The sequence below is a fragment of the Thauera sp. SWB20 genome, from assembly GCF_000831325.1.
GTDB lineage: Bacteria > Pseudomonadota > Gammaproteobacteria > Burkholderiales > Rhodocyclaceae > Thauera > Thauera aminoaromatica.
The window spans coordinates 221,644-278,558 of the sequence record NZ_JTDM01000021.1 but is presented as its reverse complement, the minus strand read 5'-3'; the positions used below and the strand labels follow the sequence as shown (position 1 = coordinate 278,558).

General features: G+C 63.6%; 51 protein-coding genes and 2 pseudogenes (2 of these 53 only partly in view). 14 read left to right on the top strand and 39 right to left on the bottom strand.

Going from position 1 to position 56,915, the window contains the following annotated elements; genetic code table 11:
* The 16 genes from PO78_RS18685 to PO78_RS18610 form a co-directional block, all read right to left on the bottom strand.
* Window positions 1–507, bottom strand: the 5' portion of a protein-coding gene (locus PO78_RS18685; RefSeq protein ID WP_043745970.1) for a DsbC family protein. Its footprint begins 297 nt before the window's first position; the window shows 507 of its 804 coding nt (coding positions 1–507); it begins with the start codon at window positions 505–507; its stop codon lies off the left edge, out of view.
* Window positions 494–1,855, bottom strand: coding sequence for a TrbI/VirB10 family protein (locus tag PO78_RS18680; RefSeq protein ID WP_043745966.1), 1,362 nt, complete (start codon window positions 1,853–1,855; stop codon window positions 494–496). The genes PO78_RS18685 and PO78_RS18680 overlap by 14 nt, the downstream gene beginning before the upstream one ends.
* Window positions 1,852–2,676, bottom strand: a complete 825-nt coding sequence (locus tag PO78_RS18675; RefSeq protein ID WP_231570762.1) for a type-F conjugative transfer system secretin TraK — start codon at window positions 2,674–2,676, stop codon at window positions 1,852–1,854. The genes PO78_RS18680 and PO78_RS18675 overlap by 4 nt, the downstream gene beginning before the upstream one ends.
* Window positions 2,677–2,710: 34 nt before the next feature.
* Window positions 2,711–3,277, bottom strand: a complete 567-nt coding sequence (traE, locus tag PO78_RS18670; protein WP_043745960.1) for a type IV conjugative transfer system protein TraE — start codon at window positions 3,275–3,277, stop codon at window positions 2,711–2,713.
* Between the two features lie 15 nt (window positions 3,278–3,292).
* Window positions 3,293–3,592 carry a type IV conjugative transfer system protein TraL gene (gene traL / locus PO78_RS18665; RefSeq protein WP_041646594.1) on the bottom strand — a complete coding sequence of 100 codons (300 nt, stop codon included), beginning with the start codon at window positions 3,590–3,592 and terminating at the stop codon, window positions 3,293–3,295.
* Window positions 3,593–3,620: 28 nt separating this feature from the next.
* Entirely contained in the window at window positions 3,621–3,971 is a 351-nt protein-coding gene (locus tag PO78_RS18660) for a hypothetical protein (protein WP_043745943.1), read from the bottom strand.
* Between the two features lie 133 nt (window positions 3,972–4,104).
* Window positions 4,105–4,785, bottom strand: a complete 681-nt coding sequence (locus PO78_RS18655) for an OmpA family protein (protein ID WP_043745940.1) — start codon at window positions 4,783–4,785, stop codon at window positions 4,105–4,107.
* A complete protein-coding gene (locus tag PO78_RS18650) occupies window positions 4,782–5,318 on the bottom strand; it encodes a lytic transglycosylase domain-containing protein (RefSeq protein WP_043745938.1) in 537 nt (178 codons plus the stop codon). The genes PO78_RS18655 and PO78_RS18650 overlap by 4 nt, the downstream gene beginning before the upstream one ends.
* Window positions 5,319–5,507: 189 nt before the next feature.
* Window positions 5,508–6,173, bottom strand: a complete 666-nt coding sequence (locus PO78_RS18645) for a hypothetical protein (RefSeq protein WP_231570761.1) — start codon at window positions 6,171–6,173, stop codon at window positions 5,508–5,510.
* 451 nt (window positions 6,174–6,624) lie between these two features.
* A complete protein-coding gene (locus PO78_RS18640; RefSeq protein ID WP_043745932.1) occupies window positions 6,625–9,807 on the bottom strand; it encodes an SNF2-related protein in 3,183 nt (1,060 codons plus the stop codon).
* A 79-nt stretch (window positions 9,808–9,886) separates the two neighbouring features.
* Complete coding sequence (locus PO78_RS18635; RefSeq protein WP_082047906.1) at window positions 9,887–13,366, bottom strand: DUF1156 domain-containing protein; 3,480 nt, start codon at window positions 13,364–13,366, stop codon at window positions 9,887–9,889.
* A 12-nt stretch (window positions 13,367–13,378) separates the two neighbouring features.
* The gene (locus PO78_RS23000) at window positions 13,379–13,951 is read right to left on the bottom strand and encodes a DUF7680 family protein (RefSeq protein ID WP_156147852.1); all 573 of its coding nucleotides are present in this window, start codon (window positions 13,949–13,951) and stop codon (window positions 13,379–13,381) included.
* Window positions 13,951–17,730: a DUF499 domain-containing protein gene (locus tag PO78_RS18625; protein WP_043745923.1), complete on the bottom strand. Its 3,780-nt coding sequence runs from the start codon at window positions 17,728–17,730 to the stop codon at window positions 13,951–13,953. Before PO78_RS18625 ends, PO78_RS23000 begins: the two co-directional genes overlap by 1 nt.
* 8 nt (window positions 17,731–17,738) lie before the next feature.
* Entirely contained in the window at window positions 17,739–17,918 is a 180-nt protein-coding gene (locus PO78_RS18620) for a DUF6079 family protein (RefSeq protein ID WP_043745920.1), read from the bottom strand.
* Window positions 17,919–17,936: 18 nt separating this feature from the next.
* Entirely contained in the window at window positions 17,937–18,395 is a 459-nt protein-coding gene (gene brxF / locus PO78_RS18615; protein WP_043745917.1) for a BREX-3 system P-loop-containing protein BrxF, read from the bottom strand.
* A 9-nt stretch (window positions 18,396–18,404) separates the two neighbouring features.
* Entirely contained in the window at window positions 18,405–19,319 is a 915-nt protein-coding gene (locus PO78_RS18610) for a WYL domain-containing protein (RefSeq protein ID WP_043745914.1), read from the bottom strand.
* 145 nt (window positions 19,320–19,464) lie between these two features.
* On the opposite strand from PO78_RS18610, the gene PO78_RS18605 reads away from it, so the two are divergent.
* Together PO78_RS18605 and PO78_RS18600 are read left to right on the top strand one after the other, a co-directional pair.
* Window positions 19,465–22,290, top strand: coding sequence for a dynamin family protein (locus PO78_RS18605; RefSeq protein WP_043745911.1), 2,826 nt, complete (start codon window positions 19,465–19,467; stop codon window positions 22,288–22,290).
* A gap of 1 nt (window position 22,291) precedes the next feature.
* On the top strand, window positions 22,292–24,277 hold the full coding sequence (locus PO78_RS18600) for an ATP-binding protein (RefSeq protein ID WP_052484460.1): 1,986 nt from the start codon (window positions 22,292–22,294) through the stop codon (window positions 24,275–24,277).
* 48 nt (window positions 24,278–24,325) lie between these two features.
* Here PO78_RS18600 and PO78_RS18595 read toward each other — a convergent pair whose 3' ends face one another.
* The 11 genes from PO78_RS18595 to PO78_RS18545 form a co-directional block, all read right to left on the bottom strand.
* Window positions 24,326–24,949: a DUF4400 domain-containing protein gene (locus PO78_RS18595; RefSeq protein ID WP_043745908.1), complete on the bottom strand. Its 624-nt coding sequence runs from the start codon at window positions 24,947–24,949 to the stop codon at window positions 24,326–24,328.
* Window positions 24,946–26,850: a conjugative transfer system coupling protein TraD gene (gene traD / locus PO78_RS18590; protein ID WP_043745905.1), complete on the bottom strand. Its 1,905-nt coding sequence runs from the start codon at window positions 26,848–26,850 to the stop codon at window positions 24,946–24,948. Before traD ends, PO78_RS18595 begins: the two co-directional genes overlap by 4 nt.
* A gap of 1 nt (window position 26,851) precedes the next feature.
* Window positions 26,852–28,528 (bottom strand): MobH family relaxase, encoded by a 1,677-nt coding sequence (gene mobH / locus PO78_RS18585; RefSeq protein WP_043745902.1) that lies wholly within the window; start codon window positions 28,526–28,528, stop codon window positions 26,852–26,854.
* Between the two features lie 78 nt (window positions 28,529–28,606).
* The gene (locus PO78_RS18580) at window positions 28,607–29,236 is read right to left on the bottom strand and encodes a FlhC family transcriptional regulator (protein ID WP_052484459.1); all 630 of its coding nucleotides are present in this window, start codon (window positions 29,234–29,236) and stop codon (window positions 28,607–28,609) included.
* 12 nt (window positions 29,237–29,248) lie between these two features.
* Window positions 29,249–29,548, bottom strand: a complete 300-nt coding sequence (locus PO78_RS18575) for a hypothetical protein (RefSeq protein WP_043745899.1) — start codon at window positions 29,546–29,548, stop codon at window positions 29,249–29,251.
* Between the two features lie 347 nt (window positions 29,549–29,895).
* Window positions 29,896–30,960 carry a DUF932 domain-containing protein gene (locus PO78_RS18570; protein WP_043745896.1) on the bottom strand — a complete coding sequence of 355 codons (1,065 nt, stop codon included), beginning with the start codon at window positions 30,958–30,960 and terminating at the stop codon, window positions 29,896–29,898.
* A 282-nt stretch (window positions 30,961–31,242) separates the two neighbouring features.
* Window positions 31,243–32,253: a DUF7146 domain-containing protein gene (locus PO78_RS18565; protein ID WP_043745893.1), complete on the bottom strand. Its 1,011-nt coding sequence runs from the start codon at window positions 32,251–32,253 to the stop codon at window positions 31,243–31,245.
* Window positions 32,240–33,862, bottom strand: a complete 1,623-nt coding sequence (locus PO78_RS18560) for an ATP-binding protein (protein WP_043745891.1) — start codon at window positions 33,860–33,862, stop codon at window positions 32,240–32,242. The genes PO78_RS18565 and PO78_RS18560 overlap by 14 nt, the downstream gene beginning before the upstream one ends.
* A 71-nt stretch (window positions 33,863–33,933) precedes the next feature.
* Window positions 33,934–34,251 carry a hypothetical protein gene (locus PO78_RS18555; RefSeq protein ID WP_052484458.1) on the bottom strand — a complete coding sequence of 106 codons (318 nt, stop codon included), beginning with the start codon at window positions 34,249–34,251 and terminating at the stop codon, window positions 33,934–33,936.
* Between the two features lie 10 nt (window positions 34,252–34,261).
* Complete coding sequence (locus PO78_RS18550; RefSeq protein WP_043745888.1) at window positions 34,262–34,516, bottom strand: hypothetical protein; 255 nt, start codon at window positions 34,514–34,516, stop codon at window positions 34,262–34,264.
* Between the two features lie 64 nt (window positions 34,517–34,580).
* A complete protein-coding gene (locus PO78_RS18545; RefSeq protein ID WP_043745885.1) occupies window positions 34,581–35,156 on the bottom strand; it encodes a hypothetical protein in 576 nt (191 codons plus the stop codon).
* 549 nt (window positions 35,157–35,705) lie between these two features.
* Between PO78_RS18545 and PO78_RS18540 the strand changes: the two genes are divergently transcribed.
* The 7 genes from PO78_RS18540 (at window position 35,706) to PO78_RS18510 (ending at window position 41,307) form a co-directional block, all read left to right on the top strand.
* Window positions 35,706–36,473, top strand: coding sequence for an AcaB family transcriptional regulator (locus PO78_RS18540; RefSeq protein ID WP_043745882.1), 768 nt, complete (start codon window positions 35,706–35,708; stop codon window positions 36,471–36,473).
* 142 nt (window positions 36,474–36,615) lie between these two features.
* Window positions 36,616–36,978 carry a helix-turn-helix domain-containing protein gene (locus PO78_RS21990; RefSeq protein WP_052484457.1) on the top strand — a complete coding sequence of 121 codons (363 nt, stop codon included), beginning with the start codon at window positions 36,616–36,618 and terminating at the stop codon, window positions 36,976–36,978.
* A 664-nt stretch (window positions 36,979–37,642) separates the two neighbouring features.
* On the top strand, window positions 37,643–37,918 hold the full coding sequence (locus PO78_RS18530; protein ID WP_197068809.1) for a helix-turn-helix transcriptional regulator: 276 nt from the start codon (window positions 37,643–37,645) through the stop codon (window positions 37,916–37,918).
* 248 nt (window positions 37,919–38,166) lie between these two features.
* On the top strand, window positions 38,167–39,111 hold the full coding sequence (locus PO78_RS18525) for a site-specific integrase (protein WP_043745879.1): 945 nt from the start codon (window positions 38,167–38,169) through the stop codon (window positions 39,109–39,111).
* A 7-nt stretch (window positions 39,112–39,118) separates the two neighbouring features.
* Window positions 39,119–40,327 carry a DUF1173 domain-containing protein gene (locus tag PO78_RS18520; RefSeq protein WP_043745876.1) on the top strand — a complete coding sequence of 403 codons (1,209 nt, stop codon included), beginning with the start codon at window positions 39,119–39,121 and terminating at the stop codon, window positions 40,325–40,327.
* A gap of 83 nt (window positions 40,328–40,410) precedes the next feature.
* Window positions 40,411–40,692 (top strand): plasmid pRiA4b ORF-3 family protein, encoded by a 282-nt coding sequence (locus PO78_RS18515; protein ID WP_082047898.1) that lies wholly within the window; start codon window positions 40,411–40,413, stop codon window positions 40,690–40,692.
* 57 nt (window positions 40,693–40,749) lie between these two features.
* Complete coding sequence (locus PO78_RS18510; RefSeq protein WP_043745874.1) at window positions 40,750–41,307, top strand: GNAT family N-acetyltransferase; 558 nt, start codon at window positions 40,750–40,752, stop codon at window positions 41,305–41,307.
* Window positions 41,308–41,333: 26 nt separating this feature from the next.
* Here PO78_RS18510 and PO78_RS23480 read toward each other — a convergent pair whose 3' ends face one another.
* The 9 genes and pseudogenes from PO78_RS23480 to PO78_RS18490 form a co-directional block, all read right to left on the bottom strand.
* Window positions 41,334–41,924, bottom strand: coding sequence for a hypothetical protein (locus PO78_RS23480; RefSeq protein ID WP_231570760.1), 591 nt, complete (start codon window positions 41,922–41,924; stop codon window positions 41,334–41,336).
* Between the two features lie 183 nt (window positions 41,925–42,107).
* Window positions 42,108–42,539, bottom strand: a pseudogene (locus PO78_RS23655) (alginate O-acetyltransferase AlgX-related protein); the annotation flags it as partial.
* On the bottom strand, window positions 42,523–43,140 hold the full coding sequence (locus PO78_RS22550) for a TfuA-like protein (RefSeq protein ID WP_082047894.1): 618 nt from the start codon (window positions 43,138–43,140) through the stop codon (window positions 42,523–42,525). The gene PO78_RS22550 and the pseudogene PO78_RS23655, both read right to left, overlap by 17 nt.
* 49 nt (window positions 43,141–43,189) lie before the next feature.
* Window positions 43,190–44,416, bottom strand: coding sequence for a YcaO-like family protein (locus PO78_RS22545; RefSeq protein ID WP_082047892.1), 1,227 nt, complete (start codon window positions 44,414–44,416; stop codon window positions 43,190–43,192).
* Window positions 44,406–44,615: a hypothetical protein gene (locus PO78_RS22995; RefSeq protein WP_043745871.1), complete on the bottom strand. Its 210-nt coding sequence runs from the start codon at window positions 44,613–44,615 to the stop codon at window positions 44,406–44,408. The genes PO78_RS22545 and PO78_RS22995 overlap by 11 nt, the downstream gene beginning before the upstream one ends.
* Before the next feature lie 59 nt (window positions 44,616–44,674).
* Complete coding sequence (locus PO78_RS18500) at window positions 44,675–44,887, bottom strand: hypothetical protein (protein ID WP_043745869.1); 213 nt, start codon at window positions 44,885–44,887, stop codon at window positions 44,675–44,677.
* 324 nt (window positions 44,888–45,211) lie between these two features.
* Window positions 45,212–46,573: an IS1380 family transposase gene (locus PO78_RS18495; protein ID WP_004357889.1), complete on the bottom strand. Its 1,362-nt coding sequence runs from the start codon at window positions 46,571–46,573 to the stop codon at window positions 45,212–45,214.
* A 290-nt stretch (window positions 46,574–46,863) separates the two neighbouring features.
* Window positions 46,864–47,034, bottom strand: a pseudogene (locus PO78_RS22540) (transposase); the annotation flags it as partial.
* A gap of 520 nt (window positions 47,035–47,554) precedes the next feature.
* Window positions 47,555–48,661 carry a hypothetical protein gene (locus PO78_RS18490; protein ID WP_043745866.1) on the bottom strand — a complete coding sequence of 369 codons (1,107 nt, stop codon included), beginning with the start codon at window positions 48,659–48,661 and terminating at the stop codon, window positions 47,555–47,557.
* 268 nt (window positions 48,662–48,929) lie between these two features.
* On the opposite strand from PO78_RS18490, the gene PO78_RS18485 reads away from it, so the two are divergent.
* From PO78_RS18485 to PO78_RS18470, 4 genes are all read left to right on the top strand, one after another.
* Complete coding sequence (locus PO78_RS18485) at window positions 48,930–50,258, top strand: recombination directionality factor (RefSeq protein WP_043745863.1); 1,329 nt, start codon at window positions 48,930–48,932, stop codon at window positions 50,256–50,258.
* Window positions 50,255–51,565: a metallophosphoesterase family protein gene (locus PO78_RS18480; protein WP_043745860.1), complete on the top strand. Its 1,311-nt coding sequence runs from the start codon at window positions 50,255–50,257 to the stop codon at window positions 51,563–51,565. Before PO78_RS18485 ends, PO78_RS18480 begins: the two co-directional genes overlap by 4 nt.
* An 89-nt stretch (window positions 51,566–51,654) precedes the next feature.
* On the top strand, window positions 51,655–54,135 hold the full coding sequence (locus PO78_RS18475; RefSeq protein ID WP_043745857.1) for an AAA family ATPase: 2,481 nt from the start codon (window positions 51,655–51,657) through the stop codon (window positions 54,133–54,135).
* Window positions 54,136–54,236: 101 nt separating this feature from the next.
* Window positions 54,237–54,473 carry a hypothetical protein gene (locus PO78_RS18470; RefSeq protein ID WP_135148217.1) on the top strand — a complete coding sequence of 79 codons (237 nt, stop codon included), beginning with the start codon at window positions 54,237–54,239 and terminating at the stop codon, window positions 54,471–54,473.
* Between the two features lie 67 nt (window positions 54,474–54,540).
* Here PO78_RS18470 and PO78_RS18465 read toward each other — a convergent pair whose 3' ends face one another.
* Both PO78_RS18465 and radC read right to left on the bottom strand, forming a co-directional pair.
* On the bottom strand, window positions 54,541–54,849 hold the full coding sequence (locus PO78_RS18465) for a DUF5983 family protein (RefSeq protein WP_043745852.1): 309 nt from the start codon (window positions 54,847–54,849) through the stop codon (window positions 54,541–54,543).
* A 277-nt stretch (window positions 54,850–55,126) separates the two neighbouring features.
* Window positions 55,127–55,708: a RadC family protein gene (gene radC / locus PO78_RS18460; RefSeq protein ID WP_043745849.1), complete on the bottom strand. Its 582-nt coding sequence runs from the start codon at window positions 55,706–55,708 to the stop codon at window positions 55,127–55,129.
* A gap of 458 nt (window positions 55,709–56,166) precedes the next feature.
* Between radC and PO78_RS18455 the strand changes: the two genes are divergently transcribed.
* The gene (locus PO78_RS18455; RefSeq protein WP_043745847.1) at window positions 56,167–56,382 is read left to right on the top strand and encodes a hypothetical protein; all 216 of its coding nucleotides are present in this window, start codon (window positions 56,167–56,169) and stop codon (window positions 56,380–56,382) included.
* An 81-nt stretch (window positions 56,383–56,463) separates the two neighbouring features.
* Here PO78_RS18455 and PO78_RS18450 read toward each other — a convergent pair whose 3' ends face one another.
* On the bottom strand, window positions 56,464–56,915 hold the 3' portion of the coding sequence (locus PO78_RS18450; protein ID WP_043745844.1) for a hypothetical protein. The gene runs 220 nt beyond the window's last position; the window shows 452 of its 672 coding nt (coding positions 221–672); the start codon falls outside the window, past its right edge — the gene reads right to left on this strand; the stop codon is at window positions 56,464–56,466.

Genomic DNA, 56,915 nt, shown 5'->3' with positions numbered 1-56,915 from the left:
GGTGACGTTGTCGAGGCTCGCCAACTCCGGCTCCAACTGCTGGCAGTAGGGGCAGTTGGGATCGCTGAAGACGGCAAGTCGGCGCTCACCCTTGCCGCGCACCGTCTTGATCGCATCGGCCAGCGGCAACTGGTCGAAGGCAATCGGCGGGATTGGCGTTTGCACGTCGGCAGAGTCTGCCGGGCTGCCGGTGCGCGCGGCCTGCGCCAGCTTCGGGCCGGTGAGGTCCCGCAGGGTCTCGGTGTCGAACAGCCGGCCGAACAGGAAATAGCGCGGGGCGCTCGCCGGGACGTAGGCGACGTTGCCGTCCATCCAGACCTCAAAAAGGCCGGCTACCGGGGAGCGCGTGACCTCGGTGAAGCGCGTGCCGGGATGGGCCTTCTGCAAGGCGGCCAGGAGGCGGGATTCGTCGGACGTCGCGGCGTGCGCCGGCGGGAATGCGCCCGCGAACGCCGTGACCAGCGCGATCGCCGCGAGGCGGCCGCGCACGGCTTCAGTAGTTGCCATCGTCGGAGGTCTCCAGGTAGCGGGTTTCGGGAGAGGCTGGGAAGCGCGATGCCGGGGCGGCATTCGCGGCCATCGGCACGTCGATGCGCACGCCCTTGGTGATCACCACGTCGATCTCGCGGCCGGCATCGACCTCGATGACCGGGAAGGTGTTCTCGGCGAGCTTGATGTAGTACTGAGCCAGGCGGTCCAGCGCCTTGCCGACCCCGGTGCCGAGGCCGGCACGGTAGGCTTCGGCACCGGTGGCGCTGGCGACAGTGCCCAGCGCCGAGGTGCTGTATTCAGTCGATGAGGTGGCCAAGCCCTGGCCGATCCCGCTCACCACGCCGGCCAGCAGCGCATTGGCAAGCATCTGCCCCTGCTTGGTGACCAGGCGCCCGCGCATGCCGACCTTGCCGTCCTCGCCATAGACGCTGCCCTGGATCTTCACTTCCAGCGTGGCGCCGTCGGCCCGCACGCAGGACAGGCTCTCGGTGCGCAGATAGGCGCGCTCGGAGCTGATGTCGCCGTAGCCGGCCGCGATCACGAAGCACTCGCGGTATTCGCCGCGGAAGCGATTCGGTAGCACGCTGTTGTCCGAGAGGCGGATCAGCACCGGGTGGGGGTTGGCCTGGGACTGGCCGCCGGTGGGCGCATCGAGCCCGCCCAACAAGGTGCCGCGCGTGAAACTCACCGGCAGGAAGGTGGAGAGGGTAGGTGGCGTCCGCGCCCCGGCGCCCGACGCCAGGGCCGTTTCAGTGTTCGATGTCCCTCTAGAACCAGTGTTGGTCCGGGATCGATCGCCCAGGGAGATGCGGGTGATCGTGGGTATGGCTGGCGCGATCACGGGTGGGGGCAGGTTCCCCGGGACGCCGGGAGGCATCGCGCCCGCCGATACTGCCTTGGGCGGTGGTGGCGCCGGCGGCATGGAGGTCGGCGGATCTGCCGGCTTCGGAGGAGCCGGTGTGGCGGCGGCCTGTTGGGCCGAGGTGAGCCGTTGTTCCAACTGCGCGAACCGCTGCAGGGTCTTCGCCTCGAAGGCCTGGCGGTCCTTGTTGAGCCGTGCCTGCTCTTCGCGTTCGGCTTCGTACTGGGCGAGCTTGCGTCCTGCCGTGCCGACCCATTGGTCCACCGGATTGACCTGGCCGCCGGGCGGCATCACGCCGAGGTTGGTGACGGTGGCGGGTTGCCCGGCGGCGGTGCGGGCCTCGCCGTTCCTGGCGCTGGAGCCGGTGACGGCGAAGATCAGCCAGAGGACCCCGACGCCGCCGGCGACGATGGCCCCCAGCATCGCGTACTGGCGCCGCTTGGGCGACAGGCGTTCCAACAGGGCGCGCAGGGCGTGGGCGGGTTGGCGCGGCGCGTTCATCGCCCACCCCCGCGCCGGATCACGTAAACGCTGGTGCTTTCGCCGGGGCGCAGGTTGTGGTGCTCGATGGCGATTCCGGCGACCTCGCCGCCGTCGCGATCAAACTCCTGCTCAGCCACCACCATGGGTTCGGTGCCGACGTTCTGCAGCAGGAACTTCTCGCCGATGAGACCGCGCCCCTCGTACTGGCGTACCAAGGAGAAGCGCACTTCCGTCCAAAGCAGGATCGTGCGGAGGGCTTCCTCCACCTGGATGTCTGGCGGCACGCGATCCGAGGCCATCGCCACCAGCAGGGCCTTCATCGCCCGGATGGGATTCGGCGACGGCCCGGCCGCTGCTTGATTCGCCCCCGTCGCCCTGAACGCCTTGGGCGTCTTGTCGCGAATGACGATGGTGTCGGCCGGCGTGTCGGCGCGGCGCAGCAGCAGCGTGTAGGTGGCGCCGGCCGACGAGACGAACAGGTTGATCGGCTTGGCCGAGTCACCCACCGGGCGGATATAGACCTCGCCCTTGTCGTGGTCGCACTCCAGCACGATCTCGCCGCCCGGATTCACCGTCGGCAGGCCGGCCCCAGGCGCTGTGGCGCCGGGATTCGTGGGCAGCGCAGGAGACGGGCCGCAGTTGTTCGACAGAATGTTGCCGAACACGTCGGTGATCGGTGCGTTCTCGATGCGGATGCGCGTCGGCTCCTTGATCGAGAGGATGGCTTCGACCGAAACGCCGTCGCTGGCCTCGACGAGCTGCAGGGCATGGGCGGGCGCTGCCAGGATCACCGCGGCGACCGTAGCAATCGCCGACAATGCCTGTTCGATGCGCTGCACTGGTAGCGGTGTCGTGGCTGGATTACTTGCTGAACTATTTGCTCGCATAGGGCACCTCCTTGAAGGCCTTCAGGTGCATGCGCGCGCCGGCATAGCTGAACTCGATGAGGTAGGCCTTGAGCTCGTTGGCCGTCTCGAAGCCGTTGACCAGGGTGCGCAGGCGCCCGCGGATGACGACGCTTTGCGCCGCTTCGCTGGGGACGAGTTGCTGGGGCGCGAATACGGTGGCGGCGTTGATGCGCTTCAGGCGCTCGGCTTCCACTTCCTGCCGAGTCTTGAGCGGGCCGTACTGCTCGGGCTCGACGTAGCCCAACAGGACGTCCTTCTTCCAGTCGATCGACGCCGGCGTTACGTCGAGGATCAGCCAGGCGATGAAGCTGCCCATCTGCTCGAGATATTCGTGGCTGGCCTGGTCGCGGGTGACCCAGAAGGTCTGGTTGAGGGCGGGCGGCACGACGACCGTGCGCACCGTTCCCAACAGATTGAGGATGACCACCAGGGCGACGATCTGGCCGGCAGCCAGCACGCCGACAGCCAGGCCGAGGCCGCGATTGCGGCGCCGCATCTCCTTGATGTCGCCGTTGAGCCGTTCGAAGTCCATGGGCGTTCTCCGGGCTCAACCGACCATGCGGCGCAGGTGCGAGGGCGGGGTGGCCCGCATCGCGGTCAGGGGGCTCGCGGGCAGATGCCAGTACAACCAGTGGATGGCGTAGGCCGGGTGCTTGTCCGCCTTCAGCCGCGAGATCCAGCGCGAGAGGAAGATGCCCGTCGCCAGGCAGATGGCGAAGGACATCCTCGTGCCGGACAGGTAGCCGACGAAGAACATGAGAACGACCGGCGCCGCGACATCGACGTCCCAGAAGCCGATCTTCCACTGGTCGTCCAGACGGCGGGGAATGTAGGTGTCGGTGCGCATGCCGGTTTCCCAGGGCTCGAGGCAGGCGTCAGACCACCGCGCCCATGATCGCGCCGGCGATCACGAGGCCGACGGCGGCGAAGATGGCGAGGCCGACGTAGAACAGGACGGGCCCGAAGTTGCGCAGCGCGGACAGCGAAATCAGCGCGACGACGAAGCCGATGAAGCCGACCAGCGCCTTGATTCCCGGCCCCAGATCGGCGAGCTGGGTCAGGGCGGAGGTGAGCGGTCCGGTGATGCCGGTGAAGGCGACCAAGTCCAGGGCGTAGCCGGGGAAGGCGGCGCCGAGGCCGAGCACGATCGTCGCGAGCAGCATCGCGACGGTCATCGGCTTGCGCGGGGAAACGCGGGGGGAAGCGACGAGCACTGCAGTGTTCATGAAAACCTCCGGGAATGGATTGAGCGTTGAACGGGGTAGGGGAGACGGGTGGGCGCGTGAGGGCGCCGGCGGGTGGGAGCGCGAGCGCTCGACGGGTGAAGGAGTTCGAGATCGGCGAACGACCGGCACGACGTCATGGCTGGTCCTCCTCGTTCATCTGGAAGACCACCTCGACCCGGCGGTTCTGCGCGCGGCCGGCCAAGGTGTCGTTCGGTGCGATGAAGCAGCACGCGCCACGGGCGCGCAGGGTCAGCGTCGCGGCCAGCGCCGGATGCGTCCGGCGAAGGTGGTCGCGAACCGCGAGGGCGCGCGCCAGGGCGAGGTCCTGGTTGAATGCCAGCGGCCCCGTGCTATCGGTGCGGCCGATGATCGTGATGCGGCGCACTTGGAGCAGATCGTCCATGGCCGCATTCAGCTGGGAACGCGCGGCGCGGCTCAGCTTCGCGCTGCCCAGGGCGAACTGCACAATGACCGTGCGCGAGGACTGCGCCGTCGTCGCAGGAGCGTTCTGCACGGGGGCGGGCGCGACGGGTTCGGCCGGGGCGGGTGACGCGGCAGGGTCGATCGACTGCCTGGGCGCTTCGGTGGCCAGGGTCTTGGACGTGCGCATGGGGCACGCCGGGGTCACGCACTGCGCGAACACGGCGTCGCGGCCGAAGTCGAGTTGGGCCAGCCGTGCGGGTGCCGTCGCATGCCGTCCGGTTGCGGGATTGGCCGGTACCGGCGTGCGGAACAGGCTGCACGACGCTGCGACGGCCGTGCAGCAGCCGACAACCGCAAGCCAACCGGCGCGATGCAGAACGCGAGCCGTCATGGCGAGACCCTCACCGACATCAGGGCGGGCGCCGCCGCCGTCGATGCCACCAGCGTCCCCGAACGTCCGCCGCGCCGCGGGGGCAACTGTCGGTACACGCGCCAGGCATATTTGGCGCGGGCCTCGATGCAGCCCTTGCCCTTGAGTTGCGAGCAGGCCGCGTTGTAGGCGCCGACGGCATCCCACGTCGCGCCTCGCCGCGAAAAACTGTCCGCGAGTAGCCAGGCGCCGACATGGATGTTGGTGCAGGGCTCGAAGAGATCGGCTTCGCGGATTCCGTGACGGGATAGGGTCCGCAGGTGTCCGCTGTTGATCTGCATGAGCCCGATGTCGTAGGACCCGGTGCGGCGGACGTGTGAGCGGTTGACCGCCAGGGGATTCAGGTTCGATTCGACCCGGGCAATGGCATAGAGCAGGTCGGCCGAGATGCCGTAGCGCTGGGCAGCTTCCTCCCAGCAGGCCTGCGTCCCGGTGGGTGCGATTGCCAGGACGGCGAAGGCAGCCAGGGCAGCAAGATGCGGCAGTCTACGCATGGGTCACCTCTCCAAACGAAACCGGATCGGCCCGCCGGAAAGCGGGCAGCGTTGTCTGGGCCGTCGGCGGTGCGCAGACGGTCAGGGTCGGGTTTGGGTCAGTCCGGCGTTTAGCCGGGCGAGGTGAGCGAGCGGGTCAGGAACGGGAAGGTATGCCGATCAGGAACAACCGTTGAAGTGGGCGAAACCTCAACCGGGCGGCGCATCCCACCCGTGATTGGCTCTTTCGGCCATGTTGCGGCGCGCCCGCTGCAGAATGGCGTCACCTGACGGATCCGCTGTCCGGCATAGGGCGACGCAGGCCGTCGTCAGTTGGTCGAGTTGAAACTTGGGGTTGGGGTGTCGGTTGGCGGGGGAACGTTGTAGCTCCAACAGCAACTGGTACTGCCGCCGCCACATCGATTCACGGCGGCGCGGTGTCTGGGGAGATCGAAGAATGAGTTCGGTCCCGAGAAATTGGAAGATGCACGCAGACGGATCCTGGCGCGTGAAGACAAGCGAGACGCAGGAACTGATGAGATCCGGGAAGCGGAACGTTGGTGACACGTTCTTGTCGCTGCGCAGCAGCCCGTAGAGCCAGTCGTGTTCCTCGAGCCACAGTCGCGTTTCGACGATGTCCTGCCGATCGATTCTTAGTGACTCAGACTTGGCCTTGTCCGGATATTCCTTCGGCGTAGCGATGAGCATGATGTTGACCTCGGGTCGATGGCTGTCGATCGCTGCTGCAATCGTATGGCTCGAAGAGTAGGTCTTGCCGGCTGGGGAGTCTCCCTGGAATGAAGGTCTTCTGAAGGGGGTTTCGGTATCAGTGCGAGGTCGATGACCGCAGTCGACCGTTATGAAAGCGGTTTCCATACCGGCGCGCACAGACCCAGCAGTCGTGCCCGGATGTCAGAAGGCGACATCGCCAGGTCGACCGTCGCAAATCGGATGTTGTGCCCTTGGATCACAGCCGTTTCGTCCACTTCCTCGCGGATAGACGGATGCAAGCAAGCCGCTTGCCGAGTCAGCGAGGGCGTCACCGCGTCCCGCTTGTGATCGAAGATAGGCATAGATCTGGTAGACGTAGGCCGCTGCGCAGGGATTCTTCGATCAAGTCCCGGTGGCACCAGTATGTTCGTTAGACTCATCACAGTTTGTGCCCGCAAACGCCTCCAACCAGCTCACCAACAGTGGATCGCCCCAAGTCAATAAGCGAACCCCTTCGCCGCTGGTTGCTGTAATTTCCTCTTCGTCATCAGCAGATTTCGCCGTTGGAGGATGCCGATCGGCAAGCTCGCCGTTGAACGTCACAAGCAGCTCTTCGTCATCGAGAATGCCAAGCGGCGCCGGGGCTCCTTGCCACGTCAATCTGAAGCAGGCTCGGCGGCCGTCTGATTCCGTCGTCTGAGAACCGGGCTCCGGAATCGCCATGATCGACATCCCTGGCGGCACGTGCGTCAGACACCAAGCGGCAAGCTCCTCCTGCGAAACGCTGGCCTGCCTGGGGCTGATCAGACTGATCTATGGCCATCGTTTGAGTAAAGGCTTCGAGCGGCTGCATGCCGCTACCCGCGGTTCTCCGGGTGGCCTCGTCAAGTAACTGTTGCGCCTCATTCTGTTCCATTTCGCCGCGAGCTACCTTGCTCATAATGCGAGGCATCTCCGCGAGGATCGGCTGCAGCGGTCCGACGACCTCCTCAAATATCCGAATCCGGACCTTCAGGGTGAAGTAGGTATCCTCTTCGATCGTTCCACGGAAGTAGAGGTTGTAAATTCCAACTGTCTCAGATTCTTGCCCGATACGGTCGATCCGGCCGATGCGCTGCTCGACTCGCATGGGGTTCCATGGCAGATCGTAGTTCACAAGGGCAGAAAACTGCTGGAGATTCAAGCCTTCAGAGGCCGCATCGGTTCCCAGCAAAACATGAATAGCGCGATCATGGTCACTCTTCGAGCGAGCCTTGATTTCGGCCTTGTCGACCAATTTCCAAGTATTCGCGCTCGCATCCCACACCTCGCCACCTCGGCCCGAATAGCAGGCCATACGATCACCAAATCGAGCGACGAGCCGATCACGGATGAAGTCCAACGTATCGAGATACTGTGTAAAGACGATCACTCGGTGACCACCCGCCACCAAGGCCCTAAGGGTTTCGTCAAACCGTTGAAACTTGCTGTCGCTGTCCCAACGGTTGAGCGCGCGAATGTAGTCGTCCAGATACTTTCGCTCTTCATCAAGACTTTGGCGACGCGTTGGGTCCCCGTAGAGGCGCGTCAAACGTTGGCGTTCGCGATCAAAGGCTGCCTCGACTTCGGCAGCTTCATCTTCTTCCTCGCTCTCTGCCGAGACCAACTGGTGCTGGATCGCAGTAATGTCGTATTCGGACAACTTATCTTGGATGGCGCGAATCAAGTCCCGACGACGCTCCAGACTCAATCGAAATGCATGGAAACTGCTCGCAAGACGTTTCCGGAATACCGCCATCAGAAAGCCTACACCGCTGCGTTCATCAGGAGGAAAGTCCGCCAGGCGGTAGAACTGACGGCACATTTCATCGATGCGCAGGTATAGATGTTCTTCTTCGGCTGATGCAAAATCGACTGGAACGTCCTCGGGGCGGCGATAGGCGAGTTTGCTGACCATGCCCGCCGCCTGATAGGCCCGCAAGGTCGATCGCGTATGACGGAACATTAGCACGCCGAGTGGTGTCTGGCGCGCCAGAAAAGGGATCAGCGCCTCCGCCTGCAAGGCATTCAGTTGAGACAAGCGCATGGCCAAGTGGGTGGCGAACTCAGCGGTCGATTGATTTACCGACCGGACGAAGATCTCCCACTGGAAGCCCGACCAGTGCTGTTTCGGTGGTGCCGATTCATCTAGTGCCGGTGCCCCCTGACGAACAGCGATGCCCGCCATGCGAACAACCTTCTGTCGTATTGGAGGGCGGTTACCAAAGGTTCGTAAGTCTTCGAAAAATTGCTGAAAACCTGACGGCTGAACCCAGTCGCTCCATGCTTGACCCTCAAGGCCACACAGGCGCAGGAGGTCGAATACCTCGATCGGATCGAGTTGCATGGGCGTTGCGGTCAGTAGCCAGAGTGTCGGGCTGAGCTGGCGACGACGAATGTCTTGCAACAGGGAGAGGAGTTGGTTGGGCGCATCGTCCAGACCCGAGCGACGCGCCGCATGAGCCTCATCGACAATCACGAGATCCCACGGTGGTGCAGCCAGAACCTCTGCGCGCCGGTCCGAACGGGCGATAAGGTGGCGCGACGTGACGATGATTCCCGCTTCGGCGAGGGCGCTAGCTACTTCCCGTCGTCGACCTGCAACGTCATGCAATGCGCGCCCGTCGTAGAACCAGCCAGTAAGGGCCAGCTTCTCACGTAGTTCTTCCATCCACTGGCGCACAAGCGAGCGCGGAACAATCAGGAGTATGCGAGAAACCTGCCCTCGAAGCAGGAGCGTGCGCAGCGCAAGGCCACCCTCGATCGTCTTGCCAAGGCCAACTTCGTCGCAGAAAAGAAAGGAGCGCGGATACTCTTCGCTCGCTCGACGATAGACTCGGTCCTGATGTGGAAACGGTCGGAAGTGGGCACCGTCCGACCACAAGGGTGACAGTACCAAATGGGCATTTCCAGGGTGGCGAGGCGCCTCCAGATAGCGCCTGGCGGTGAGCCGATCCTCCTCACTCGGAATTACCGTCGCGGGCTCCAATGCGTCGCGAATTGGAGGACCGTCGCTCGGAGTGAATTCGAGCAAGCGTTCCTTTACTGCCCTGGGGAGCGGAAGCACCAGGAGCTGCGGATCGTCCCCGTCCCAGATGACCTTGAATTCCTGCTCTTCGGCGTCGATATCCTCGACGTCCTGTGCGGAGAACCAAGAACGCTTTACGTCGAACTTTTCCCGGTTGCGAGCCCAGGCCGCACCCGTTTCGTTAATTGATCCCTGAAACAAAATGCGCTGCCCCTCCCCGTCGTAGAGTACGCCGGATTTCGGGTGATACAGCGCGCCCTGACGTCCCGGCAGGTAGGGACGTCCGGAAGGATCGAGTGGTAGGGCCACACGGACTTCCAGCATGCCGGACGCGACCAGCCAAGCCAGCGTTCCCAAGCGATGGCGAGCAATCTGATCTGCCTCCGGCTTCCAGCCTTTGGGCAAGCCCAGTCGGACGCACTCATCGTCGCTAGGAGCAAAGCGATCCAGCAGTGAAGTCCCGAGGGATTCCGCCAAGGGCGCCTTGCCTCGACGGTAGGCATCGACGTCAGCCTCCGTCCAGGTTGCCCCGGCGATTACTCGTATCGGCGGCTCCTTGGAGGATGGTTTGGCGTTCTGGATGAGGCCGGCCAGCCCTTCGGCCATCTGCACCAAGCCGGCTGAATCGAAGTAACCCGTCTGGCGATCATAACGCACAGCTCTTGAAAGCACGGGGATGAAAAACTCCCGCACCAAGGTACCCGCCTGGCCGGCATACCGGCGCTTGAGTCCAGTCAGCTCAACGAAACTCATCGTGCCATCCACCCTTACGCCAAGTTCACCGAAGGTTTCACATCAAGGCTGATCGAAAAAATGTCTCATCAGCAGGGGCTCAGATTTGCCAGGTCTTCAGTACCAGATCCCATGCCCGTCGCGCTTGAACTACAGCCTCGTGCCACGGGCCAGAGGGGCGAGTACCGAAAATGTGCTCCAACAAATGCAGGGTCACGGCGAATGCGCCGAAGAATTCCGGTTGCGCACCATAGCCGGAGGCGTTCAGCCAGCGGCGCACCGCTTCCGGCCCACGAGCGCCGATGTCCTCGACGCCTCCCATAAGGGCAATCGCATTCCATACCGCTGCAACGTGGAAGCCTGGGAAGACGCGTTCTTCCCACACGTCCGCTTCACGGGCTGCACGACCTCGCGGCAAATCAGCGCCGGCCAAGCGGCGCGACAGCAGCTTGAGATCGGTTTCCGCTGGTGGGCGAAGGATGAACAATTCCTTGTTCACGTGGAGCAAACCCATGCGTTTGAAATCGTCCGGATCAACGTTTAGGGATTTAGCAAGTTTGCGCACGTCGTCGCTCTGCGCCGTCTCGCCCTGGAAGGTGTCGAGCCACAGCCACAAGGCTTGTGAGTCGCGATCCGCATTGCTCGCTGCGAACCCCGCTGCCGCCTCGGAAAACTCCGCCTTGCCGGTCAGCTCGTCGAGAATCTGTTCGAGACGCCATTGCCCCACCGAGTGGTAGGATTCATTCAGCGCCACTTCCAGATCGACTTCCCGACCAGCAAAGTCGGTCACCGGCCAATTACGTGCCACCTCCCCGATCGCCGGTCCAAGCGCCGAGAGGTATAGGTCGGTACCCGAGAGACCCTGCCCCTGGAAGCGCTGAGCGGCGCCTCTGGCGAGTTGGGCCACGCGCGACTGCACCGAGGCCCAGTTTCCGGCCGCTTGTTCTCGATCCTCGCGTGGAACGCACATCAGCAGTACGGTACTTCGGGCGGCATCGAGGCCGCGGATGTTCAGGCTGGATTCTGCCTCGGTATGAATGGGGACTGAGCTGCGGATCTCGAAGCCGGCGCGGATCAGCGCCATACCCAGCGCCCGCCAAGCGTAAGTCTCCTTGTGGTTGAACATCACCACCATGCGCCCGGCCGGATGCAATAAGAGCCGCGCTCGGCGAAACACCTGGGCCATCTTGTCTTCGTAGAAGCGGTCGGCACGTTCTTTGGCAGTCGCTGGCCTCGCGCCAGCCGCCTCCGTCGCCAGAGCCTTGGCCTCTGTCACCTTTACTTTCAAGGCGCGCAGGCGCTTGAATTCGGCGTCGTAGCGCTGCTGCCACGCATTTTGTTCGGCCGCAGATTCGCGGGCCCAGCGAGCTGCATTGGCAACCGCCTCTCGATTGGACTCAGCTAGCGGTTCGCGGAAGAGATGGAAAAGGCCGGGTTCGTCCACCAATGCCCGCTTCAGCCAGACGTAGAAGAAGTTCGAAAGCTCGGAATACTGGACGTTGTTGTAATACGGCGGATCAACGCAGATCAGGTGGACCGTGCCGGGTGCCGGTGTCGAGAGTGCGGCGGCGTCCTCATTGGTCACAGTCGGGACGATAATTTCCGGTCGCAGTGAAAGGGACTGATGGACCGACTCGCCGTCTGCAGAACCCTCGCCGTTCTCTTCGACTTCATCATCCTCCGTTTCCACGGACTCTTGGTCGTTGCTCTCGCCGTCTCCGTCCCCGCCTTCATCGTCCCCGCCGTCTAGGTGCACCTCCCCACCATGGATCATCGCGGCGATTGATTCATAGGCATCCACTACCTGACTCACGCCCCACATCACCGTCTCCCGCGCACCTTCGAACTCGCAAAACGCCGGACGGAAAGCAAAGTCATGACGAGAAAAGGTCTGGGCAACCGTCTTACGACCGTAATGCCAGAAGGTATTGACGCTGTTGTAATTGACCACCTTCGAGAGGATGAAGGCGAGATAGACGATGACCGCCTCGGCTTCCTCCGGCGGCAAAGCCGTGCGCACTCGGCTCTGCGCGGCGCGAATCTCCTCCAGAATCACGCCATTGGTGAGCAACTGCCGCGGTAGGAACAGATCGCGCCAGCGGGTGAGCCCCATGTTGCGAGGTTCCTTGGTCTTGTCGCCTTCCGGAATTTCCTCGTCGGGCACCAGCCCTAGCGCCTGCCAGCGCGGAAGCAACCGCGCAAGCTCCGCCTCGGCCGCCGTAACGGCCGCTACGTCAGCCGCAGTCGGTGCGCGGAAGCGCCAGAGGTAACGGATCTTCTCCTCGCCGTTGCGGTAGGTCAGCTTCACCGGCACCTTCGAGCACACCGCATAAAGCTGCGCAGGCAGCCCTCCCTCATAAGAGCGGGCGGTCGTTTTGACCTCATCGCCGTCCATCACATTCGCGCAGCGCGGACAAATTGCCTTGCCGTCCTTGAAGGTAGGCGTCTCGCGCGGATGCCAGTGGGTGAAATCCGGCCTCGGCCAGCGGCAGGCCGACCATTCGGCGTGCTTGACAATGCGGAAGCTGCAGTCGTTACCTTCCTCGCGACTCGGCACTTCTGGAAATGCCGCGATGGACGCCTCAGGCTTGCCCTTCTTGGTTACGAGGTGGAAGTTGGTCGAAATGGGGATGTTGAGGTTGCACTTAGAGCACGGCACGACCCGAGCCCACATGTAGCAGTTCTTCGTCGAATCCCGATTCGCTGGCTCTCGCTTGACAATGGTCGCCGTACGAAATTGCGCTAGCGCGTTCTCCTGCTCATCCGCCCACCAGGTCGGCCCGGACTCGATGGGAAAGAAGGGCAGGAGGCGTTCGCGCACTCGTTGATCGATTTCCTTCGCGAAGGCTTCGATATTCGGGACCAGGTTGGTACCGAACCTTGCCGGATATTCCAAAGTGGCCTTGAGGACAAGGCTTGCAACCGGATTCAGGTCATTGGCGAAAACCTTGTAGCCGTGCCGTACGCCCTCCAAAGGAATCGCACCCCCGCCACCCATAAAATCCAGGACCGTCAGCGGCTCATCCAGGTCCAGGCCCAACATCTCTCTCGCCTTTTGATGGAGAGCCTTTAGGACTAGCGTACTCGGAGCGACCGTGAGCGCTGGTGGGTGCCGATATGTCCAGGACATTGGTAACAAGATGGGGCTGCTGCCGATCAGATAATCCTCGCGAGCGGCCATCCTGCGATATGCGCGGTGCGAATCCCCTTTGATGCCGAGCGCTCGCAGGAAACTGTCATGCTCTCTATTGAGTGCCGTCGGTCCCACCTCATCTAGCAGCCTCTTAAAGAAAGCTCGATGAGGCCGCAGCTTGGCGGGTAACTCATCCAACTCGCCAGCGATCGGTTCTTCGACTTTGGCCGGGAGCGCCTCCTCATCCAGCTTGGTGTCGTGCGGTAGAAGTGCCGCCAGAATAGCCGCCCGGCAGACCGTTGGCGGCCGCCGCGCCCACCAGATGTGCAGCCGATTCTGAGGAGGGCGCTGCCGAGCATTATTGTCGCGCTGACACTCGGCAGAAAGTGAGGCACAGGGCAGGCCGGCCTCGAGGAACGACGGTTTGGTCTTGCGATATTGGCTCATGGTGTTCCGAGCTTAATTGTCATTGGAATTCTGTTCGCGAACCGACTCGCCGCCAAACAGCTGCGGATGGGTCGGCTCCTCGCTCGAACGCTTCTTCTTGCGTGACTCATTGGCGTCATCGCTCGCTTCGTCGTATGCCAGCAGGACGCGCAAGGCCGCCCGACCGGCAGCCTGCCGATAACCATAGAAGCACAGCGTGAACCAGTACAAGACCACCTCAGAAGGCAGCGCATACAGCCCATCCCGGAACATGGTGCGCTGGCGCGACGTCACCAGCCAGCGGGCGCTGGAAAACGCCAGCGCGAGGCGCATTCCGTCTTCGTGCTCGAGCCAACGCGGTTCGGATCGCGGACCGAACTCTTCAGAATCAATCGCTGCCGAATTGCCCGCCTGGTCGCTGCTACGTGCGAGATATGGCGTAGCCAGCTTGCGCAACCAGAGGATGGCCTCCGGGCTGGATGCCGAGCCCAAAATTCTGGCATCGACTTCTCGCAGGATGCGATGAGGCTGATCTGGAAAGAGATGCAGTTCCCAGATGTCGCCGCGCTTCGGCTCGTTTCGAACACGGAGTCTGAACCGCTCCATTAACTTCCCTCGCGTTTTCGAGCGGGAATCGCACGCAAGTGCAACATGCCCTGGTTCGCATTCATCACTGCTGTGCGGTAGGTGTCAAGGGCGGGATCGGCAAGTGGCACCGGCGGGTCGAAGGCGATTGCGACGCAGACAGTAACGTCCAGATCGCCGCTACGCTGGAACGGCCAGACTGGGGAAAGCATGGCGGCGACTTCCTCAAATCGGCCTTCAAAATTGAGGCTGACGCTTTCGCGCGTGCCATCCATGTCTCGCTGGCCGCTCGCCGACACCGAGGCGACGGTTTTGGCGTTGCTCGGGCGATCGGCCCAGGTGGCCCGCAGGGTATTGTCGAGCGCATCGCGGGCATTTACCGTCAGTTCCATGCGAGAGAGATGTACCGCCGGAAATGCACCGAGGGCGTCCCAAACGGCGGTCAATGCCTGCCGCGGCGTGTCGAAAGCATCGACGGGCTGGGGGCCTCGTCCTGGCCGAAGATTATCGAGTTGCCCAGCGAGTGGAGCCGCGAGGTCCACGAGCACGCAGTCAGTGCCAACCCAATAGGGGGCAGGCGGGTCTTGCGCCACATGGAAGGCTTCGTCGGCACCTTTCTTCCAGATACCCCAAATGCGCTGGGTCACCCCTTCGCGCACCACCTCTTGATATGCACCTCGACTAAGGCCCGGCCAGATACTGCGGGCATAGCGCTCGAGATCCTCGGTGCCGACTTGGTCGCCGCCTGCTGGCCAGCACTTGGCTTTCACTGCCGACGGCGTGATGGGAGTCTCGGAGTCTGGAGCACCGCCCTGCGCCCGCGGATAAATGCCGCCATCCAGCGCCGCGGCGTAGGCCCACAGCTCCGTGCTTTCATCGATGCGGGGCAGATTGGGCCATTCGCCCATCTCCTGAGCACCGATGGCGATGTTGGCGCCACGCAGATAGAGGATCCAGCGGTTTTCGCGAGCACCTTCCTGAAGCGCCTGCCATAGAACTGACCGTTCGGGTAATACCGGGAAATGCACGGACTGCTTGGCCGCCTCGGCGAGGTGCTGGGAATTGATGGTCCGCTTGTGTTCAGCACCTTCCCTCGGCCACAACTGTTGCCACACCGTTTCTGCAGTGAGACCGACAACCGGCATGATCCGGTCGTTGATCGCAGCCACCGGGTCATACAAGAATTGATTGGCGGCGATGACTGGCGATACGGCAGGAACACCATCCCTACCATAGACGCGCTTCTCAGCCTGATTGTAGTAGACCCACAGCCCATCCGGCTCTACGGCAAGCCCGGCGGTAAAGGTGGGCAAGAGATCGGTCTGGCGCAATACCATCGGCAGTTCCGGCTCACGCCGGATGCGCTCCCATATTTCCTCGGTTGAGAGCCGCTTTTCTCCGGACTTCCACAAAGGTTCCCGTTTGACGATGGCGGGTGCCAGCACGATTGGGCTCTCTGGCGTCGCCTCGGGGACGAGCTTCTGGTACTGCCGCAGACACTGCAGGATCGGTCGCTCTTCCACAGTCTCCCGAACATTCCGACGCGCTTGGCGGTGGCCATCCGGCACCTCGCCAAAGTCGACGCGATAGCATTCGAGGACGGGTCCGCCACCACCGCCTGCGAACAAATCATCGGCATCGCCGTGTCCTTTGGGAAAGGTGATGATGCGGTAGGCTTCGAGAAGCTTCGAGCGGACATTGAGTTCCTGGGGCCCGAGCTTTTCCAGCACTTCGCCGAGATCGCTCTCCAGTGCCAGAAACTCGGCGGGCACGCCGGTGGCTCCGCGCCGCGCTTGATCTCGCAATGCCCGGAAGTCGGCACCGGCAGCCTGCGCCATGGCCTTTTCCTCGTCCTCGATGTCCTTCCGGACACGCTCCCACGCGATCAGGCTGCGGACCGCATCCTTCAAGCCAGCGACTCGGGACGATTCCGCGAGCAGGAAGAGCAGGTTGTTGCGGTAACGACGGGGGCTTTCGTTGACGCCGGTAGTCGAGAACAGCCTGCGCACGAAATTGAGCCGGTCGCCGCCGCCAACGGCTCCGCACTCCTTGTCGTAATGGATGACAGCCAGCCGGATGCGATCGGCCTGGTCGCCGATTGCCGTGTGATCCTGCGGGAAGAGTACGATCTGAAGGTCACGAAACCCGCTGAAGACGTCTTCAACCCATTGGTCGAGGGTTTCACGAATCTCGCCCGGGTGGGATTGCAGTTCGCCGAGTCGTTCCTGATAGCGCTTGTTGATTGAGGCTCGGGTGCGGAACAGGTAGTGATCGCCCTCTCGCCGCATATACCAGGCACGTTTCTCCGTCTGCTCCAGGGCTGCGGGAACATATTGCAGGTCAGTGCCTGGGCGACCAAGGGCAAGCGTAACCTCCGCGGGCAGGAGTCCCCGCGAGCCTTCCGGCAGACTATGGAGGAAGACGACCTGAGCCGATTCGGTCGCCGCTTTCCACGGCCACCCCGTCTCGACAACGTTGGCATGCGTTCCACCTTCGGGGCGCATGACGTCGACCTCGAGTCCGCGCTCAAAAGCGCCGCGTCCAAGACGGGCAAGCACCTCATCACGGATTTCGCTGCGATTGAGATCGACGTGTTGCGGCTGGAGGAGCGGCGTCCCCTTCAACTGGCGCTTGTTGGCCCAAACCGCGGCGACAGTGCGCGCCACGAGGCGAAGTGCTCCACGCGTTGCCTGGAACTCGGGAATGTCGGCCAGGCGCTCGGCGAACAGCCGGATGAATTCTGGATGGAAGGGATAACCGACGCGGATCTGCTCCGCATAGTTTGCTTCAAACGCACGGTTATCGATGGGCGCGCCGGCCTCACGTTGCTCCTCGTAGTACGCAACGAATGCTTGAGCAACACTTGTCGCAACGCCCGAATCGACTTTGTCGAAAAGGCGTCGAGCCAGCACCGCGGCTCTTTCGGTTGACTGTGTAGGCGTCAGGTTGCGCGCTTGCCGTGCCGAGGATTGCTCCATTTCGTTCACCACCTCCAAAACGGTAGGTAGGTGCTGTTTGAGCTCGGAAGTCAAGCGGCGGTTGGCGTCCTTTTCGGAAGGCAGCGTGAGAATGACTACAGTCTCGGGGCGCCGCGATGCAACGCTGAAGAGAGTCTGGAAGAAGGTCGGCCATTGACCATTGACTCGGCTACGCGGCTGGTCTTCAGGCAGTGCCGCACACTTCGCCATATACAAGACCAACTCGTCGATAAGAATCAGTCGTGGCCCTTCACCAAGGGATTTTTCAAGCGCTTCGCGGGACGGTGCGATGCCCGCAATGTCGTTTTCCTTGATTTGCTCGTAGCCGGCAAGCCCCCCCGCCATGAGGGCAATCTGGCCCCACGGCGTATAGGCGACTGCCTGCCGACCTTCGATGCTCAGTGCAACGCCGCGCAGAGGGTCGGAGTTTTCTCCGACAAATGCGGCGATCCCGGCCGAACCGGGCATAGGGAACGAGCGAATGCCCCAATCAGACAGGCGTTGCGCCAGGTCGCTACCGTGCTTGGCTACGTGAGTGGCGCCGATCAGACTGTGGGTCTTGCCGCCACCAAAGCCGGTTTCCAGACGGAACACGGGATTGCCACCCTCAACGCCGGCGAGACGTTCTGCAACGTCGCGCAGCAACAGCTTGAGGTTGTCGGTCGGATAGGTGCCCGCAAAAAAGCGCTCCGGGTCCAGGTAGTCCTGATGTGCGCGGCCGGTCAAAACATCCCAGAGATCGGCAGCGAAGATGGCGTCTGGAAGGGTCCCCGCCAAGATCTCGGCTCTCGGCGTGCACGTTTCAAAAATCGAAGGCAGCATACCCGTCGTTACACCCTGTCGTTCTTGTTGTCGGACGAATCGTCCCTGGCTCCTCCCGAGCGGACCCATTCATCCGCCTCGGATAACTTGAACTTCCATGGCCGCCCGATCTCGTCCGGCCGGTTGGCGTCGAGCAGCTGAATGACCGATTCGATCGGTTCGAATTGAATGAGATCGCCGTAGCGCATGCGTTCCTTTCCTCCCCGTTACTGAATTTCGAAGGGCACCAGACCGTCGATGCTGTAGTCCTGATGCTCCGGATGTCCCATTTCGGCGTAGATCAGCCGTCCCTCACGCAACTGACCGGGCCAGACCGCCACCACCCGACGTGCCCGAGCAAGTTGCTTCAGCAGGTCGAGCGGATCCAGCCGCAGGCTACGGTCGAACAGCAGCTCGATGTTGTCCAGCAGCACCACGCCGTGAGCCGCATGCCTGTCTGCGAGCTCCCGCAATGCCTCGGGAACAGCCAATGCACGTTGCTTGAAAGGGGGTGCGGCCAATCGCGCGCCCAACTCGCTGCCGATGTTCATCACCGTCGAGGCGCGACGTTGAGCGAGCTCATGCAGTAAGGAGGACTTGCTCATCCCGCCTTCTGCGATCAGCAACACCAATTTGCTTTGCAGTGCTTCGACCTCGTCGACGATGCGATCCAACTGTTCGACCACGCCGTCTCCTCAGTCCGTCTCGGCTTCAAACCGCTGTAGATCAGGGGACCGGTATCCCGGGGCCAGCACTGCGTTCTTGACGCCGTAGATCGCGAGATGGTCCTTCAGCCAAAGTCGGTACTCAGGCCCGCGGAGGCTATGGTCGGGAGAGCAGTCGACGCTCCATTTGCGAAGGACATAGCCGACCGTCGCTGCCCTGAGCTTCATGTGCAGCGCCCCGTTGTGCATGCCGTAGTCCATTTCTGTGATCTCCGGCCTGGGTTGATCCGGGTGCGGGATCAAGTCGATCTCGACGATCCGCGTCCACTGGATGTCCTGGTCGCTGCGCTCGTGCGCCTCGATCTCGCTGCCTTTGAGCACGATGGGGCGCTTGATTCGGGTCAGCACGAAATCGCGGAACTCTCGGGTCTTGCGGTCGAAGGCGCGTACATGCCACCGCAAGCCGTTATCGATCAGCGCGGAGGGAACGATCTCCCGCTGGGTGCGACCGCTGGAGATCGAGTGGTACTCGATTTTGAGCGGGCGTTCTTGATGGATGGCCCGGGTGACGCAGGCGAGCCCATCCAGGTCTGGCTGCGTGAGTCGCGCCGAGATTTCGTTGTTCACCCAAACCTTGATGCGCAAGGGCTCGCCGTCGCCGAAGCCCTGAGTGAGCCAGGAAAGCACCCGTTCCGGTGGGAAGTCGAACACCGGCCGGAAGTCTTCGCCCAGGACGTATGCCTTCGCAGTGGCGTCGTAGTCGATGTTGCCGGGGGCCAGTTCCTTGTACAGGGCTAGGTCCCGGGTCGCCGCCGCTGACTGGATTGCAAACCGGGACACCAGGTCCTGTCGGCGTATCTCACCAATGAAGCGGACGCGCAACTCCACGAAGGCCAGGCGATCCCGTTGCGGCTGGGTCAGGTTGGCAAGCTGTTCGTTCGACATCCAGGGTGTCTCGGTCGAGTTGATGAATGATTATGCAGATCGTTGCCAAAAGTATATAAGTCGCCCTAGAATGTGTCCATCAAACCATTAGAAATCGTGTATCCGTCGCATTGTGATTAGTATCATGACTGAGGAGGCAAGCCAAGTGAAATCGCCGAAACAGCTGAGAACGGAAATCCAAACCCTGCGTTCGAGCGTCGAGGGAATCAGGGACACCCTCTTGCACAAGGTCAGGGATGCGAGGGAGCCTGCCTGGGGCATAGGCCGGGACTGCGCGAGGACGGCAGAGGCCCTTGATTCGATCCTGAAAACCCAGGTCGTTCCCGAACACTACAAGGTTGCCGTTGTCGGGCGCTTCAAGGCGGGCAAGTCGTCCTTCGTGAACGAACTGCTCGGCGCGAGACTCGCCGGAGAGGACACCAGTCCCGAAACTGCCGCCGTTACGACTTTCGTACATGGTTCGACGGTGAAAGCCAGAATCCGCTTCGTCGGAGCCGACGCATGGGACGGCTTTCGCAAGCTCCACGCCGAGGATCCCAAGCACATCGACGCCCACCGCATGAAGATGTGGCTCAGCTTCGATGGCAAGGCGCGCAAGAACGCCGAGGGGCAGGTCGTTGAAACGTTTGACCTTGCGGCCCTCGAAAGGACGTACGTGAAGCCCGGCGGGCATGTTCTGGAAATCACGCTCGACAAGCCCGGCGAGAAGTCCGCAGAGAACGCGTTCCGCAGGCGCCTCAAGGAGTTTACCTCGGGCACTCGTCCTCACCACTGCCTTGTCGAGGGAATCGAAATCACCTCCCCATCACTCCTTCTGGAGGAGGGCGTGCTGCTGGTGGACACCCCGGGCCTGGACGACACCGAGCGCTTCCGGGTGACGCTCACGGAAAAGGCTGTCGAAGAAGTGGACGCGGTCCTCTTCCTCACACAATCCGGAGTCGCCTACGGCCAGTCCGAGAAAGATTTCATGCTGACGCTCCTCCGACGAGGGACCGTCAAGCAACTCATCTTCGTCATAACGCAGGTGGACAAGACCTACGAGCAGCACCTGTCAGCAGCCGAAGACAACGACGAGGATCCGGAGACGCTCGCCCACCGCATTCGGCGGGAGGAGAGGCGCATCCGAGACGAGATCGACGCGACGTTGGCCGAGCTCGGGAGCGACGATTCGCCTGCAATGCGGCGATATCGCGAACAACTTGGCGTCGTTGGCCTGGTTTTCACCTCCGCGCGCAAGCACCGCGACTGGAAGGATGGAAAGGCCGTCGAGCACGGTATCCACCCGGAGGATCCCGGCGGCATCGAGCGAATGAAGGCGCAACTCCTCAAACTGCTTTCGACCGAGTCCCGCTTGGCCATGGTCGCCCACAATATCGCTTCCGGATCGAAGTCGGCCCTGGACGATCTCCTAGGTGTCATCACGAACCGGCGGGCCGCTCTTCGCGACATCAGGGACGGGGAGGTGGCCGAACAAAGGCTAGCCACCTTTCGCAAGGACTTTGAGTCTGCTCGGCAAAGATTTCAATCCGCAGCCGAATCCGATGTCGCGATCCTGCGCAAGAACCTCGAGGACGCCGACAAAAGGAACGATCACCTTATCGAGGCAATAGGGCTGCTGGCGGACAGGGAACTGGGAGCTTTCGAATCGACTGACGTCGGGAAGCATTGGAAGACGCGCCGTTCCGGCTATTGGGGGTATATGCACGACCTTCAAGGCAAGGTCGCCAACAAGATATTCCCCCGCGTGCAGCAATTGCTTTCAGATATGACGGCCCATTTCGCCGTGTTCGTCGAACATTTCGAGAAGCATCTTTCGGCCCTCTCGTCGTCGAGCGGTGAACTGGCCGAAAAACTTGATCTCGGTGCGACCTTGCCGTTCGATCTCACCAAGACTCTGGCCGGCTCCCTCGAAAAGTCGCTGGCGGCTGCTAACGACCTCATCGCAGCCGAGGAGCAGCGCATCGTCTCGTTCCTTGACGATTTCGTCTCCGACGAGGTGTCCGACAAGATTTCTGCTGCCCGTGAGAAGGTTGCGGACATCTTCGGGAAGGGCACCACCTACCACCAGTCCAACGAGGTGCGTGCCTTCTACTCGGAGGTCAGGAATCTACTTCAGAACGCGCTGACTGCGCATCTTCGGGAGCGGGGTGCGGCTTTCGGCCGGTTCCTGGTCGTCGAGGCCGACGGGGTTCCCCGGAACGCATTGGCCGAGGTGGATGCAACCCTTGCCGGCGCGGAGCAGGACATCAAGGCTGCGGCCACGGCGCATATCGGCGGTGAACGGGAATCCTTCGAGCGCGAATGCGACGGCACCGTCTCGGCCATCCTGGGCGTTGTCGAGGCCTGCACTCCGCTGTTGGAGACCCCGGAGGACCCGGTGCCGCAGCCGCCGGACGTTCCTGAGAGGGAAAGGGCTTCTTGGACGAGCGAGTATGGCGCCGAAACCGAGGATTGGTTCGAGTCGATCCAAAAGGAGGCTACGAAGACCCGCAAACGGCTAAGACTCAACGACGGCGACGCTGGATGGCCTTTCGAAAAGATATTCGAACGGTCGCTTCTTTCCGGATGCTCCCGCATCGCCCTCATCGACCCGTATCTAGCTCTGCCTCATCAGGTTCGGAATCTCAAGGAATTCCTACTCGTTGTGGCCGAGGTGGCGAAACCGAAGGAAATCCTTGTCGTCACGTCCGCGACGTGGAACGAGGGTACCGGCGCGAGCGCGCGAATCATGGACGAGGTTGGCACCGACCTGTTTCGTTCGTTCGGAACGAGCCTCACCATCAGAATCGACCCGACGATTCACGACCGGTATGTGGTGTGCGACCACGGCTTGCTATTCAAGCTCGGTAGAGGGTTGGACATATATAAGCCGGCCACGGGTTTGGCCTCGCACCGTCCGGCGAGCCGTCGCGTGCGCAGGACGGACATCGACGTTTTCACGGTTCCCGGCTTCAAGGACGGGGCGCCCTGACATGGCTAGTAGGCCGCGCAAGAAGGAGACCGGATTCGGCTCGCTGTTCGAGGAAGATTACCTCGTCAGGACGCTTGGGCGCATCGCGCACGATCCGGAGGTTGCACTTACTGAACTGGTGGCCAACGCATGGGACGCTGGTGCCTCTCTGGTCGATCTGACGATTCCCCCTGTTAGGGACGGTACGCTAGTCGTCCAGGACGATGGACACGGAATGAGCGCAGCGCAGTTCAAGGGGCGCTGGATGACGCTTGGCTATGATCGGCTGCGCCACCAGGGGGCGAACGTCGAGTTCCCCGCCGAGCGAAAGAACTGGCGCAGACGCGCCTACGGCCGGAATGGCGTGGGACGCCACGGGCTTCTCTGTTTCGCCGACTCCTATTCGGTTGAAACGTGGCGCGAGGGCAAGGGGGCCGGCTTCGAGATAGGTACGCAGAGCCGAGAGAACCCTTTCAGGATCGAGAAGGAATCGTCTTTCCTTAGGACCGGAAGCGGGACCCGGCTTTCCGTGGCTGTGGCGCGCCATCTTCCGGATCCGGATCGCATTCGGGAAATCCTATCGGCGCGCTTTCTGCACGATCCGCAATTCGTTGTGAGGGTCAACGGTCAGTCAGTATCGCTGGCCGACCAATCGGGCCTCATTGAGCGGGCCGCGCTCGAAATACCCGGTTGTCCTGCCGCGGAGGCGTTCGTAGTCGATTCAACCCGTGCGGCAAAATCGACCATCTACCAGGGCGTTGCCTTCTGGGTGAACGGTCGTTTGGTCGGGACGCCGGGCTGGGTCGTCGGGACGGATGCCGTCGTGGACGGAAGGGCGCGTTTCGCCAAGCGCTATTCGATCGTGGTAAAGACCGAAGACGGATGGATGGGTGAGGTCGAGGCGGACTGGGCGCGGTTCAAGGCGGGGCCGAAAACTGACGCACTGTTCGCTGCGGTGCGCATGTACGCACAGGAAGTTTTCGCCAAACTCTCCGCAACGCTCGTCGAGGAGAGTTCCGAGGAGGTGCTCGTGCGCAACCGCGAGCAGTTCAGGGAACTCTCGCCTTTGGGGCGAATCGAGGTTGCCAGTTTCACCCAGGAACTGGTGAAGGCCAACCCGGCCATCCACCCCGACACTCTCTCGGCGGCCGTCCAGGCCGTCATCAACCTAGAGCGCTCCCGGGGCGGGGCCGCCCTGCTCGAGAAACTTACCAAACTCGACGATGCTGACATCGAGGGGCTGGACAGGCTTCTCGGGCAGTGGACGGTCAGGGACGCGCTGTCCGTCCTGGACGAGATAGACCACCGTCTGGCCGTTATCGCAGCCATCGAAAAGCTTTGCGGCGATCCTGCGACGGACGAACTGCACACCCTGCACCCTCTCGTTACCCAGGCCCGTTGGCTTTTCGGCCCGGAGTTCGACAGTAGCGAATACGCTTCGAACGTCAGCCTCAGAACAGCCACCGAGAAGGTTTTCGGCAAGAGGGTGTCCACGACTGCGTTCGCCAACTCACGCCAGCGTCCTGATATTGTGGTCCTGGCCGACGCCACCTGCTCCGTGGTGGGCACAGAGTCCTTCGACGCGGCCGATTCGAACCTCATGCGCATTCGAGACGTGCTGATCGTTGAGTTGAAGAAGGGCAAATCGACCATTGGTAGAGAAGAAATGAACCAGGCCGATGGATACGTGCAGGACTTCCTCGGAAGTGGTGCTCTGGACGGCACGCCGATGTTCAGGGCTTTCGTAGTGGGACACGAGATCGCTCAGAAGACGTCGCGCGAGAAGGAGATCAAGGAGGAGGGCGTGCTGCGCGGACGGGTGGTCGCCACGACCTACGGCCAACTAACGAGGACTGCTCACCAGCGGCTCTTTCGTCTGAAGGACAAGATTCCCGCGCGCTACGAGGATGTTTCGGGGGCAGACCTGTCGGCAAGAGTTATGGGGACGGCAAGCCAGGCGCCTCTGTCCCTTCCGGAGCCGCCACGGACGCCTGAATGTGGTCCATAAAATATGAGGCTTGGAGCTGAGTCAATCGAGAAACGCGAGACTTGCTCCTTACCCTCTCAGGTGAAAACATCCCACCGCCCGTCCCGCCAGCACCCCGACCACCAGCGGCACGCAAGGCAACAGCAAGGGATGCAGCGTCACCGGCAGCACGAACCCGATGACCGTCGCGCAGAGAGAGATGATGCCCAAGCTCGCGTACAGCGCGAACATCTCCGGATCGTGCTGCAGGAATTCCTTGGCCTTGATGAGCCGTGCGAACCCGCCGTCAACGAGGGCGGCCAGGACGAACACCGTCAACTCGGGCAGCCATTCGAGCAGAGTGGCGAACCGGTAGCTGGCAAGCAGGAGCAGGGCGTCGACGGCGCGGAAGTAGGCGTTATTGAAGAGGCGCTGGTTGACCGACGACATCTCCCGGGACACGGCGCCATTCACGCCCGCCGGCGAGGGCGCATCCTTCGCGGCAGGAATCGGGGTAATCTCGGCCGTCGTCTCCTGCATTCTCAGCGACCGATTCAGCATGCGGGTGGCCGGCTCGCCACCCCAGTATGCAGCCGCCGCCTCATGTTCGGCGCGCAGTTGGGCGAGGAAGCGCTCCGGCGGATGTGCCGCGGGTACATACAGCACGAGCACCAGCAGGATGAGCAGCGATACCACGGCGACGGCGCGGATCATGGCGTCTTCCCTGCCGGGCGGTGCGGCGTCGCATCGGGATCGAGGATCGGAAACCGCCCCTTGATGATCCGGCCGCCCGACACCGAGGCGAAGTACTGGAGGTTGGGCAGCTTCCCCAGCACGTCCGCCGGCACCATCTCCTCGAAGCTCTCGGTGAGCTGGGTGGAATAGCTCGACGAGAAGTCGCCGAGGTGGGCGTCCGAGCCGTGGCTCAAGCCCACGCGCACCGTATGGATCGCCGTCTTGCCGAAGGTCTCGACGACAAAGTCCTGGGTCGGCCGGTCCTTGGTGCGCAGCGCGATCAGGTTGTTGAGGTTGCCCAGCGCCATGCGTGCCGCATCTTCGCTGCCTAGCCGCTTGGCCAGGTCCGCCAAGGTCTGCATCGCGCAGGTGGTGAAGATGCCGCCCTCGGCGCCCTTGTTGAGGATCTCGATGAGCGGCTGGTTGATGACGTTCGAGACCTCATCGACGAAGAGCGCGATGCGCCGGTAGCTGCCCAGGTTGTAGCGCATTCCGGCGCGTGCTGCCTGGTCAGCCAGCGCCAGGGCGCCGATGGCCGAGGCGACGGACGGGTCGGGCAGGGAGTCCAGGCACATGTAGAGCACATGACCCGCCCGCTCGATCTTCTCGAAATTCATGATGGGCCGCCTGTCGTCCGCATCGAAGGGGTCGGGTGAGAGGCTCTTCCCCAGATCGCCCGAGGTCAGCATCGACAGGATGGGGAGCAGGTTGGCGGTGATCTTCTGATAGTGCTCCCGGTTGTGGCGGAAGGTGCGCACCTGGGCGTCGATCACCTTGTTGCGCTGGTTCTGGGCGATGTGGTGCTCGTAGTAGGCGACGAAGGCCACCAGGTCGGCGCTGGCCGCTTCCGACGGGCGCTTGAGGTTGCCGCGGTGGGCGTCGTTGAGGAGCTTCTTCATCTCGGGCAGTTCCCGCCACCCGGCGCCGAGGGTCTGGTCGTAGTAGCGGCGCAGTGAGCTTTCCAGAACCGGCTCGATGCCGCCCTCGATGTACTTGGTGAGCTTGACCAGATTCGGCCGCTCCTCGAGCTCGACCAGGCCCTGCACCACGACGTTGACCGCATCCCAGCCGAAGGCCGAGAAGGCGCCGGCGGTGTCCGGCGGCATGATCGACTGGATGCGCGAGGCGATCTCGGTGGGCTTCTGCCAGTTGAAGGTGAAGTCCAGGCGCACGCCGCGTTCCGGGAAGGCCGGGTGGAACTCCAGGAAGGTGTCCGGCTCGCGGTAGTCGGCGCAGGCCCGCTCCACGACGCGTTTGAGCCGCCGGCTGTTCTTCGGGTCGATGACGATCACCACGTCGCCGCGCCGGATCGCCTGGGTGACCAGGTTGGCGAGCGCCACGCCCTTGCCGGACTGGGTGGTACCGACCAGCAGGGTGCCGCCCTCGAAATTCTGCAGCGGCCGGTGCAGGGGGCCTTCTTTCGGTTCGACCCCGTGGATGTAGGGCAGACCGATCTCGGCGTCCGGCTGAGGCTTGGCGTTGTAGCCGAGCAGCCGCAGCAGGCGCGGTGACACCGCGAATTCCCGGTAGTCGATCTTGGCGAGCTCGTAGAGCCGTTGCGAATGCACGGGCCGCCATTCGAAGCCGAAGCCCAGGAACACCGAGGCCGGATCCTTGCACCAGCGTGCCAGGGTGTCGGTGCCGATGACCTCGATACCGCGTCCGCCCAGCGACGCCCGCAGGACCAGCATATGCATCGCCTGGGCCACCCGCAGCACGCCCATGGCGAAGCAGACGAGCGCCAGCGGCATGGCCAATTGCCGGGGGAGGGCGCCAGTCACGCCGACGCCGACGAAATAGACCAGCGCCACCCACCAGGCGATGGCGGCATAGACCTCGTAGGCCCGGCGCCAGGGCATCTCGTAGCGGCGTACCAGCATCTCAGCCTGCCTCCACCGGTGGCGCGGCGAAGCCCGCCAGATCGAGCCCGCGCACGCAGCGCGGGTCGAGCACGATGCCGACGGTGGGATGGCCGTTGAAATCGCGCGACAGGGTCGGCGGCGCATCCCGACCTGGCCTGACCAGCATCTTGGTTTCGGCGAGTGCCCGCATGGCGAGCGACGGTTGGATGCCGCGCCGCTCGAATTCGACCAGGGGCACGAACACGCCTTGGGCGATGGTGCACACGGCGGGCGGCCCCATGCCATCGTTGAGCGTGCGGACGGCCTCGGCCAGGGCGTCGCGCACGACCGGATTCAGACGCATCGGGGCTTGCAGAGCGAAGGCGGCGGGAGGCGGCTCCGAGGCCGGCTCCGGCGGGGATGGGTCGGGCGATTTTTCCACCGCTGCACTGGCTTTGCTGCCGGCGGGCGGCTCGGGCGGCGGTATCAGCGATAGCTGGGTGCCGCTCTTGACGGGGGGCACCGACGGAGGCTCGGGCCCGGGCGCTTGCGGCGCAGGTGGGGCGGGCGCACGCTCCGGTTTGAATTCCAGCGCCTGAGGTAGGGCTACCGGTGGCGGATCGACTCCCGCGAGCAGAATCGCCGGGGCCGAGAGCTTGACGGCTTCGAGGGGGGCCTTGGCACCGGGCGGCTGGATAGACCAGGTCGAGCGGCCTGCCGTCGCCGCCTCGAACACGCCCGCGGCCAGCAGCAGTTCCAGCACGGTCTCGGGCGCCTTGGGAATGCCGGCCAGTTGGTCGGCCTCGAGCAACTGGTGGATATCCTCGGCGCCGCCGGGCCAGATCAGGAACAGGCCATCCTGCCCGAACCATAGGCGCGATTTATCGCGGTTGGGCAGCCAGGCGGAGTTGCCGCGGGTGAGCCGCCGCAGGGCATCGACCAGGTAGCGTTCGAGGTGGGAGCCATATTGCGGCGAACCATAGCGGTCGGCGCTGGCGATCAGATTGCGGTCGATGACGAGCGCGAGCGAGCGGCGCACGAGCTCATCGAGGATGTTGTGGTCGCGATAGACCGGGATGCCGCCGATGCTTGCCAGCAGGTGGGGCACGATGACCGCATTGCCCTCGGCGAGGTCGGCCATCACCGCGGGCGGCACCACATGGGGCAGGGCGAAGAGTCCCAGGCCGCGCGCTTCGACGGCCTGGGGCCGCCAGCGCAGGAAATAGCGTTCGCTGCCGCGCGAGGCCAACCAGTCCGTCAGCGGTTGCAGGAAGGCCGGCCAGGTTTCGCCGGCGGCATCGGTGACGATGACATGGCTCAATAGGCGGTGCAATTCGCTGCACAGGCCAGCGATGAAGGTTGCGTGGCGCCAGCGCGGCTCGAGTTTCCGGCGTGCCGAGATGCTCATCCGCCCCGAAAAGATGTGCGCGTCGGTGCCTTGCAGGCTGAAGAAAGCCGTCTCCAGGCCGAGCCGCAACAGGCCGCCGGGCGTGCTGAAGTAGTTGTTGGCGGTCGCAGGCAGGAGATGCACGCAGGCGGCGTAGCGGCGCACCAGCGCCAAGATGTCGCGCTCGAAGCCGTCCCGGTCGGCGCCGTAGCAGAGCTTGATGCGCGCGATCAGGTCTGCTTCGCCGGCCAGCAACTCGTCGACGGGCAGTGCGGCGAAACCGGGGTCGGAGGCGGGGTACGCAGTGGCGGGCGTTGGTGTGGCAGGCATGGCGGCACCGCAATGCCGGAAGGATGGGATGCGATCATTCTCGTGGCGTCTGCGCGGCCTGTCGCGTCGAAACGGGGCCTATTCGGCGGGGGTATCGCTCCCGGGGCTCAGCAGGTGAAAGAGCGCCAGCATGCCCAGTTGGCGCTCCGTCATGTCGCGGGTGGCGCGGGCCGGGTAGGAGGCCTGGATGCGATGGTCCAGGTGAAAGCGTTCCAGGAGCTTGCAGAAGGGGCAAGCGTCGCCGTGTGCCACGGTGCCGACGGCGGCAATGAACTCGCAGCCGCAGCTCGGGCAGGGGAGCACGGACAGCGTGGGTGCGGTGGCCAGCCAGATGCCATCGATATAGGAGACGAGGTTGAAGGCGCGATCCAGGCTGATGCGATGAGGCGGCTGCGTGGCGGCCTGGTAGGCGCGGTAGGCGAGGACCAGGGCGTCGCCGGCGGTGAGCCCTTGGATGCGCAACTGGCGATACTTGGCGCCGATGAGGCAGGCATCGGTACGCAGAATGAGGTTGGCGCCGTGGTACCACTCGGCCGAATCGGGGGCGCGTCCACGTGGGATGCTTCTGGGATCGGGGAAGAAGAGAGCCTGCACCTGACGCGGCGGGATGCCGGTGATGAGGTGGATGGTCTTCAGCCGTGCGCCGAGCGCCACCAATTGCTTCGCCAGTTGGATGGCGCGCAGGTGCCGGTCGCCGCGCGTCGGCATGGGTCTCGGTTCCTACCGCCGGCCTTCGATGGGTTTGGGTGGATGGACGAGTGCCATGGGGCCTGCCAGCGGCCGGGGAGCGTTCAAGAGCGTTACCAGGTCGGCGCGCGGCGGGAACAGGGTCGTGTCGCCGACGTGGATCACCAGAGACCACAGATCATCAAGGCTCAAGCTTCGAAGGTAGTTGGCTTGTTCGGTGTCGAGCCCGTAGCGGCAGCAGGTTGAAGCCATGTCATGCTGGAGACCGGCGCGTATGACGACGAGCACGTTCAGGTTGATCCATTCGGCGTCGGTAAGGGTCACGTGACTCATGGGCCTGGTCTCCGGTTCGCCCTAGTGCGACAGATGCCCACGACGTCGAGGTTGGAAACCTTCGTGAGCGATCGGGCGCGATGGGGTGTAGTGAGGGTAGATCTGGATCAGAATAGATACCGCGAACGCTGTATAGCAATAGCATTTACCGGGCGGCGAGGGGCTTCGCCATCCTTGCCACACGCAAGGTCCGATCGATGCCGTCGCTTGGGGAGTCGCCCCGTCGCAGACCCGCTGCGACGACCACGCCAAGCGGAATACCAATGTCTTTGGCATGGGCGTGGCGGGGAAGGGCAGAAGGCCGGGCCGGGGCGTATACCCCGGCCGGCTTTCAGCGATCTTCAGGATTAGGCAGCTTCCGCCAGCCCTTTCCACTCATGGGCCGGCAGGTCGATGAGGCGGCCGCCCAGCGCTTCGAACTCCGTCGCGCGGTCGTAGTCCTCGACCTCCTGGCTGTAATGCGTGACCGCATTGACCAACCCATAGCCCGAGAGCTGACCTTCGGCGATCAGGTGCCGCAGCACGCCGGCGCGCTCGGTGTCGTTCAAGGTGTAGCGCTGCGCCAGCACCTCGACCGTCTTCACCGGATCGCCCACCAGCGGGATGGCGAGCGTCTTCTGCAGCTTCTGCGCCGTCTGGCGGAAGGTCGCTTCCGACACTGCCGCCTGCACCACATCGCGCACCTTCAGGAAGAAGGCCTTGTCGTCGGCGCGCAAGGTGTCGTCCTGATACACCGTGATGCCCTCATCCTCGGCGCTGAGCGTACGGCCCACGTGGGTCTTGCGCAGCGAGCGGTCGGCGGCGATTAGGCCATTGCTGCAAACGAGCCGGAAGAGTAGGGACTGCACCGACAGCGTCCCATGGCCGACCTCCGAGTTCGAGATCACCACACCGGCCTGCACCACGTCGCCGGGTGCCATCTCGTACTTCAGGCGCGGCGTGATGCACTTCAGGTACATGCGCGTTTCGGTCAACTCGACCGACTCGAAGCGTACCTCCGGCAACTGCTGCAGGATGGGCAGCACGCTCTCGGCCAGGTCGAAGTTGTCCAGACGCCGGTAGCGATCCGACAGCACGGCCCGAACCTGGCCGTCGAGGGTACGCAGCATGCGCCGCTCTTCCTCGCTTTGTAGCCAAGTGTTCACGTTGCGGTCGAGCAGGGCCGGCTGGTCTTCACGCATGCGCTCGAAGTAGGCATACGGAATCTTCAGCTTCTCCGCCAGTTGGCGGCGCGCCAGCGGGGTGACGCCATAGCGCACCGGGCCGCCGCCCTCCTCGATGACGAGGCGGGTCTCGCCCCGGTCGTCGGTGGCATGGCGCACCAGCGTCGAGGGCACGATCAGATCCTTCTTCGAGTGCAACTGGCGCTCGAGTTCCTGGGCCAGGCTCACGAGAGAACGTCCGCTTTTCATGGCAATCTCCTTGTCGGAAAAGAAAAGCGGGGACGGCACATCCTTGCGGGGATGCGCATCCCCGCAAGGGTCGATGGCGGAGCGGCGATTGGCCGATCCGAAAGAGGCGCGACGTGAATCGCGCGAGAACTCCAGGGCTGTCTTCGCGACGCCGTGGGGCGTCACCTGGTGTGACAACTACCAGTGGGGCAAACCGCCTTTTCACCGGAACCGCCAGATGCGGTCCCGCTGAAAAGGCGGGTGCGGCGGCATCACCAAGATGGACCGCACCCGCATCAACACTTACGCCGCGCGAGGCTCCTGGGCGGCCAGACGCTGGCGCCAGACGTCGGCCCAGTCGGTGCCGGCCTGCCTGGGCAGGAACACCCGCACTTCCCGCCGACCCGTCGCCTTCTCCTCCCGCTTCAACCGACGCGCCAGCGCGAAGGCGAAGGCCTGGCCAGCGAAGTCGCCCTCGGCGTCGTTGTCCGCGTAGATGCAGACTTTGCGCACCGTGTCGGGCAGCCACAGCTTCTCCAGGTTGCCGGCGTTGAGCCCGGCCCACACCGGCTTGCCGGTCGCCAGATGCAGGGCGAGACCGGTCTCGATGCCTTCGCTGATCGCCAGTTCCTCGGTCGGCTCAAAGAGACGCACCGCGGCGCCGTTGATCCCGGCCGAGAGCACCTTCTTCGCGTCCAGGGCCGCGAGCTTGCCGCCGTTCTGCAGATAGGTCCGGTGCAGGGTCACGGCATGGCCATCGGCCCCCTGGATGCAGGCCAGCATCGCCGGGTACTCGGCGATCTTGCGCGACTTGCCGGCGGCATCCTTCTGGTAGTAGCCGAGCGCCGGATGAAAGCGCAGCACCTTCGGGTACACCGGTAGCGCCAGGCCTCGGCCGCTCAGGTAGCGGTCGACCTCGTCGCCTACCGTTACCGGCTGGGCTTCGTTCCAAATGCGCTGGGCCAACTTCTTCATGCGCTCGGCCGAGGGTTCGCCCGCCCGGGACGTTGCCGTCGCCGGCAGCATCCCCAGACAGCGCTCGACGTCGCGCAGGGCGGTGTTGAAATCCACCCCCAGCACCGCCTGCAGCAGCTTGAAGCCGCCGCCTGGGCCGCACTGGCGGCAGTGGTAGTTCCCCTCGCCGAACTTGTCGGTGTACTGGAAGCGGTCGGTGCCGCCGCACAGCGGGCAGGGAAGGTTGCGGCGCTTTAAGATGCGCTCGTCGACGCCCAGGCTCGCCAGGATCTCGGTCCAGCGGCCGTGGGCACGCTGCTTGACCGCTTCGATGCGGGCCGCGTAGTCACGATCCTGCATGGCGGCCTCCCATCCCGGGCGCTTCGGCGAGCAAGGCTACCGAGTGGCCGGGCGCCGAGCCCACCCCCACGGAGACCTGGAAGGCCTTGCCGTGCAGCAGGGGATATTTCCCCAGCCGCAGTTCCTGCAGCAGCGAGTCGAGCGTCTGCACCGGATCGACCGAACGCAGACGACGGATGAGGTCCGCCAACGCGTCGCGGTCGGCGTCCAGGTCCGACCCCTGAAACTGGTCGTTTTCGTCCATGAAGGACGAGACCTGACGCACCGGCTCTCCAGACGTCTCGCCGGCCGGGATGTACAAGACATCCTCGTGGCAGACGCCATGGTCGGCGATCTCGACGACCTCGTGGCCGACGCGGATGCGCACGGCCTCGCACAGGATCACGGTGGGCCACACCCAGCGCCCTTCCAACTGCACGCGCAGCTGTTCGGCCACCGGCTCGACCCGTACCGCTTCTTCCTCCAGGAAGCGCACATGGCGCTGGGCCCAGTGGTCGAGATGCAGGCCGATCCAGTCGACGACCAGATAGCCCTTGGCCCGGGCCAGCATCCAGCGCGCCGCGTTGTCGTCGCCCATCCAGTTGAGCGAAACCAGTTGCACAGCGCCGCTTTCGATGGCTTGGCGGGTGGGGGCCACGGCCACTTGCCGGACATAGTCGCGGCTGTCGTCCTGGATCGGGTAGCCGACGATGTCGTCAAACAACTCGGCCGGCAGCACGTCGAGGTCGTTCAACATATCCACTTGCCCCGAGCCACGCATCGCTGAGTAGTAGATCTCGACGAAGCGGTCGGGCGGCAACTGCACCTTGGCCACCTCCAGGGTCCGGCGCCAGCAGGCTTTCAGCTCGGCATCGATGCGTTTGCTCTGCACGTCCTCGTCGATCAGCTTGTCGCGATCCGGCAGGCGCGCGGTGAACTGGCGCGAGTCAAGGTGCACGACATTGACCTTGTCGAGCTGGCAGTAGGTCGGCTTCATGACGCAGAAGCCCTGCAGGAACACCATCGTCTCGTAGCTGTTCTTGCCGTCGCGCGTGCCGGCGAGGTGGACTGCGCCTATCGGGCTCGGCATCGTCGCGAGATTCGCCTGCGCAAAACGGCGCACGAGCGGCTTGCCGTTGAACAGCGCCGGCACCGGAAAACCCAGGCACAAGGTCTCGATGCGGTTGCCCAGGTCGGGCAGGTCGACGCCGTGCAGCTCGATCCGCGTGCCGGAGACCGTCTCCGCGATGGCTTCCACGTCGATCGACGCCTTGGCCAGTGCCGCAGCGGTATCGATATCGACCCGCTGGTGGTTCGAGGCGACGATGCAGCGCGTGGCGGCATAGAGGCACTTCGAGAAACCCACACCGAACGGGCGCTCCTCGGCGGCGGTGGTCGCATCCCAGCCCGACTCGTGGAAGCTCAGGAGCTTCTGGAAGTCGTCCAGGCCGCAGCCATCGTCCTGCACCCGCAGTACCTGGGCGGCGGCGTCGTAATCGATCTCGATTCGCGTCGCGCCGGCGCGGCGGGCGTTCTGCAACAGCTCGGAGACGAGCGTGAAGCGATCGGTGAAAGCGTAGCGCTGGTTGCGCAGCGCGCCATCCTCATTGATTCGAACCTGTATCTGCATGATGTGCTCCATGAGTGCAGACGGAACCCGGCCCCGGCGGGACGGGCCCGCCAAGGGGGAAGAACACCTGCTCAGCCGATGCGGCCAACCGGTGGAGTGAATAACTGGCCGGCGGCCAGGGCCTCGATCAGGCTGTGCCCGAGGAACTCCCGGGGCAGCAGGTGCTGGGTGCTGAGAACACGGCCCTCGACATCGAGCCGCTCGACCTTCAAGCCGATCGGATGCCAGTGCACCCGGTAGGTCAGCCAGTCGGCGCCGGCGATGACGAAGGTGCGGCCGGCGTGGCCGGTGAGGACTTCGCTTTCCTTGACCAGGAACTCGATGTCTTCTGCTGCCTGGACGGTCAGCAGGCTCGGTCCAGCGAGGGTGATGCGTGCTTGGGCTGACATGGCGGCCTCCTCACATCGAGCGCGGCCAGCAACGGCTGTTATCCGGCCGGCTGCGCTCCGCGCCTTGGTTTGGTGGATTGGGGGACGGATTGCTGATCGGCTGCGCAGGTACGCGGACCGGCGGCATCGATGTTAGGCATTCGGCATGCTGTCGTTCCTGCGTAATCTGTTCCAGCAATACCGCATCCTCATAGTCCAGGCGTCCCGCGATGCCGTAGGCGATGAAGATCGCCATCAGGCAGAGGACATCCTTGAAAGCGGTCATGACGACTCCTTGAATGGGGCGGGCCTTTCGCATTGGCGAAGAAGGCCCGCAATTGGAGAACGGATCAGGCGAACAGGTCGCCCTGCACGGACATCCGCTTGACCTGCTCGTTGATCCACTGGGGGTTCTTGGCCAGCCGCGCCTCGACCCATTCGGGATTTCGTACGACCGCGTCGCGCACCCAGGCGGGATAGCGCGCCAGGGTGGCTTCGAGCCAGGCCCTCAGCCCATGTCGGATGTGCTCGCGCACTTCCTCCGCGTCGACCCGACCGCAATAGGCGATCGGCGACAGCGGGCTGCAGCCGACGACGCGCAGGCAACTCACAAACGAGAACGGCAGGCCGTCCTTCTCGCGCTCGGCGAAGACCCAGCGCAAGGTGTCGAACTTCTCTTCCAGCGGTGTCGTGGGATCGGCCAATTGGCTGACCTCCTGCAGCAGGCGCCAGTGGAGGAAGACGACGTCCTCCTCGCTCCACTCGACGGGTGAGTCCTCGTCCTCGAGCAGGCTGTCCAGGGCTGCGCGATCGGGGATCGCCGCCGGACGGTGGCTCGATGCCGCGGGGCAGGGTGGTAACGCAGGCCCCATGGGTGCGGGGCGGGCGACTCGGGAAGAGAACGTGGATCGGCTCGGGTTCAGCATCGTTGTCTCCAGGGAAGAGCAGGAGGCAACGCGCACCACGACTGGAGGCGTAAGCCCCCAGGGGGTGATGAACGGCCGGCCCGGAACGGACCGGGTCGGTGCTACGGGGAAAGACTCCAGGGCTGGCGGGAACGGACGGCGTGAGCCGCCAGGATCGGTGTGCCAGCTACCGATCGAGGAAGGCTTTCGGGGGAAGGGCGTCCGGGAAACGCAGGGAACGACGCCTCGCCCCTGCCTCGAAAGCTCGCCTCGATGGCATGGACGCGACTGGCACCGCAAGCGGTGCCGACAAGATCGGCGCACGCGGCACCGGACAAGACCGGTGGCCTACGCGAAAGACGGGAAACTCCAGGGCTTGCCTTGTTTGAATGCAGGGCCAGCTGCTGCATGACGTCAAAGTAGTCGCGCCGGATGGCCAGGTCAATACCGAAAACCGACCCAAATCGAGGCCGATGCCGAAAGCCCCCTCAGGCGACGGCCATTCCCGGTGGCGAATGCAGATGCCGGCGCGGATGATCACTCCGAACGCGGTATTTGGAGGAGCGGGGCATGTCGGAGATCCAGATCGTCAAGGTGGACCAGGGTGGCGTCAATGCCCGCATCCTCGCCAAGGAGGCCAAGGCCGACTTCCGGCGCGTCGAGGCGGCTAGCCTGAAGATCCCGACCCGCTTCACGAGCGCCGAGGGCAAGCGCTTCTTCGCGCGGCTCTTCAACACGCTGCAGCTCAACACCCACTTCATCTCGGTGATTGCCCGCACGCGGCTCGACCACGCGGACGTCGCCAAGGTCGAGGACACCATCCGCGCCCAGATGGATGCGGTGACCGCAAACCTCAACCAGGCCATCGACGGCGCCGAGGCGCTATTCAAGGCGCACGGCATCACCAGCTCCGCGACCTACGACACCGTGCCGCTGGATGTGGACGTCCATGTGCTGTCGTCGATCGGTCGACGATTCCTGGAGGTGCTGGGCAAGCTCGACCAACTGATGCCCTTGCTGCAGACCCTGGAGATCCACGAGGTGATCACCACCCAGGCGGTGGATATCCAGCGCGCCAGTCTTAAGCGCCAGGTGCGCGACGTCGCCAATGGCGCGCGCAACTTCGCGATGGGGCTGCGGCGACGGATGAACGCCCTGGACGCGCGCAGCGGCGAGGGGCGTAGCGAGGGAAGCCGACCAGAGACCGTGACCGTAGGCGTCGCGGATGGCACGGACGAACCGGGCGCGGAGCGCGAGGCGACGCTCGATTCGATCGATGTGAGCGCCGATGCACAGCCGGAAGCCCCGGAAAGCATCTCGCCTTCGGTGGGCGACTGAGCTTCGGTTACCGCAGCCAATCCGGGGCCGATTTGTCACTTCCCACCTCGGGGATCAACAAAGATGACGATAAGCAAAACCACATAAGAACCCCTGTTTCGATAGTCCAGTGACCGTCATTCTTGTTGAGTGAAAGGACAACATGATGGCGGTGAAAAAGAAAGAGTCCGCCCGTCTGGCGAAGCGACTTGGGGGCAACCTCTCCGAGCGGCGCAAACAGCTGGGATGGACACAGGAGATGGTTGCGGAGCGGGTCGGCGTCGACGCCGAAACCATCTCGCGCATCGAGCGCGGCGCCCATCTGCCGTCCCTGCCGACGCTGGACCGGCTTGCGGGGGCGCTTCAATGTTCGGCTGGCGACCTGTTATCGACGGAAGGACCCGAAGAGGCCAGCGAAGCGGCGACCTTTGGCGCATGGATTTCCGAACTCGGGGCTGACGACCGGGCATTCGTCATGTCGGTCGTGCGGAGCTGCTGTGAATACCTGGGCAGCCGCTCGAGATAGGAAATTGTCCCTCCCGCGGAGGGGAAAAAGGGCCGCCAGGCCAAGTTTCGTGCGCGAAACCCTCGCGGCGCTCTCCCCACGGTGCGACTTCCAATCGGACTTCAAAACGCCCGACGAGAGCAGGAGGGAATCATGGTCCTATCCGCCACGGTGGGCTTGAGTCGGATCGGCTTCATCCGCGAGCCGATGTCTGGGCCGCAGCCTTGACTCCGGCGTGCAGGAATGGCTTCGGCATCGGTGCCACCTCCAATCCCCGGCGTGTGCGGCCCCTTTCGGCTGGCGCACCCCGGCAAGTCTTGTGTCGGCCCACGGACCTCAATATCGTACCAACAGGCTCCACCTCGGGTTGACCCGACGCCGTGGGAGCTCGCACCGCTCTCGTGGCGGCGTCGCAGTCGTTACCTGCCTGTTGCCCGTCGATCCGCTGTCGCGCGTGCTGCGCAGCATAAATGCGGTTCGCCTGATCTTTCCCGACCCGAACGCCCTTGGCCGTCCGGCGGCGGGATTCCCCTTCCGGCTCATTCTTCCATGCCGCGCGACCGGGGCGCCCGTGGCATGCCGTCGAGTTCTGCGTTCCCTATCGGCCCGCGCCATTCTGACCTAGCGGGGCCGCAACCGAGCAGGTCATACCCCTTACCGGCACCCGCCGTGACGAGGTCCGATCATGCCCACCATCCGTTCCCGCGTCGCCGCGATGGCAGCGACTCCCATTGCTCCTCCGGCCACGCCAGCAGCTCCGGTTCCGACCCGGACGCTGCCCGAAACCGGCTTTCTGCGGCAGCCGCAGGTGCTGGCCTTCGTTCCCATCTCCAAATCGACCCTCTGGCGCCGCATCCAGGCGCGCACCTTTCCCGCACCGGTCAAGCTCTCGGAGCGGGTGACCGTCTGGCGCGCCGAAGACATCCGCCGCTGGATCGCGCAGCAAGGCCAGCCCGGCTGACGGGCGAGGCCAACTGCGGGGAGCCGCTCGGTGTGGACCGACGGCACTGCTTGCGGATCGACCAGGCCGGCACCGGCCCGCCGCATGCTTTTTTGCAGGTCCGGCCGGTCGGCGCTTCAGCGAAGGCGCTGCCGTTGGCCTGATGACGAAATCCCGCGCCCTTCCCGGCGATTTCGGCTGGCGAAAGGCGGTGTCGGCGCCCGAACATTCGGGCTATGACGGTCGAGCAATGATGGGAGAGGCAAGTCATGCAAGGCAATCAGGAGGTCAGCAAGCACTACGAGAACGCGCTGCAGTCGGCCGAGATGCTCCGTGCCGTCGTCGGCGGTGAAACCTACGAGGCGGTGGCCGCGCGCTTCGGTGTCTCACGCACGGCGGTCGAGCGGCGCGTCAAGTCTGTCGCAGTCCAGCTCACCCAAGTCGTGGGCGTCGACGGCCTCAAGGAAGAAGGGGCCGCCTTCGTGCGGCGACTGCGCCTGCATCGGGAGGCCATCCTGGTCGCGCTGGAAGGGTTCGAGCCCCAGCCGCCGGTCGGTGCCCGTCCGGCGCGGGTATTGTCGGCGGCGGAAGTGACCCAGGGGGCGGTGCGTATCAAGGGCCGAACCAGCCGTACCTGGCACGACCTAGCCCTGTACTACATGCTGTTCGCCACCGGCCTGCGCCCCCTCGAAATCGCCCGGCTCGAAGTACGCGACTACCTGCTTACCGACGGCAGCGTGTGCCGGGAATCGGATTTGCGCGCCGAAGCCGCCATCAACGGCAAGGCGAGACCGCTCTACTTCAGCAGCAGTCGGCTCGACGATGCGTTGACCGCCTACTTCCGAGAGCGGCGCGACGGCGGGCATGGGATGGGCGAGCCTGACTGCTACCGCGGCCTAGATCCCGCAAGCCGGCTGTTCCTTTCCCCGGCCGGCGAGCCCTACAATATCGTGCCCAACAACGGCGCACCTGGGCAGAACCGTTATGTCTGCCGGGCACTGCTCGAGATCTACCGCAAGTTGTTCCGCTACGCCGAACTGAAGGGCCTGAGCGCCCAGTCGGCGCGTCTCACCGTGATTTCCCGGATGTATGAGCGCGGGGCCGACGAGGATCAGGTGGGCACGATCCTGGGGATCGGCGAGCGCAGTGCAGTGCGGGAGCTGCTGCCGCGGCCCAAGCCGACGCTGGCGGAACTGCTCGACGAGTTGGTCTGAACCGGCGATGGAAACCCAGCGCTTTGCCATCAAGGGACGGGTGATCATCGGCGACGATCCGCAACTGCAGGACGCGCTCGCCCAGGTCTACGACACACCCGAGCGGCCGCGCTGCCTGTGCGTGCCGGGCGGCGTCGAGATGTACGTGGCCTTGCACCGCCAGTTCGTGGTCAAGCGCATGCCGGAGAGCGGCAGCACGCACCATCCGGGGTGTCCCTCCTACGAGCCTGAGTTCCAGCAATCGGGGCTCGGCGAGCTGGTCGGGGAGGCGGTGCTGGAATCGGAACCGGGCCGCGTCGAGCTGCGCGTGGATTTTCCTTGGACGCGGGTGACCGGGCGCGGCGTGCCGCGCGGCGATCCGCAAGACGTGTCGGAGGTCGGCGTGCCCGGGCGGCGCATGACGCTGCGGGCGCTGATGCATTTCCTTTTCGAGCGCGCTGGCTTCAACCGCTGGAGCCCGGCGATGGCGGGCAAACGCAACCAGGGCGTGGTGCGCAAGTATCTGCTGGAGGCGGCCGAGGAGATCATGGTCAAGGGCGTGCCGCTGGCCGAACGCCTGTACGTGCCCGAACCCTTCAACGAGAGCGCCAAGGCCGACGCCGCCCAGCGCCGACGCGAGAAACTGGCCGTGCTGCGCCCCAAGGATGGGCAAACGCCCCTGGCCATCGTGATCGGCGAGTTCAAGGCGAGCGAGGCGACGAGCCAGGGGCGCCGAGTCTGGATCCGGCACATGCCGGATGCGCCGCTGCTGATCGCCGGCAAGAGCTGGGAGCGCGTCGAGCGCGTCTTCGCCCCGCTGTTCGAGGCTCGAGATGCAGACACCAGCCGCCCGGTCCGCCTCGTCCTGGCGGCACTCATCCGCGCCCGCCGCGAATACACCTATGAGATCGACGCGGCGAGCCTGATGCTGGCGAGCGAGCACTGGATTCCGATCGAAGGGGTGCATGAATTGCCGCTGATCGATGCCCTAGTGGCCCAGCACCGCCGCTTCGTCAAGCCGCTGCGCTACGACGCCCGGAGCGGGGCAGTCTTTCCGAATGCCTTGCTGCTGGATACTGGAGCGCGACCCGTTCCCCTACACGTGGCCAGCGCGTTCATGGACCCCAAGGAGCGGGCGGCAAAGGAGAAGGCGATCGCATCGGGGACACCGGAGGCCTGGGTGTGGTGGACCAATCAGCCGATGCCCGCCTTCCCCGCGAAGGCAACGGAGCGCTAGATTGCGGGGTATCGTCCAGGTGCTGATTCCGGCCGCTCATGACCACTCGTGCCAAATCGACATGATTAGCGAATCCGAGCCACCTGCACGAGTTCATCATCGGCCATACCCACTATGGCGAGACCGATCCGGTGTCGGACTATCCTGATGATCCGCTGCTCCTGAGCGACGCCCGCGCGACGCTGGCCCGCGCCCTCGGGGGCCTGACCGCCTTCACCTACCTATACGACTTCGGCGACGGCTGGGAGCATCGCGTGCGGGGCGAGCAGCTCCTACCACCCGATCCCGCTCTCAAGCACCCGCTGTGTCTGGCCGGCGCCAATGCCTGTCCCCCGGAGGACGTCGGCGGGTTCCTTAGTGGCTGACACCCTTCCGCGGTCCTGAGACAATGACCATTCGTCCAAATCCCACTAGAGCTCAACATGAATGCAACGGCACCGGTCGAAATTCGTCTCGTCGAGAACTTTTCTGAGCCTGAGTTCGGGACCCTGACAGCCGACGCGTTCAGTGGCATCCACCAAGAATCCGCCAAGCTGGCGTATGTACTAGATCGTGAAAAGAGCGACGCGCCCAAAGGACTGACTGCAAAGACGATTCGGTTTGGCGCCTTCCAGGGAGATGCGTTAGTGGGGTGGTCTGTAGGTTGGATGGAGAAGGGACGCGTCTACTACATGGCCCACAGCGGTGTCGCCCAGCAATTCCAGCGTACGGGAGTGTATGGCTGCCTGCTCGAGCACGTAACCCAGTACGCGGGATCTCAAGGCGCCATCGCCTTACGGTCGCAGCACTCTGTTCTGAATAACCGGATGATCATCTACAAGTTGGCAAGGGGTTTCCACATCTCAGGACTAACGTTCGATCCGCAGATGGGCAGCCTAGTGGAATTGACGCACTATCTGTCGGGGTCAAGAGCAGAACTATTCGCAGACAGAGTTTCCGCGCTATGCGCTCCCAGAAAAAACAAGGACGAAGGAATCTAGTCCGCTAACAAAATATCTGAGCAGAACTATCCGTCGCCTTGAGCCAAAGCACCTATGCGGCCTTCGGCACTCCTGTATTTCTGCAAGGCGTTGCTCAGCAACACATAGTCTGCTGCCCGATGCGCCGCGGCAAGTGAATCATCCAGGTTCTGCCGCAATCGCTCACCGATCTGAAACGCAGAGAGCCGCTGCAGAAGCGCGACGAAAACACATGCCTCGAACGGAGAAATTCTTTCGGCAGCCTCCAGAATCAACTCCTCCGCCTTTGCGTTCTGGTTGCTAGCTATGGCTTGAAACAGCGAGTGTGCAATCGTAGCGCAAGAGTACTGCGGACGCGCGGCGATCTCGTGAACCTGAGAGATGCGAGAACTGTTACTCGCGAGAAGCTTCACCAGGCCGAAAGCACGGAAGCTCGCACCCCCAAGCGTGCTAGGTCCTCGAGAAATAAACCTCTCATTCGTTTGGAAGAGTACATATCGTGGGTTGAACTCGCCCAAAACGGGTACGTCCGGAGCTGGAGAGAAGATGAACAGGACCTCGCCAAACGTACTTGCCAGCAACTGGAGCAGATCCCCACTTGAAAATGAATTGCCGAAAACAAGCAGTTTTTCGAGCACTGGCGCGGAGGGGCATCGAGTTAAAGTGACGCTTCCAACATTACTGACCTGTACTTTCCTTTCAACCTCCGCCGGTTGTCCGGCGGAACAAACTGCTGCTATAGGCGAAGTTCGTGGTGGAGAGACCTTTCGCCCGAGATCTCCGTACGCATGGACTGTCGCAATCTGATATGGTCCAGGGGCATGCTGTGCCTGTACTCCTAACGACGTGAGAAGCGAGCAGCAGACGTGAACGGCGCCTTTGCCATTGAGATGAGAGTCCGTCTTTGAGTGAAACTGGCCCGTTGCTCCCTGCCTTATCAAATGGGAGTTATCCAAAACAGCTAGGCCACGCGTCCGTAACGGATACTCGAGACAGTCTCCAAGCGGCTTCGGGCCGTGACTGATGTTGCTAGGCAACAGTTCGTGCAGCACGGTGTGCTTTTCAGGCGCAATCCAAACCGACAAGCGCGCGCCACGTCGCTTTACTTCTTGGTCGAACCTGCTGAGGGTATCGATCCAATCATGAAGCGTCGATTCTGCGAGTCTGCGTTCGCCACTAAAGTAGTCCAACCACCTGTTGGCACCTTGTCCGTGGAACAGCCAGCCCCCTTGACCCTCAATAATGTCCGGCATCACTACGGATTTGTTTCCACGGGCTCGCAGTAAGCAACTCTTCCAAGTCTAATTGCTTCCGCTGACGTTTCCGAAGTTCCGCCATGAATCCCGTTACGTCGGACGAGGGCCCGCCAACCTCCTTGAGCACAGACTCAATTTGCCCCGGCGTTCTGTCTCCAAACCAAAGCGCTCGAAGCATGGAAATTGTCCTGGTAGCTTGAGCCCGCGTGAGGCCGAAGCTAGGGCCGAAGGTGTCAAGGGCGTATCTGACATTCACCAGCGGCTCCGTTACGGGGAAGTACGGTCGCTCTGGAAAATACAGCAGGCAGGCTTCATCGTCACAAAAGTCCGGGTCGTTTGCGAATTGCTCGTAAACATAGCCGTATCCCCGCATACCGAGATGGGACATTTCAGCAGCCCTGATGGCACCTAAACTGGAAACGCCCCATACTTGCCAGCCGGCATCCAATGCGTCACAGATTTCCCGATGAGATACCGCGGGTTCGGCTTGGAACACGCCGTCGCAGATAATTAGAGTGGAAGCTGCTCGGTCCTTGATTAGGCAGGCTACATCTCCTCGTCTTACGGGCGGTCTCCAGTCGAACTGGTCGGACTCCATATACTTGTCGTCCAGCCCATACGTAGACGGGCCAGCAAATACGATAACTTTATGCACGCGCAGTAACCGCGGCGAACACCCGCGGTCCCATTCTCTTCAAGTTGTGCTCGATGTGTTCAGCTCTGGGTACTACAACCTTAACAACTGAGATACTTGGAATGTCGTGATCAAACGTGTAGCGATAGATGGGCCCCAAGTTGTTCCGATGAACTATGTGAACTAGGCGCGCAATGATCTCGGACATCGTCTCATCGCGATATTGGGCGGGGGCAAGCACTTCGTGAAAACTCAACATTCCCGCAGCATCGAAAGCGCGTCGTTTGACCTCGCTCTCAACCCTGGCTCGGTCAGATTTGTCCCATCTCGCGTATTTCGAGTAGAAATGCGTGATGTCATCCCTTCCGCCGTGGATGTGGCTCAGTCGTGACTGCGCCGCCTCGCAGATGGCGCGAGATAAAGCGATTTCCGCGTCTGAATGCAACCCTTGCCCGGTCGAAAGATTGACTGTGTTGCTCTCCTCCTCAGTAAGGAACGCTTGAAAGCAAGGCAACTGATATGTATTGCCGATGTAGCGAACGGCCAACGAGACCCCTAGGGATTTCCATTGATCTGAATACTGACGGAAGATGTCCGGCAAAGTTCTCGGATCGATTAGCAACGATCTGTCTTGCACTTTGTTCATCGATACGACGTCTCGTTCGAGAACCTCGAAAATCGCATGAACGGTTGCCTCAGGGACTGAGTTGCCCGATGCCAGTCCATTCGTCGTTCCGCCGAAGAAGTTTTTGCACCCAGCCGGCAAGTAGGGCATAAAGACGAGTTGGGCAGGAATGACTGAGGTATGTCCGGCCGAAAGGTCTTCACACGTGACGCCATGAATCATGTCACTCTCGGAGACATTCACGCCGAGTCTCGGAGCGAAATCTATGAATCGGAGCGGCAGTGACTTGAGAAGTTCACCCACGCTTGTGCACACTGGGGACCACTCCGTAGCCTCCGGCTCTGCGAGCGCGTACTCAATTGCCTCCATGGCTGCACCGACTTTGGCGTCGATCAGTTCTGTTCCCTTGCCCGCGTGAACACGCAGCACCTTGCCACGCGGGCGGATACTGGCGAAGACAGGTAGCCCAAGCCTGTCCATTCTTGTGGTGTCCGTAACTCGGGAGATCCCGACCGACGCCAAGTGCGGACGGATCGCTGAAAATGTCTCTTCCGCTCTCCTGGTGCGGAGGCTAGACCCAAGTCTAATTACCGCTGAGGAAGACTCAGTCGTCATCGGTTGCGCTCGAGTGGGCTAGCGCAATTGGCTCGATGTCGATCTTGCGAAGAAACTCAGAGAGCCGAGCCATTTCGTCGCTAGACAATCTATTCAGCGAAATGTAGAGACCGAGCTTCTTGGTTTTTAGTTCGTGAAGATCAAGTTCGTGAGCGCGGAACTCTCGAACCTTGCTGCCAGCTTTATGATCATCACTCATTTCCAGTCCTCGCTGTGCTAGTGGCGTCGGAACATAGTTAAACGACAGCGCAGTTGCGCTTAGTCGTCAGTGGCTGCCGAGTGCGCTAGTGCAATGGGCTCCACGTCCACAGTACCTAGGAAAGTTTGAAGCTTGGCGAGGTCCGCCTCGGTGAGCTGGTTCAACGGGATGTAGAGACCCAAGTCGCGATCCGCCAACTCCTTCAGCGTTGCGGTCTTTGACTCAAGGATCCTCACCGTCACACGGCCGCCCTCATTCGTTTTGTCGTCCATGCTTTCTCCTTCGTACCGTCGCGAGGAGGCCCCATCGCAACGCAGGGAATATGTGAACAACATCGGCCTCGCTGGCATTATACCTGAATCCGTGTTGTCTTCAGCGCGTACCCGCTCCGCGAGCCCCAGCGCATGATTTTTCTGCTGCCTGACTCCCAATCTCAGCTCACCGCAGCCCCGAGCACCGTCCTTTCACGGCCCGTAGGCCCGGCGAGCCGGGCTTACGGGGGGTGCGCTACGTCATTTTCCTGCTCCCACGCGGCCGTCGCCCTTTCGCCGCAGCGAAATGGCCTCGATTCGGAGAATTCGGCCGTCGGATTTGCATCACGGCGAAGCCACCGCGCACAGTCGCGCCTGCACCGTGGTGAACACCTTCACATGCGCGGCGACGCCGCGTCCGAAGTCCAGCACCAGGCGGCGGGCGTGTTCGACGAACTTCGCCGCGCGGTACATCACCTCCTGCAGCACTGTCTTGATGCGTCGGCGCTTGGCCGGGTGGCGGATCGGCGAGAGCTCGCCGGTCAGCCCGAGCTGGCCGATCAGGCGCAGGCAGTTGTAGGCGAACGCGGCCAGATGCATGACCGCGTCGTTGGTATCGAACTTACCCGAGGGCAGGCGCTCGAGGTCCAGGTCGGTCTTGATCTCGGAGTGGAACTGCTCGTGGGTGCCGTGGTGCTTGTAGAGCTCGATCACGTCGGCCATCGCCACTTCGAGGCTGGTCCACCAGCCTTCGATCTCGATCTCGGGGGTCAGCAGGTGCTGGCCCTTCTTGTCGATGGTGCGCTCGGTCACCCGCACCACCAGACGCAGCGTGCGCTTGGCCTTCTTCCAGGCACGGTCGATCTTCAGGTCCAGCAGCCCCACCCGCTTGCCCGCGCGCACTTCCTCGAAGACGCCGGCGGCCTCGGCCCGGTCCACCCAGGCGGTCTTGTCCTGACGGCGCGGATTCCACTTGGTGAGGTAGTCGAACGAACGCCCCAGCGCTGCCCAGCGATCGCGCTCGTCGGCCAGCGCGAACAGCAGCCGGGCGCTGTCGAAGCCGCTGTCGGCCCGCCACAGCAGCTTCGCATCGGCCGCGCACACCCGGCGCAGGCGCGGGAACGCGCGCTCGAAGAAATACTCGGTCTCCAGCGCCGAGTGGTGCGACCCCGCGCGCAGCTCCAGGCCGAGGTTCCAGCCCTCGTTGCCCAGGTACAGCGCGATCGGCGTGTAGCCATCGACGCCCTGGTAAGTGCGGCTGACCGCCTCCTTCTTGGTGTCGGAGTTGTCCATCACGAAGGTGTCCAGATCGGCGCAGACGTAGCCCTTGTGCGCCGTGATCGGCGCCTCGGTGCGCTCGAGCAGGCGCAGGCTCAGCTCGTCGGTCAGCTCGCGCAGCTCGGCCGCGCGGGCATCGAGCCGTTGGCGCATCCACACGCTGCCGGGCACCTTGGCGAGCCCGAGCGCTTCCTTGAAGAAGCGGTCGCCGCGAAACGGCTCGATCGCCTCGAAGTCGCTTTTGCCCAGGCTCAGCAGCCCCACCACCGACTTGACCAGGTCCGAGCTCCGCATACCCTGCGACACCGGCAGCCTCGGGTCGATCACCGCCTCGACCTGTGCCGCCTGGCAGCACTGCCCGATCAACGCCAGGCCCGAGTAGGACGTCAGATTGAGCTTGGCGGATTGCTTGACTTCGAAGCGCGGCATGGTCGGTTGGGTGAAAGGCTCGGATGCGCAATTATACAATTACATCAATGCGTTAGGCTGGATTTCCGGCTAAGCGAACACGGATTCAGGATTATAGGCCACGCCGTAGACGGCGCCACGCAAAAAGTGACGTTGACATGGATATGGAATATTGGTGGCGCGCCGATGCGGCGCGCGGTGCAGCTTGAGGCGGGTTGAAGGCGATGCGGCACCGGAGCACTCGAACGCATCGAGCTGATGCGGAACGTATCTGGCGTTCCTCATCGCCGTTACGCGTCTCGCGGACGCACTCATCCCAGCGCCTCTATCAACAGTCGTCGCGCCATCCACAGGTTGAACAGCGCGAACAGCGTGACGATCTGTGCCGAGTTCTTGGGCAGCCCACGATAGCGTATTTTCGTGAGCCCGAACTGCCGCGCCAGCACGCGGAACGGGTGGTCTACCTTCGCCCTGATGCGGGCTTCATCCTCTCGACCCGATCGGCCACGAAGTCAGTTCGGTGAACGGGTTGAGCTTGCGCCGAACGCCCGGTCGCGTCGTCACATGCCAAGCAGGCCCGGAGGCTTCCGGCCGCTTGTGCATGCCCTGCTACCCGGCATCACCGACCGCAGTCGTCAACATCAAGCTTCGCTTGCTATCGCCTGCCGGTCATGTCGACCGTTGAGAGGCAGCTTCCCGGCAAACCACTTCAGACACTTGCGTTTCTGCTTGGGGTGGGGTTCCGCCCATCGTTGCGGGCTGAAGGAATCGATCACGAGCCGGCACCCAACTCGCCACACATGAGTGGCTGCTCACGAAGGTGCAGCCGTCTCCCTCCAGCAAGCCTTCGAACGACCGGTTCCGGTCCTGGCCGTCGCTCAATTGCCGAACGTGACTGACCGCAACCAGTCTGCTGCAGCCGCTGGTCACGATCGTCGATCTTCCGGTTCAAATCGCTGGATCGGTTAATCACTCAGCCAGTGGGGCGACCCCCACGGTTTCCTAGCGATTTCGCATGTCCTCGAACCGACGAGCGGCTACCCGTCGCGCGACTACGTGCTGCTCGGCACTGATGTCTGGAACGTCGATGCCACCGACCGCGAATATGTTGCCGGGAATGTCGTCGTCCACGGGCGACCCGTCTTCGTAAACCGCTTCCATCCTGGTCAGGTCGGTGCCGCACAGTTCAGCGAGATGGACCCAGGTCCATGCCTCGACGGCGTCGGGTTCGAAATCCTCGGCCAGCCGGCGCATGGCTTCGACATCTCCTGTAAGGGCGGCCTGTCTCAGCAGGGGCACCACCATAGCCCTGGCCCCGAAGCGATCAGCCAGGTCGAACAGGCGGGTCGCATCCTCCGGCGTCGCCAAGGATAGTGCGTGTTGGAAGTCCCCTTCTTCGGCGGTGAGATCCGCCCATGCCACCGCGGCATCGGCTCGCCCGAGCCGGGCCGCGGTTGCCATATGCTGGCGGTACTGATCGAACTGCGCGAGGGCGGCGGCGTAGTCGTCGGCCCATTCCTTCTCGGGGCCATCGAGTCGGCGACCTGCGAGTTGCTGCCGGTACCAGTGGCCGTCCCGGTCTTCCGGGGGTTCGCATTCCAGCAGCAAGGCGAGGGCATAGTGCGCATCGGCATGATCCTTGGCCGCCAACTGCTCCAGCGCGTCGATCAACAGGGGCGAGCCGAGATCGAGGTCCGGAGCGTGTTGCCAAGGGGATGCTTGGTCGATGCCAACGTCGTCTGGCATCTCTTCGTCGTCGACATTCCACCCGTCTGCATCGCCTGCGATCAGCTTCACCAAGTACTTGACATCGACGGCGACCAACCGATGGGTCTCGGCCAGCGCGGTGACGGCCTCGACGATGCGTTGGCTCTCTGCCGCGGGATAGCCCAAGGCCAGGCAGCGCTTGGAAAGCCGGGCCAAGTCATCGCTGGTGAACTTCCACGTCTGCCGTACCTGACCGATGACGGCATCAGCCGCAAGCGCCGCATGGGAGTTGAAGCCCAGCAGCGCGGCGAGCAGTTCGTAGAGGTGGGTACGACGGACGGCGATCCCGTGCTGGTCGCGAAGTTGGGTGTGTGTGTCGAAGCACAGCTGTTTGATGCTCATGGCAGTAACTCCTCAGTAACCAAGGCGGGTCGGACTATGCGCACACGTTTAATGCCGACGCACCCGGTGTCGAGGTGTCGCTGAACATGAGGATCGGTAAGGAAGGCCTTCTTTTGCTCGTGTGCAAGCAAGGCGGGCGCCGGGGTCCATTGTATCTATCAAGCATGGTGCACGTAAACGCCTGCGGTTCGGCGCGGGGTTGAAGCGCGGGGAAGTCGCGAGAGCATGAATCATCGGAATGTCCCGATATTCATGGAGGAGCCCCGTCATGGCCCATCCCAACGCACACCCCGTGATCGCCGTGCAGAGCGGCGGGACGACGGCTGCGCCGACCCTGCTGGGGCAAGGCCCCGCCCGCATTCCCACCGGCGGCAAGATCCGCGCGGGCATCAAGGTGCTCACGAAGAAGGCGGCCGGAGAGCCCAAGGCCCAGGCGATCTACGAGCAGGGCGTGGCCGCCGGCCACTCCTTCGAGCAGATCGAGCGCGCCATCACCGAGGCACTGCCCGATCTGAAGACGCCGCTGGTGCCACGGAATGTGTCGTGGTTCACCGTTCGGGCGCAGGATTTCCCCAATCCCGAGATCGCCCGGGCGATTCTGGATGCCTATGGCGAGGATCGGGGCGAAGGCCGGCGCCTTTACCGCTTTCCGGTGGTGTTCCCCTCCGACTACTGGCAGACCGTGATGCCGCACGAACTGGCCACCTGGGGCACGCACGAGAAGCACTACTGGTCGCAATACTCGGCCGACGGCCGGGTGCGCCACTGCATGTGCCATGCGCCGGTGCCGGTCGACGACACGGGCCGGCGCACAATCCGCCTTTTCGGCGGGCGCAAGACCATGATCCGCGAGGACAAGGGCGGCCTGTGTGACCCCGAGACCTGCCGCGAGTACCAGCAGCGCCAGTGCAACCTGACCGGACGCTTCCTGTTCTTCATTCCCGGCATCCGTTCGATCAGCGCCTTCGAACTGCACACCAACAGCTTCTATGCGATGAACTCGGCGATTCAGAAATTCGAGACGGTGGGCTTCCTGCGCGGCGGGCGCATCTCGGGCTTCCTCGACCGGCAGCGCACGCCGTTCTACCTGACCAAGAAACTAATGGAGGTAGCCCACATCGACGAGCAGGGGAGGGCGGTGCGCGTACCCCAATGGATTATCGACCTTGAGGCGCCGGTGGATGTGACGGCCTTGCTGCGCGAGAACGAGGATGCCGAGACGGCCCTGGTCCAGGCCCAACTGGCGACGCAGGTGCTTCAGGGGAGCTCGGTTGCGGCGAGCGCCGAGCCGCTACAGCCGGAGGCGGCCGAGAGCAAGGCGGTGACGGCGACCGAGGCGGCATCCGGCGAGGCGCCACCACTGCGCGAAGGGCATCCCAGCCTTGAGCAACTGATGGCACGTGTGCAGGCCTACAGGATCGCGCCGGAACGCTACCAGGCGTATGCCGATCGGCGGTGGGGAAGGGGCTGGAAGATCAACCCGCATGGCCGTGCCCGCGCCTGGGACGAACTGGAGCGCTACCGCCACGACCCGTCGGGCTATCTCGACAAGATCGAGAGCGAACTGCAGCTCTCCTCCCGCGGGAGGGCATCATGATCCGCCTCGCCCATTTCTCCGATCTGCACTACGGTACGAAGAACCTGATCGAAGCCGATCGCTGCTTCGGCAACGCCGTCGACCGCGCCATAGCGCTGGGCGTGGAGGCGGCGGTGCTGTCGGGCGATGCCACCGACCATGGTCTGGACTTGCACGCGCCGGCCGCCGAACGGCTGTTCGCCCAGGTCCGGCGGCTGGCCGACCATTGCCCGGTGCTGATGCTGCAAGGGACTTTCTCGCATGAGCCGCCGGGCACCTTGGCAATCTTCCGGCTGCTGGGCGGACGACATCCGGTGCATGTGGCCGAGCGGATCGAGCAGGTCGCGCTCTCGGCGCAGGGCGAATGGCTGGCGTCGGCGGGCTGGTGCTTCGACCGGCTCCCCGGCAATGCTCGCGCGCTGTTTTCCTGCGTACCCACGGTGAACAAGGCCGCGGTCGCGGCAGCGGTCGGTGCGGCGGACGCCGCCCAGGCCGTCGGCGAAAACCTCGCCTGCTTGCTGCGCGGTTACGCGCCGATCCATCGCGCGGCCCGGCGGCAACGTGTACCCACGATCGGCGTCTCGCATGGCACCGTGTTCGGCTGCATTAGCGAGCACGGCGTGCCGATGGCCGGCTTCGATCACGAGTTCACCACCGGGGCGCTGTTCGCCGCCGAGGCGCAGGCCTTCATGCTCGGGCACATCCACCGCCATCAGTCCTGGGCAGCAGACGGCGCGGCAGGCGGGCAATGTATCGCCTATGCCGGTTCCATCAGCCGCTTCCACTATGGCGAGGAGGGCGAGAAGGGGTTCCTGCTGTGGGAGGTCGATGCTGATCAGGCACGCTACCGGCTGGAGCCCACGCCCGCGCGCCGGACCATCGATATCGTGTTCGACGGCAAGCCCGACCTCGAGGCCCTGCGGGCCACCGTCGCGCAGCAGGACGTCGCCGGCGCGTTCGTGCGCGTGCGCTGGACCGTCGCCGACGAAGATCGCCACGAAGTCGACCGCGCGGCAATCGAGCGCCTGCTGGCCGGGGCGATGGAGACCAAGCTGGAAGGGCGGATCGTCCCCGTGGTGCGCACGCGGGCGGCCGGGATTTCGCAGCTGGCGAATCTGGCGGACAAGGTTCGGGTCTGGGCGCAGGTGACCGAGGCGCGGGCCGATCTGTTGCTCGCGTGCCTGCAGGCGCTCTCCAGCCAGGCACCGGAAGCCATTGTCGAGGGGGTGCTGCGGAGGCAGGCCGGTCCGGCGTGCGCGGCAGGCGTCGAAACCCCTGTCACCCGGTCTTCGCCGCAGCCTGATTTGGCGCCTGCGCTGTCGTCCTGACCTTGTCGGATCCGTCCCCTTGGGGACGGGCTTGCAGACCCTTTTTCATGCGGGAGACTGAATGGGTCATCCCGCAGGAGAACCCCACCATGCAACCGCTTTCACTCACCCTCAAAGGCTTTCGCGGCATCCGCGATGGCCTGGGACACGATGTCCTGACCCTGGATTTCGAGCGACTGGCCGACGGCGCCGACCTGGTCGCCATCGTCGGCGCCAACGGGCGCGGCAAGACCACCGTGATGGACAACATGCACCCGTATCTCACCATGCCCTCGCGCGCCGGCGCGGCGGGTCCGGGCGGGTTCTCCTATTACGACCATGTGTGCCTGCCCGAGAACGAGAAAGATCTGATCTGGGCGCACGATGGCCGTAGTTACCGCTCGCAGGTCGTGGTCCGCCTCAACGGCCGGCGCAAGACCGAAGCCTTCCTGTTCGTGCTCGCCTGCAATGGTGCGTGGAAACCCATGGCGCTCGACGACGGCACCGTGTCCGACGGCAAGGTGGAGACCTACACCCGCTGCGTCGAGAGCATTTGCGGCAGCGCCGACACCTTCTTCACCTCGGTGTTCTCGGCACAGGGCAAGCGGCAGTTGAGTACCTACCGCAATGCCGAGATCAAGACCCTGCTGGCCGATCTGCTCGGGCAGGAGGAGATCCGGGCCCTCGGCCAGAAAGCGGCCGAGACGGCGCGTCTGCTCAAAACGGGTCTCGCGGCGATCCGGCAGGAACAGGCCTCGCTGGACGAGGAAGCGCAGCGGATCGAGGGCGAACGGCGCCGCCTCGACGGCGCCCAGGCTTGCGTCGCGCAAAGCCTGTCGACCCGACAGGCGGCCCACGCCGAGCAGGAGTCGGCGCGAACCCAGCATGCCCAGTTGATCGCCGAGCGAGAGCAGGCGCAAGGCGTGGAAGCGCGCCGGCGACAACTTCAGGGCGAATGCCAGGCGGTGATCCAGGCCGGCAAAGAAGCCATCGAAGCCCTGCTGGCACAGGATCGGGGCGAGCAACAGCGACTGGAACGGCTGGAGCAGCGTATCGCCCAGCGTGTCGGTCAGGAGCGCAACCGCCGGCATGTCTTGCAGAACCAGCGCCGGCAGTGCCTCACCTTGCTGGCAGGTGCGCAAGGCGTGCGGCGTGGGGAGCGCCGTCTGCCTCTGGCAGAGCGAGTCTTGTCGCTACGATCGGCACAGGTCGGAACGTGGCGGGAGCACGTTCAACGCCTGACCCAGTGCCAGGCTGCGGAGCGGATGGCCCAGCAGAAATTGTCCGGGATCGAGCGCGAGGCCGGGCAGGTGGCGCTCAAGGCCGAGGAGTTGGGGCGGCGCTTCGGGCTGACCGGCGAGGTGCCGTGCGCGGGTACCGATCTGCAGGGGCAATGCAAGCTCCTGAGTGATGCGCGGGAAGCGCAGGCCCTGATTCCCAGTGCTGAGGGGACGATTCAGCGCCTGGGGCGCGAGAAGTCGACGGTACAGAAGGAACTGGACGCCTTGCGCGAACAGCATGAAGCTCTCTCTGCCGCGCCGCAGGCATTGGCTCGGGCCGAGCACCGGGCCGAGTGTGCCCGGGCGCGTGCCTCGCAGTTTGCACTGCTGGCCGCCCAGGCCGGGGAAATGGCGCGGGCCGGGACTACGCTGGCCGAGATCGACCAGGAGTTGACGGAACTGGGGACGGGGCTCGGCGCCGATGTCGCGGCTGATCAGCCGGTGGAGATGCCGGAGGAGGCGGCCGAGCGGCAGCAGATCGGCGCGGCACGGCAGGCGATCGCCTACCAGCACGAACAGCAGGCCAAACACTATCGCGCTACGCTGGACCGGCTCAAGCAGGCACTGGCGGCCTTGCCTGCACCTTATGACGAGCAGCGCCTGATCGATGCACAGACGAGGATGGAACAGGCGGCACAGTCCGTCACCGCCGCCGAGCAGGCGCACCTGAACGCGGTGCGGGATGCCGAAACCCTGGGTGTCCTGATGCAGCAGGCAACGGCCCTGGTCGGCCGCCAGGCACGGGTGGCCAGCCGCATTGCTCATGTCGAAACCGAGTTGGGCAACTGGAACCTGTTCGCCAAGTGCATGAGCAACGATGGGCTGATCGCGCTCGCCATCGATGATGCCGGTCCGGCCTTGTCGGCGCTCGCGAATGACCTCCTGCTCGCCTGCTACGGTCCCCGCTTCACGGTGTCGATCGAGACGCTGGTGGAGACGGGAAAGGGCGAGCAGAAGGAGGGCTTCGACATCCTGGTGCATGACGGCGAGTCGGGCGAGAGCAAGAGCGTCGGCCTCATGAGCGGCGGCGAACGGGTCTGGATCAACGAGTGCCTGATCCGGGCGGTGGCGCTGTACCTCGCCCAGCATACCGGGCGACGCTACGGTGCGCTGTTCTCGGACGAGGCCGATGGGCCGCTTGACCCCGAGCGCAAGCGCATGTTCATGGCAATGAAGCGGGAGGTGCTGCGCCTCGGCGGCTATCAGCGGGAGTTCTTCGTGTCTCAGACGCCGGAACTGGCCGCCATGGCGGATGCGGTGATCGATATGGATCTACACAGGGAGTCGCACGAAGTCCCGACCGGAACGTAGTTGGATCCTGGATGCCCGCGGTCGGCATAGCGGAGCTGTCCGCCGTTTGGCCACCGTCGGTTGCCGTGGCTTGTCGGGCGCCCCGCCGCTAAAATGCCTGCATGTCGAAAATCCCCGAATCCACGCCTGCATTGAACAGGCTGCGCGCAGCGGCCGGCTTAATCCCCCTTATTGAGGATGGCCTTCGCCAGTCGAAAATCACCGGAGAGAAGGCTTCTTTGATGGCGGAGTTTTGCAGCTGGGCGGCGCAGCAAGCAACGGAAGGCAGCCCGGAGGCCTTACGCCTTGCCGATGACATCAAGTCGGGCTTGGAACGGCTTAAAGCGCTGCTGGCATAGCGGTGGCCGGACGATGCCGGCCGCCGCAACTAACGTGTGGCCCCATTGTGAGAGCTGAATTGCCGACTCACGCCTCGGGCTCCTGCAAATCAAAGATCGGCAGACCGTCGATCACGGCCGCTTCGCTATCGAACTTCAGCCAGGCAATACCGGCTTGCTCAGCGACCGTGAAAATCGCGGCCAAATCGGCTTCGGCCGGGATCCGGTAACAGGGGGCACCGACGTAGATGACGCCACCGCTGTCGGTCGGATAAGCGTTGACCGACAGCTCGTCATCGGCCAGTTTCAGGCGGGTGCTTGGACTCAGATGCGAGATCGATAACGAGGCCAGCGATTCAGCCTGCGCTCGCAAGCTTTCCACGGCGGGCGTTTCCATGCGGTTCTCCTTCCTCTTGATGAGATGTCGACTTGGTCTTGGGACGCGTGCCAGTCTGACGACTGAAGTTCATGCCGCAGTCGCGACAACGGAACCAGCGCAGGCGCCCCAGCGTACCCAACAGCACGCCGTCACCTGCGCAGAGGGGGCAATGTGAAAGGGTTTTCACCGGCATGATTGTCGTTTCACTTGGCAGAGGAAGGAGCTCGCCCCTGTGGTGGAGGCGAGCGTGCTGCTCAGGGTCGGACACGGAGCGGTATGCGGGCGGCGCATGGCGCTATATCAACCCACGTTCCGCGAACGAGATCACGCGGTCCCCGGCCACGACAAAATGGTCGATGACCCGCACGTCCACCAGGCTCAGTGCCGACTTCAGCGTCTGTGTCAGCATTTCATCGGCCCGCGACGGCTCGGCTTCCCCCGAGGGGTGGTTGTGGGCGACGGCCAGGGCGGCGGCATTGCGAGCGAGCGCTCCCTTGACCACTTCCCTGGGATAGACGCTGGTCTGGGTCAGGGTGCCACGGAACAGCTCCTCGGCCTCGATCAGGCGATGTTGGGCGTCCAGGTAGAGTACCAGGAACACTTCGTTTTCCAGCTTCGCGCAGTACAGGCGCAGCCAGTCGCGCAGGATCTGCGGCGAAGTCATCAGCGGACCGTTGCGCATCTGCTCTCGCAACTCGCGCAGCAGCAGTTCTCGGGCGACGTTCAGGCGATGGGCCAACACGGTGTCCGCAGTGCCGAGCATGCCCATCTGGGCCACGGCATCGCTGACATGCAAGGGGTTGGCGCCCGACGCGCATACCAGGGGCGAGAGCAATTCGCTGACCAGATCGGCGCGGGACAAAGCAGAGAGATTCATGGCGTTCTCCACGAAAGAAAAGCGGAAACGCCGATCCCGGGGGGACGAGGTCCCCGCTTGGGATGAATGTGCGGACGAATGGATGACATTGGCCGGCACGATGAATGAGGCAGGTATCGACTGCGACGCCGGCCAAGGGCCGGATTCCATCCGACGATGGAATGCATGTATGCCCGATCAGTTTCCGGTATCGGGCGGAAGGGCTCAAGGGAGAGGAGGGCATGCCATGTTCAACCGGCTGGAATCCGGTGGCCTTGTGCATGGCGCTTGGTGGTGGACTGCGGCCGCTCTCCGAGAGCGTGCGGCGAGACGAGAAAAAGTGCCGGATCGCACTCCAGTGCGACTGGAGTGTCAGCCCATCGGCGCTAGACAAATTTCTTGCATCTCCGCCGCAAAACCCGCGACAGGCTTGGACGATTTGGTCAAGATGGGGACTCAACCCTTCTTATAGAACGACCATGATCCGCCTCGGCTCGCAAATTCGACTCACTCGCCGGGAGATCGAGCGCTTTCGGAAGATCACCGACATCGAGCCGGTGGACATCCGCACGCTCGACGACCTGGATGCCTACATTGCCCGGTGCAAGGCGCACTACTGGGGCGTCTCCCAGGAAACTCGGTTCCTGCACTGGCTCATCGACCGCGAATACGCGCAGTGCCGCCTGGCGGCGTAGCGTGGCAGGCCCTCGGCGGGCCACTGTCTCCCCGGCGGTGCTGTCGGGGAGACGTTGCCTTGTCGATCAACGTTATCGAAATCACTGGAAGAGGCGCGGCTCGATGGTCGCGCCGCGCATGAACGCGAGGTACGCGCCGGCCTGACCGATGTCCCCGAAACTGGCGACGACCTCACCGCGGCGCAGAACGTTCCAGGGCCGGTCGGCATTGCCCGAAGGCTGGATGCTCAGATCGGCTTCCCGGTATGCGGCGTGACGGTAAAGGAACTCGCCCGACCCCCAGTCGATGATGGCGAGGAGGCAGGCGCACAGGATGGCGGTGCCGCCGCATTCACCGGCCTCGATCAGCAAGGGGACCTTCAGGCTCCCGGTCGAGCGGCCGATCCGGCCGATGACATCATGCTCTTCGAGCCAGGGTTCACCAGTGCTGGTGTCGCCGAGGATCAGGCGGATCTTGCGCCCATGGGTCCGGCAAGATTCCAGGACCTTGGCGGCCTTCGAATCGGTGCCGGGATCGAAGTAGGTCTTGTGCA

What these genes read in the sequence shown, in the direction of transcription:
- PO78_RS18680 (WP_043745966.1), bottom strand. Translation starts at nt 1,855, where the DNA reads ATGAACGCGCCGCGCCAACCCGCCCACGCCCTGCGCGCCCTGTTGGAA.
- traE (WP_043745960.1), bottom strand. Translation starts at nt 3,277, where the DNA reads ATGGACTTCGAACGGCTCAACGGCGACATCAAGGAGATGCGGCGCCGC.
- traL (WP_041646594.1), bottom strand. Translation starts at nt 3,592, where the DNA reads ATGCGCACCGACACCTACATTCCCCGCCGTCTGGACGACCAGTGGAAG.
- PO78_RS18660 (WP_043745943.1), bottom strand. Translation starts at nt 3,971, where the DNA reads ATGAACACTGCAGTGCTCGTCGCTTCCCCCCGCGTTTCCCCGCGCAAG.
- PO78_RS18655 (WP_043745940.1), bottom strand. Translation starts at nt 4,785, where the DNA reads ATGACGGCTCGCGTTCTGCATCGCGCCGGTTGGCTTGCGGTTGTCGGC.
- PO78_RS18650 (WP_043745938.1), bottom strand. Translation starts at nt 5,318, where the DNA reads ATGCGTAGACTGCCGCATCTTGCTGCCCTGGCTGCCTTCGCCGTCCTG.
- PO78_RS18645 (WP_231570761.1), bottom strand. Translation starts at nt 6,173, where the DNA reads ATGGAAACCGCTTTCATAACGGTCGACTGCGGTCATCGACCTCGCACT.
- PO78_RS18640 (WP_043745932.1), bottom strand. Translation starts at nt 9,807, where the DNA reads ATGAGTTTCGTTGAGCTGACTGGACTCAAGCGCCGGTATGCCGGCCAG.
- PO78_RS18635 (WP_082047906.1), bottom strand. Translation starts at nt 13,366, where the DNA reads ATGAGCCAATATCGCAAGACCAAACCGTCGTTCCTCGAGGCCGGCCTG.
- PO78_RS23000 (WP_156147852.1), bottom strand. Translation starts at nt 13,951, where the DNA reads ATGGAGCGGTTCAGACTCCGTGTTCGAAACGAGCCGAAGCGCGGCGAC.
- PO78_RS18625 (WP_043745923.1), bottom strand. Translation starts at nt 17,730, where the DNA reads ATGCTGCCTTCGATTTTTGAAACGTGCACGCCGAGAGCCGAGATCTTG.
- PO78_RS18620 (WP_043745920.1), bottom strand. Translation starts at nt 17,918, where the DNA reads ATGCGCTACGGCGATCTCATTCAATTCGAACCGATCGAATCGGTCATT.
- PO78_RS18610 (WP_043745914.1), bottom strand. Translation starts at nt 19,319, where the DNA reads ATGTCGAACGAACAGCTTGCCAACCTGACCCAGCCGCAACGGGATCGC.
- PO78_RS18600 (WP_052484460.1), top strand. Translation starts at nt 22,292, where the DNA reads ATGGCTAGTAGGCCGCGCAAGAAGGAGACCGGATTCGGCTCGCTGTTC.
- PO78_RS18595 (WP_043745908.1), bottom strand. Translation starts at nt 24,949, where the DNA reads ATGATCCGCGCCGTCGCCGTGGTATCGCTGCTCATCCTGCTGGTGCTC.
- traD (WP_043745905.1), bottom strand. Translation starts at nt 26,850, where the DNA reads ATGCTGGTACGCCGCTACGAGATGCCCTGGCGCCGGGCCTACGAGGTC.
- mobH (WP_043745902.1), bottom strand. Translation starts at nt 28,528, where the DNA reads ATGCCTGCCACACCAACGCCCGCCACTGCGTACCCCGCCTCCGACCCC.
- PO78_RS18580 (WP_052484459.1), bottom strand. Translation starts at nt 29,236, where the DNA reads ATGCCGACGCGCGGCGACCGGCACCTGCGCGCCATCCAACTGGCGAAG.
- PO78_RS18575 (WP_043745899.1), bottom strand. Translation starts at nt 29,548, where the DNA reads ATGAGTCACGTGACCCTTACCGACGCCGAATGGATCAACCTGAACGTG.
- PO78_RS18570 (WP_043745896.1), bottom strand. Translation starts at nt 30,960, where the DNA reads ATGAAAAGCGGACGTTCTCTCGTGAGCCTGGCCCAGGAACTCGAGCGC.
- PO78_RS18565 (WP_043745893.1), bottom strand. Translation starts at nt 32,253, where the DNA reads ATGCAGGATCGTGACTACGCGGCCCGCATCGAAGCGGTCAAGCAGCGT.
- PO78_RS18560 (WP_043745891.1), bottom strand. Translation starts at nt 33,862, where the DNA reads ATGCAGATACAGGTTCGAATCAATGAGGATGGCGCGCTGCGCAACCAG.
- PO78_RS18555 (WP_052484458.1), bottom strand. Translation starts at nt 34,251, where the DNA reads ATGTCAGCCCAAGCACGCATCACCCTCGCTGGACCGAGCCTGCTGACC.
- PO78_RS18550 (WP_043745888.1), bottom strand. Translation starts at nt 34,516, where the DNA reads ATGACCGCTTTCAAGGATGTCCTCTGCCTGATGGCGATCTTCATCGCC.
- PO78_RS18545 (WP_043745885.1), bottom strand. Translation starts at nt 35,156, where the DNA reads ATGCTGAACCCGAGCCGATCCACGTTCTCTTCCCGAGTCGCCCGCCCC.
- PO78_RS18540 (WP_043745882.1), top strand. Translation starts at nt 35,706, where the DNA reads ATGTCGGAGATCCAGATCGTCAAGGTGGACCAGGGTGGCGTCAATGCC.
- PO78_RS21990 (WP_052484457.1), top strand. Translation starts at nt 36,616, where the DNA reads ATGATGGCGGTGAAAAAGAAAGAGTCCGCCCGTCTGGCGAAGCGACTT.
- PO78_RS18530 (WP_197068809.1), top strand. Translation starts at nt 37,643, where the DNA reads ATGCCCACCATCCGTTCCCGCGTCGCCGCGATGGCAGCGACTCCCATT.
- PO78_RS18525 (WP_043745879.1), top strand. Translation starts at nt 38,167, where the DNA reads ATGCAAGGCAATCAGGAGGTCAGCAAGCACTACGAGAACGCGCTGCAG.
- PO78_RS18520 (WP_043745876.1), top strand. Translation starts at nt 39,119, where the DNA reads ATGGAAACCCAGCGCTTTGCCATCAAGGGACGGGTGATCATCGGCGAC.
- PO78_RS18510 (WP_043745874.1), top strand. Translation starts at nt 40,750, where the DNA reads ATGAATGCAACGGCACCGGTCGAAATTCGTCTCGTCGAGAACTTTTCT.
- PO78_RS22550 (WP_082047894.1), bottom strand. Translation starts at nt 43,140, where the DNA reads ATGGAGTCCGACCAGTTCGACTGGAGACCGCCCGTAAGACGAGGAGAT.
- PO78_RS22545 (WP_082047892.1), bottom strand. Translation starts at nt 44,416, where the DNA reads ATGACGACTGAGTCTTCCTCAGCGGTAATTAGACTTGGGTCTAGCCTC.
- PO78_RS22995 (WP_043745871.1), bottom strand. Translation starts at nt 44,615, where the DNA reads ATGAGTGATGATCATAAAGCTGGCAGCAAGGTTCGAGAGTTCCGCGCT.
- PO78_RS18500 (WP_043745869.1), bottom strand. Translation starts at nt 44,887, where the DNA reads ATGGACGACAAAACGAATGAGGGCGGCCGTGTGACGGTGAGGATCCTT.
- PO78_RS18495 (WP_004357889.1), bottom strand. Translation starts at nt 46,573, where the DNA reads ATGCCGCGCTTCGAAGTCAAGCAATCCGCCAAGCTCAATCTGACGTCC.
- PO78_RS18490 (WP_043745866.1), bottom strand. Translation starts at nt 48,661, where the DNA reads ATGAGCATCAAACAGCTGTGCTTCGACACACACACCCAACTTCGCGAC.
- PO78_RS18485 (WP_043745863.1), top strand. Translation starts at nt 48,930, where the DNA reads ATGGCCCATCCCAACGCACACCCCGTGATCGCCGTGCAGAGCGGCGGG.
- PO78_RS18480 (WP_043745860.1), top strand. Translation starts at nt 50,255, where the DNA reads ATGATCCGCCTCGCCCATTTCTCCGATCTGCACTACGGTACGAAGAAC.
- PO78_RS18475 (WP_043745857.1), top strand. Translation starts at nt 51,655, where the DNA reads ATGCAACCGCTTTCACTCACCCTCAAAGGCTTTCGCGGCATCCGCGAT.
- PO78_RS18470 (WP_135148217.1), top strand. Translation starts at nt 54,237, where the DNA reads ATGTCGAAAATCCCCGAATCCACGCCTGCATTGAACAGGCTGCGCGCA.
- PO78_RS18465 (WP_043745852.1), bottom strand. Translation starts at nt 54,849, where the DNA reads ATGGAAACGCCCGCCGTGGAAAGCTTGCGAGCGCAGGCTGAATCGCTG.
- radC (WP_043745849.1), bottom strand. Translation starts at nt 55,708, where the DNA reads ATGAATCTCTCTGCTTTGTCCCGCGCCGATCTGGTCAGCGAATTGCTC.
- PO78_RS18455 (WP_043745847.1), top strand. Translation starts at nt 56,167, where the DNA reads ATGATCCGCCTCGGCTCGCAAATTCGACTCACTCGCCGGGAGATCGAG.